Annotated in this window: 41 protein-coding genes and 1 pseudogene (1 of these 42 only partly in view); 15 read left to right on the forward strand and 27 right to left on the reverse strand. The window is 65.9% G+C overall.

Translation table 11 applies throughout. The annotated features are described in order from the left end of the window. On the forward strand, positions 1–762 hold the 3' portion of the coding sequence (locus AWB66_RS17395) for an isocitrate lyase/PEP mutase family protein (RefSeq protein WP_087631418.1). The gene continues 63 nt to the left of window position 1, outside the view; 762 of the gene's 825 nt are visible here — the last part of the coding sequence; its start codon lies beyond the left edge, outside the window; the stop codon is at positions 760–762. 20 nt (positions 763–782) lie between these two features. Here the strand turns inward: AWB66_RS17395 and AWB66_RS17400 are convergent, their stop codons facing one another. Continuing rightward, positions 783–1,451, reverse strand: a complete 669-nt coding sequence (locus AWB66_RS17400) for a DNA-3-methyladenine glycosylase I (protein ID WP_087631419.1) — start codon at positions 1,449–1,451, stop codon at positions 783–785. A gap of 136 nt (positions 1,452–1,587) precedes the next feature. Between AWB66_RS17400 and AWB66_RS17405 the strand changes: the two genes are divergently transcribed. Further along, a complete protein-coding gene (locus AWB66_RS17405; RefSeq protein ID WP_087631420.1) occupies positions 1,588–2,511 on the forward strand; it encodes a DNA-3-methyladenine glycosylase family protein in 924 nt (307 codons plus the stop codon). Between the two features lie 16 nt (positions 2,512–2,527). Here AWB66_RS17405 and AWB66_RS17410 read toward each other — a convergent pair whose 3' ends face one another. Then, the gene (locus AWB66_RS17410) at positions 2,528–3,421 is read right to left on the reverse strand and encodes a LysR family transcriptional regulator (protein WP_087631421.1); all 894 of its coding nucleotides are present in this window, start codon (positions 3,419–3,421) and stop codon (positions 2,528–2,530) included. An 84-nt stretch (positions 3,422–3,505) separates the two neighbouring features. Here AWB66_RS17410 and AWB66_RS17415 point away from each other — a divergent pair, with 84 nt between their 5' ends. From AWB66_RS17415 to AWB66_RS17435, 5 genes and pseudogenes are all read left to right on the forward strand, one after another. Beyond that, positions 3,506–4,282, forward strand: a complete 777-nt coding sequence (locus AWB66_RS17415; protein WP_087631422.1) for an NAD(P)H-dependent oxidoreductase — start codon at positions 3,506–3,508, stop codon at positions 4,280–4,282. 161 nt (positions 4,283–4,443) lie between these two features. Next, positions 4,444–4,881, forward strand: coding sequence for a carboxymuconolactone decarboxylase family protein (locus tag AWB66_RS17420; protein WP_087631423.1), 438 nt, complete (start codon positions 4,444–4,446; stop codon positions 4,879–4,881). A gap of 78 nt (positions 4,882–4,959) precedes the next feature. Continuing rightward, positions 4,960–5,617: pseudogene (locus AWB66_RS17425) on the forward strand (NAD(P)H-dependent oxidoreductase). A 29-nt stretch (positions 5,618–5,646) separates the two neighbouring features. After that, on the forward strand, positions 5,647–6,072 hold the full coding sequence (locus AWB66_RS17430; protein ID WP_087631424.1) for a cupin domain-containing protein: 426 nt from the start codon (positions 5,647–5,649) through the stop codon (positions 6,070–6,072). A gap of 375 nt (positions 6,073–6,447) precedes the next feature. Beyond that, positions 6,448–7,737 (forward strand): MFS transporter, encoded by a 1,290-nt coding sequence (locus AWB66_RS17435; protein ID WP_087631425.1) that lies wholly within the window; start codon positions 6,448–6,450, stop codon positions 7,735–7,737. A 43-nt stretch (positions 7,738–7,780) separates the two neighbouring features. On the opposite strand, the gene AWB66_RS17440 is transcribed toward AWB66_RS17435, so the two are convergent. Continuing rightward, positions 7,781–8,773 carry a LacI family DNA-binding transcriptional regulator gene (locus AWB66_RS17440; protein WP_087631426.1) on the reverse strand — a complete coding sequence of 331 codons (993 nt, stop codon included), beginning with the start codon at positions 8,771–8,773 and terminating at the stop codon, positions 7,781–7,783. Between the two features lie 193 nt (positions 8,774–8,966). Here AWB66_RS17440 and AWB66_RS17445 point away from each other — a divergent pair, with 193 nt between their 5' ends. Next, the gene (locus tag AWB66_RS17445) at positions 8,967–9,788 is read left to right on the forward strand and encodes an NAD-dependent epimerase/dehydratase family protein (RefSeq protein WP_087631427.1); all 822 of its coding nucleotides are present in this window, start codon (positions 8,967–8,969) and stop codon (positions 9,786–9,788) included. Next, positions 9,785–10,690, forward strand: a complete 906-nt coding sequence (locus tag AWB66_RS17450; protein WP_087631428.1) for an SMP-30/gluconolactonase/LRE family protein — start codon at positions 9,785–9,787, stop codon at positions 10,688–10,690. Before AWB66_RS17445 ends, AWB66_RS17450 begins: the two co-directional genes overlap by 4 nt. Before the next feature lie 39 nt (positions 10,691–10,729). Here the strand turns inward: AWB66_RS17450 and AWB66_RS17455 are convergent, their stop codons facing one another. After that, positions 10,730–11,977, reverse strand: coding sequence for a DUF1479 domain-containing protein (locus tag AWB66_RS17455; RefSeq protein ID WP_087631429.1), 1,248 nt, complete (start codon positions 11,975–11,977; stop codon positions 10,730–10,732). Positions 11,978–12,069: 92 nt separating this feature from the next. On the opposite strand from AWB66_RS17455, the gene AWB66_RS17460 reads away from it, so the two are divergent. Next, on the forward strand, positions 12,070–13,002 hold the full coding sequence (locus AWB66_RS17460; RefSeq protein WP_087631430.1) for a helix-turn-helix domain-containing protein: 933 nt from the start codon (positions 12,070–12,072) through the stop codon (positions 13,000–13,002). Between the two features lie 4 nt (positions 13,003–13,006). Here the strand turns inward: AWB66_RS17460 and AWB66_RS17465 are convergent, their stop codons facing one another. The 11 genes from AWB66_RS17465 to AWB66_RS17515 form a co-directional block, all read right to left on the reverse strand. Further along, positions 13,007–13,909: an SMP-30/gluconolactonase/LRE family protein gene (locus tag AWB66_RS17465; protein WP_087631431.1), complete on the reverse strand. Its 903-nt coding sequence runs from the start codon at positions 13,907–13,909 to the stop codon at positions 13,007–13,009. Between the two features lie 30 nt (positions 13,910–13,939). Then, positions 13,940–14,887: a 3-hydroxyacyl-CoA dehydrogenase gene (locus AWB66_RS17470; RefSeq protein ID WP_087631432.1), complete on the reverse strand. Its 948-nt coding sequence runs from the start codon at positions 14,885–14,887 to the stop codon at positions 13,940–13,942. A gap of 687 nt (positions 14,888–15,574) precedes the next feature. Beyond that, positions 15,575–17,674 carry an ABC transporter permease gene (locus AWB66_RS17475; RefSeq protein WP_087631433.1) on the reverse strand — a complete coding sequence of 700 codons (2,100 nt, stop codon included), beginning with the start codon at positions 17,672–17,674 and terminating at the stop codon, positions 15,575–15,577. Positions 17,675–17,702: 28 nt separating this feature from the next. Then, positions 17,703–19,211, reverse strand: coding sequence for a sugar ABC transporter ATP-binding protein (locus AWB66_RS17480; RefSeq protein WP_087631434.1), 1,509 nt, complete (start codon positions 19,209–19,211; stop codon positions 17,703–17,705). Positions 19,212–19,236: 25 nt separating this feature from the next. Further along, the gene (locus AWB66_RS17485; protein WP_087631465.1) at positions 19,237–20,364 is read right to left on the reverse strand and encodes a sugar ABC transporter substrate-binding protein; all 1,128 of its coding nucleotides are present in this window, start codon (positions 20,362–20,364) and stop codon (positions 19,237–19,239) included. Between the two features lie 30 nt (positions 20,365–20,394). Then, on the reverse strand, positions 20,395–21,141 hold the full coding sequence (locus AWB66_RS17490; protein WP_087631466.1) for an N-acyl homoserine lactonase family protein: 747 nt from the start codon (positions 21,139–21,141) through the stop codon (positions 20,395–20,397). A 37-nt stretch (positions 21,142–21,178) separates the two neighbouring features. Beyond that, a complete protein-coding gene (locus AWB66_RS17495; RefSeq protein ID WP_087631435.1) occupies positions 21,179–22,111 on the reverse strand; it encodes a 3,5-dioxohexanoate:acetyl-CoA acetone transferase in 933 nt (310 codons plus the stop codon). A gap of 31 nt (positions 22,112–22,142) precedes the next feature. After that, the gene (locus AWB66_RS17500) at positions 22,143–22,949 is read right to left on the reverse strand and encodes an SDR family oxidoreductase (RefSeq protein WP_087631436.1); all 807 of its coding nucleotides are present in this window, start codon (positions 22,947–22,949) and stop codon (positions 22,143–22,145) included. 25 nt (positions 22,950–22,974) lie between these two features. After that, a complete protein-coding gene (locus AWB66_RS17505) occupies positions 22,975–23,619 on the reverse strand; it encodes a GntR family transcriptional regulator (RefSeq protein ID WP_087631467.1) in 645 nt (214 codons plus the stop codon). A 194-nt stretch (positions 23,620–23,813) separates the two neighbouring features. Further along, positions 23,814–24,404 (reverse strand): TetR/AcrR family transcriptional regulator, encoded by a 591-nt coding sequence (locus AWB66_RS17510; RefSeq protein ID WP_087631437.1) that lies wholly within the window; start codon positions 24,402–24,404, stop codon positions 23,814–23,816. Between the two features lie 9 nt (positions 24,405–24,413). Continuing rightward, positions 24,414–24,797 carry a tautomerase family protein gene (locus AWB66_RS17515; protein WP_087631438.1) on the reverse strand — a complete coding sequence of 128 codons (384 nt, stop codon included), beginning with the start codon at positions 24,795–24,797 and terminating at the stop codon, positions 24,414–24,416. A gap of 334 nt (positions 24,798–25,131) precedes the next feature. On the opposite strand from AWB66_RS17515, the gene AWB66_RS17520 reads away from it, so the two are divergent. After that, on the forward strand, positions 25,132–26,586 hold the full coding sequence (locus AWB66_RS17520; protein ID WP_087631439.1) for an NAD-dependent succinate-semialdehyde dehydrogenase: 1,455 nt from the start codon (positions 25,132–25,134) through the stop codon (positions 26,584–26,586). A gap of 7 nt (positions 26,587–26,593) precedes the next feature. Here AWB66_RS17520 and AWB66_RS17525 read toward each other — a convergent pair whose 3' ends face one another. The 9 genes from AWB66_RS17525 to AWB66_RS17565 form a co-directional block, all read right to left on the reverse strand. Further along, positions 26,594–27,712: a 3-deoxy-7-phosphoheptulonate synthase gene (locus tag AWB66_RS17525; RefSeq protein WP_087631440.1), complete on the reverse strand. Its 1,119-nt coding sequence runs from the start codon at positions 27,710–27,712 to the stop codon at positions 26,594–26,596. Between the two features lie 117 nt (positions 27,713–27,829). Continuing rightward, on the reverse strand, positions 27,830–29,365 hold the full coding sequence (locus AWB66_RS17530; RefSeq protein WP_087631441.1) for an FGGY-family carbohydrate kinase: 1,536 nt from the start codon (positions 29,363–29,365) through the stop codon (positions 27,830–27,832). Between the two features lie 108 nt (positions 29,366–29,473). Further along, positions 29,474–30,526, reverse strand: a complete 1,053-nt coding sequence (locus tag AWB66_RS17535; protein ID WP_087631442.1) for a Gfo/Idh/MocA family protein — start codon at positions 30,524–30,526, stop codon at positions 29,474–29,476. A gap of 105 nt (positions 30,527–30,631) precedes the next feature. Further along, positions 30,632–30,904, reverse strand: a complete 273-nt coding sequence (locus AWB66_RS17540; protein ID WP_087631443.1) for a hypothetical protein — start codon at positions 30,902–30,904, stop codon at positions 30,632–30,634. Positions 30,905–31,139: 235 nt separating this feature from the next. Beyond that, positions 31,140–32,096 carry an ABC transporter permease gene (locus AWB66_RS17545; RefSeq protein WP_087631444.1) on the reverse strand — a complete coding sequence of 319 codons (957 nt, stop codon included), beginning with the start codon at positions 32,094–32,096 and terminating at the stop codon, positions 31,140–31,142. A 19-nt stretch (positions 32,097–32,115) separates the two neighbouring features. Beyond that, a complete protein-coding gene (locus AWB66_RS17550) occupies positions 32,116–33,099 on the reverse strand; it encodes an ABC transporter permease (RefSeq protein WP_087631445.1) in 984 nt (327 codons plus the stop codon). Continuing rightward, complete coding sequence (locus AWB66_RS17555; RefSeq protein ID WP_087631446.1) at positions 33,096–34,670, reverse strand: sugar ABC transporter ATP-binding protein; 1,575 nt, start codon at positions 34,668–34,670, stop codon at positions 33,096–33,098. The genes AWB66_RS17550 and AWB66_RS17555 overlap by 4 nt, the downstream gene beginning before the upstream one ends. A gap of 96 nt (positions 34,671–34,766) precedes the next feature. Further along, positions 34,767–35,792, reverse strand: coding sequence for an ABC transporter substrate-binding protein (locus AWB66_RS17560; RefSeq protein ID WP_087631468.1), 1,026 nt, complete (start codon positions 35,790–35,792; stop codon positions 34,767–34,769). A gap of 122 nt (positions 35,793–35,914) precedes the next feature. Then, a complete protein-coding gene (locus AWB66_RS17565; protein ID WP_087631469.1) occupies positions 35,915–36,970 on the reverse strand; it encodes a LacI family DNA-binding transcriptional regulator in 1,056 nt (351 codons plus the stop codon). A gap of 236 nt (positions 36,971–37,206) precedes the next feature. Here AWB66_RS17565 and AWB66_RS17570 point away from each other — a divergent pair, with 236 nt between their 5' ends. The 3 genes from AWB66_RS17570 (at position 37,207) to AWB66_RS17580 (ending at position 40,030) form a co-directional block, all read left to right on the forward strand. Further along, positions 37,207–37,992 (forward strand): phytanoyl-CoA dioxygenase family protein, encoded by a 786-nt coding sequence (locus tag AWB66_RS17570; RefSeq protein WP_087631447.1) that lies wholly within the window; start codon positions 37,207–37,209, stop codon positions 37,990–37,992. Next, positions 37,989–38,918 carry an aldose 1-epimerase gene (locus AWB66_RS17575; RefSeq protein ID WP_087631448.1) on the forward strand — a complete coding sequence of 310 codons (930 nt, stop codon included), beginning with the start codon at positions 37,989–37,991 and terminating at the stop codon, positions 38,916–38,918. Before AWB66_RS17570 ends, AWB66_RS17575 begins: the two co-directional genes overlap by 4 nt. A 122-nt stretch (positions 38,919–39,040) precedes the next feature. Then, complete coding sequence (locus AWB66_RS17580) at positions 39,041–40,030, forward strand: zinc-dependent alcohol dehydrogenase family protein (RefSeq protein WP_087631470.1); 990 nt, start codon at positions 39,041–39,043, stop codon at positions 40,028–40,030. Between the two features lie 15 nt (positions 40,031–40,045). Here AWB66_RS17580 and AWB66_RS17585 read toward each other — a convergent pair whose 3' ends face one another. Beyond that, entirely contained in the window at positions 40,046–41,899 is a 1,854-nt protein-coding gene (locus tag AWB66_RS17585; RefSeq protein ID WP_087631471.1) for a PQQ-binding-like beta-propeller repeat protein, read from the reverse strand. A 264-nt stretch (positions 41,900–42,163) separates the two neighbouring features. Here AWB66_RS17585 and AWB66_RS17590 point away from each other — a divergent pair, with 264 nt between their 5' ends. Then, entirely contained in the window at positions 42,164–42,775 is a 612-nt protein-coding gene (locus tag AWB66_RS17590; RefSeq protein ID WP_087631449.1) for a histidine phosphatase family protein, read from the forward strand. Between the two features lie 10 nt (positions 42,776–42,785). Here the strand turns inward: AWB66_RS17590 and AWB66_RS17595 are convergent, their stop codons facing one another. Both AWB66_RS17595 and AWB66_RS17600 read right to left on the reverse strand, forming a co-directional pair. Continuing rightward, on the reverse strand, positions 42,786–45,422 hold the full coding sequence (locus AWB66_RS17595; RefSeq protein ID WP_087631472.1) for a glucose/quinate/shikimate family membrane-bound PQQ-dependent dehydrogenase: 2,637 nt from the start codon (positions 45,420–45,422) through the stop codon (positions 42,786–42,788). A 118-nt stretch (positions 45,423–45,540) separates the two neighbouring features. After that, the gene (locus tag AWB66_RS17600) at positions 45,541–48,462 is read right to left on the reverse strand and encodes a PAS domain S-box protein (protein WP_087631450.1); all 2,922 of its coding nucleotides are present in this window, start codon (positions 48,460–48,462) and stop codon (positions 45,541–45,543) included. Positions 48,463–48,514 lie beyond the last annotated feature (52 nt).

The raw sequence follows: 48,514 nt of genomic DNA on the forward strand, positions 1-48,514 counted from the left end.
GTATTGCCGAATCCGTGGGACATCGGAAGCGCCCGCTATCTGGAGAGCCTGGGGTTCAAGGCGCTCGCCACGACGAGCGCCGGTTTCGCGTGGACGCTCGGCCAGCCCGACAACGGCGTCACGCTCGACCAGGTGCTCGCCCATCTTCGCGACATGGCGTCGGCAACCGACCTGCCGTTGAACGCGGACTTCGAGAACGGCTTCGCGCACGATCCGGCCGAGCTCGCCCATAACGTGCGGCTTGCGCTCGATACCGGCATCGCGGGCCTGTCGATCGAAGATGCCACCGGCGACGCCGCCAATCCGATCTATCCGCTCGACGTCGCGATCGCGCGCATCGAAGCGGCCCGACGCACGTTCGACGAAGCCGGCAACGACGCGCTCCTGATCGGCCGAGCGGAGAACTTCCTGCACGGGCGCAACGATTTGCGCGACACCATCGCCCGCCTGGTCGCCTATCGCGACGCGGGCGCGGACTGTCTGTACGCGCCGGGCCTGAAGACGCGCGAGCAGATTGCCGAAGCGGTCGCCGCCGTGGCACCGGCGCCGCTGAACCTGCTTGTCAGTTCCGCGACGGATCTCACCTTCGACGACATCGCCAGGCTCGGCGTGCGTCGCATCAGCGTCGGCAGCGCGCTCGCGCGCACCGTGTGGGGCGAGTTCATGCGCGTGGCGCAATTGCTGGCGGGCGGAAGCTTCGACGGGTTCGCCAAGGCCGCGTCGAATCCACAGCTCGACGCGTTTTTCTCGGGCAAGCGTTAGCGATCCGCGTTTTCGCCGTGCTACTCGCGCGGCCACACGCCCGACGACCCTCGGCGATGACTGTCGACGAGATGCGTATCGACAATGCCCGTCGCTTCCATGAGCGCGTGCATCGTCGTCGGGCCGACGAAAACGAAACCCTTCGCGCGCAGCGCCTTGCTCAATGCAACCGATTCGGCCGACGTGGTCGGGATGTCGGAAAGCAGCGTGGGCGCGGGCGTGACCTTCGGCTGGAACGACCAGATGAACGCGGCGAGCCCGCCTTCATCGCGCAGACGCACGGTCGCCCGTGCATTGCCGATGGTCGCGAGAATCTTGGCGCGGTTGCGAATGATGCGCTCGTCGGCCATCAGGCGCGCGACGTCCCCTTCCGAAAAAGCCGCGACGGCGTCCGGATTGAAATCGAGGAATACTTCGCGGAACGCGTCGCGCTTGCGCAGGATCGTCGCCCACGAGAGTCCCGACTGGAACGCTTCGAGGCTCAGGCGCTCGAACAGCCCGCGCTCGTCGCGCACGGGCATGCCCCATTCGGTGTCGTAATACGCCTGCAGCAACGCATCCGTCGCGGCCCACGGCGGACGCGCGAGACCATCCACGCCGACGATCACGTCGACCGGTTGCGTCCGCACGGGACGCGCCGCTTTTTTCGCCGCGCGCTTGGCGGGCTGACTGTTCTTCTTGGTGACCACGTGTCCTTTCTCTGTCGATGCGCATTGTCTGACCGTTCCATCTTATCGCCCGCGCGCGCCTCGCGCGGCAAAGCGCCTACACTGTGACCCTCACTGTCATTCACGCGGGCCGGGAAGCTCGCGTTCGCAAGGAATCATGGCGACTCCCATCCATCAGGCCAGGACCACGCTGGAACTCCCGTTCAAGACTCCGTTCGACTGGACGCATCTGCTCTCGTTCATCGCGGGGCGGGCGTCGGCAGGCGTCGAATCGGTCGAAGGGAGCACCTACCGCCGCGCGATCGAATGGAACGGTGACAGCGGAACGATCGAGGTCACGCGTCATCCGCGCAAGCATCGCCTCATCGTGACGATCGACGGCGACGTGCGGCGTCATCAAGACGATCTCGCCGCGCCCGTCGCGCGCATGTTCGACCTGCACGCCGATCCCAAAGCAATCGACCGCACGCTGTCAGCTGACCCCTGGCTCGCGCCGCTGGTCGAAGCCTCGCCGGGGCTGCGCGTGCCGGGCGCGTGGTCGGGCTTCGAACTCGTCGTCCGGACGATCGTCGGGCAACAGGTGAGCGTGAAGGGCGCGTCGACGATCATGAGCCGCATCGTGCAGCGCGCGGGCAAGCGCATCGACGGCCATCCGCACGAAGGCACCGCCTGGCGCTTCCCGACGCCCGCCGAACTGGCCGCAGCCAATCTCGACCTAATCGGCATGCCGACCAAGCGGATCGCCACCGTGCAGCGTTTCGCGCAGGCCGTCGCGAGCGACGCGCTGCCGCTCGACACGCCCGGCGCCGATCCGCTCGCGTTGCAGCGGGACATGCTCGCGATGCCCGGCATCGGGCCGTGGACCGTCGGCTATGTCGCGATGCGTGCATTGCGCGATCCCGACGCGTGGCCGGAAGCCGACCTCGTGCTGATGCAGGCCATCGCCCGGCGCGACCCGTCGCTCGTGAAGGCGGCGCAGCAGCGTGCAAGGACCGAGCGCTGGCGTCCGTGGCGCGCGTATGCCGCGATGCATCTGTGGAACGGCGTCGCCAGGGAAACGGGGCTTGCGCGAGGCGGTTAAGCGCCGCCGCATCGCTTCACACCGAAGCCGCGATGTGTTCCCGCAGCCATGAATGCGCGGGGTCGCGATGCGAGCGCTCATGCCAGAGCATCGCCATCTCGTAGCCCGGCACATCGACGGGCGGCTCGACGATCCTCAGCGCAGGCGAATCGCGAACGAGCCGCGCGGGCAGCATTGCGACGAGATCGGTGTTCGCCAGCACCGACATGACGAACAGGAAGTGCGGCACGGACAGCACGACGCGCCGCGTGAGACCCGCTTCCGACAACGCTTCATCCGTAACGCCGCGAAACCCGCCGCCATCCGGCGACACGATCACATGATCGAGTGCGCAGAATTGCGTTCGCGTGGGCTTTCTTTTCAGGCGCGGATGACCCGCGCGCCCGGCCAGCACATATCGCTCGGTAAAGAGCGGACGGCGACGCAAGCCCGCTGGCGCTTCGTCGCTCGTATGCAAGGCCAGATCGATCACGCCCTGCTCCGCTTGCCTCGCGATGTGCGGCGGAGCGAGTTCCAGAACCGCCAGCCGCGTGCGCGGTGCCGCCGTGCGCAATCCGCCGAGCGCCGGCAGCAGAACCGTCGATTCGCTGTAGTCGGTCGCGGCGACGCGCCACGTATGAGTCGCCGAAGCCGGGTCGAAAGGACTGGCGGGCGACACCGCGCGTCCGAGCGCTTCGAGCGCTTCCCTCAGTGGCGCGCGCAACGCGTCGGCTCGCGCGGTGGGCCGCATCCCGCGCGGCCCCGGCAACAGAAGCGGATCGCCGAAGATGTCCCGCAGCTTCGCGAGATGCACGCTCACCGATGGCTGCGAGAAGTTCAGGCGTTCCGCCGCACGCGTGACGTTGTGTTCGGAGAGCAGCGCATCGAGCGTGACGAGCAGATTGAGATCCAGCCGCCTGAGATTATTCATCGCAATACCTGCAATATTGGAAATTCATTTCCAATATACCGGACGCAAACCTATCCTGCCTGTTTCTGGCAATGGAGGTCATCCATGAATATTCTTGTGGTCTACGCGCATCCCGAACCGCGCTCGCTGAACGGCTCGCTCAGGAATTTCTCGGTCAAGCGACTCGAAGAGGCGGGACACGCCGTTCAGGTTTCGGACCTGTACGCAATGAACTGGAAGGCATCGCTCGATGCGAACGACAGCCGCGTCGCACCGCGCGATCTGCGCTTCGATCCATCGCTCGATTCGAAGCATGCGTTCGAGCATGGCCTGCAAAGCGAGGACATCGCGCGCGAGCAGGAGAAGCTGAGATGGGCGGACACGCTCATCCTTCAGTTCCCGCTATGGTGGTTCTCGATGCCGGCGATCCTGAAAGGCTGGGTCGAGCGCGTCTATGCCTACGGCTTCGCGTATGGCGTCGGCGAGCACTCCGACGCGCGCTGGGGCGACCGTTATGGAGAAGGCACGCTCGCGGGCAAGCGGGCGATGCTCGTCGTCACCGTGGGCGGCTGGGAGTCGCACTACAGTGCGCGCGGCATCAACGGACCGATCGACGACATCCTGTTCCCCATCCATCACGGGATTCTGTATTACCCGGGATTCGACGTCCTGCCGCCGTTCGTGGTCTACCGGACCGGCCGGACCGACGAAGCGCGATTCGCAACCCTGTGCGACGAACTCGGACGACGTCTCGACGACCTCGCGAATACGGCGCCTATCGCCTTTCGTCCACAGAACGCGGGCGCGTACGACATCCCCGCGCTGACGCTGCGCCCGGAGATTGCGCCTGAGATGAACGGCTTCGCCGCGCACATCGGCTAGGCGGTTCCCGCCACCGTCCGCGCCGCTCTCCTGAAACGGGTCCCGAAGACTGCGCACTGGCTACCTCGAATTCGCCAAAACTGGTCGTTTTCGAAGGCCAGTCGTGCGCGTAATCTGTCTTCATCGCATCGCTGCATGCGTTCAACCCTCAGGAGCCCATCATGGAACAACGTCTCGACTTCTACAAAGCCAACCCCGCCGCCATCGAAGCGCTGGTCGGTGTCGAAAAGCGTATCGGCAAGTCGGCGCTCGAAAAATCGCTGACAGAACTGGTTCGTCTGCGTGCGTCGCAGATCAACGGCTGCGCGTACTGCGTCGACATGCACACGACCGACGCACGCAAGGGCGGCGAAACGGAGCGCCGCCTGGCGACGGTCGTCGTATGGCGCGAAACGCCGTTCTTCACCGACCGCGAACGCGCCGCGCTCGAATGGACGGAAGCGCTGACGCTGGTGTCGCAGGAACACGTTCCCGACGCCGTGTGGAACGCCGTGCGCCCGCATTTCAGCGACGAAGAACTCGTCGACCTGACGCTGCTCATCACCGCCATCAATGCGTGGAACCGCTTTGCGATTGCGTTCCGCAAGCTGCCGGCCTGACGTCGCGCGCATCCGTCATTCGAACCGCCGCGGCACACGCGGCCACTTCAGTCAGTCATTGTTTCCAGGAGAAAAGTCGTGAAAGTCATGCATGTGGATGCGAGCGCGAAGCGCGAACGATCCAACTCGCGCGCGTTGAGCCGATTCTTCATTGAGCGTCTGCGCACCGAAGGGGTGGACGTCGAAATCGACTACCTCGACGTCACGGTCGATACCCCGCCGCACGTCACCGAAGCGTACGCCATCGCCATCTATACGCCGGAGAAAGACCGCACGCCCGCGATGAAAGCGACGCTCGCCGCCTCCGACGCCTTGTGCCGGCGCGTGCTCGAAGCCGACGCGCTCGATGTACAACTGGTCGATGCCCTCCGCCTTCAAAGCTTTCGTCGACAGCATCACGCGCACCGGCATCACGTACCTGCATACGGAAGACGGCCGCATCGAGGGGCAGCTCGGACGCCAGAAGGTGATCTTCATCACGAGCCGCGGCGCCGATCTGCGCCCGGGCACGCCGTTCTCGTCGATGGACGCGCTCACGCCGTCGCTCAGAGCCGCGTTCGGGTTCCTCGGTGTCGCGGAGCCGGCCTTCGTCGATGCGCAGCCGCTCCAGTTCTCGGATCAGGAAGCGCGCACCCAGGCGCTCGAACGCGCACGCGACGAGTTGTCCGCGATCGCGGCGCGCTGGGCGCAAGTGGAAACGTCATCGAACGTGCAAGAAGAAGCCGGCGCGCTCTGACCGAAACGCACATTCTCAGGAGAATCATCATGAATATCCGCTCGATGGCGGCCGCCGCGCTTGCCGTGCTGTCGCTCGCGACGGCTTCGCAAACCGCCTTCGCCGCCGAAACCGCCGCGCACGAAACGATCACGCCGGCACTCGCCGAAGCAATTCCGAACGTTCCCGGCAAAACGATGACCGCGCTCGTCGTCGAGTACGCGCCCGGCGCCAAGTCGCCGTCGCATCGGCACGGACAGGCGTTCGTCGTCGGCTATGTGCTCTCGGGCGCGATCCGCAGCCAGGTCGATGGCGGCGAGACACGCGTCTTCCACGCGGGCGAGCACTGGACCGAAAAGCCCGGCGCGCATCACACGGTGAGCGAAAACGCGAGCGATACCGAACCGGCGAAACTGCTCGCGATCTTCATCGCGGACACGAAAGACAAGAATCTCGTCACGTTCGACAAGAAATAGCCCCCGACGCCGCGCAACGCGGCGGATTCAGCACCCACGCCGCCCTCACGACTGGAAACGCGAATCGCGTTTCCGGTCGTTTCAATTTCCCCGGCGCTCGATTGCTCTCGTCAGACGAATCTGCATCATCGTGCGCATTTTAGAAAACGATTAACTTAAACGAAGCGTGGCACGACGGCCTGACGCGCCGGACCCCGGGAAACCGAGCACTAGGCAACCTCAGGCAAAGCCACTATTCTAAAAAAACGTTTTCCAAACATGGCAGACGCAGCGCACGGCAAGCCTCGCCGCGCGACGCTAAAGGCCCCGGCGCTCGTCGCCATTACCGATCAGAGAGCGCGGCGCGACGAGCGATGCCGCGTAACGGAGACACTCATGAACACTGCCGTCGCCGGCGTCGTGCGCGCCGCCAGCCGCTACCGCTGGACCGTGTGCGCGCTGCTATTCTTCGCGACCGTCATCAACTACATGGACCGGCAGATTCTCGGCCTGCTCGCGCCGCTCCTGCAGCACGACATCGGCTGGACGCAGATTCAGTATGGACGGATCGTGATCGCGTTCTCGGCGTTCTACGCGGTCGGTCTCCTGTGTTTCGGCCGGATCGTCGACTGGCTCGGCACGCGCGTTTCCTATGCGCTCGCCATGCTGGTCTGGAGCATCGCGGCGATGCTGCACGCGGCGGTGGGGTCGGTGACCGGTTTCGCGATGGTGCGGGCGCTGCTCGGCATCGGCGAAGGCGGCAATTTCCCGGCCGCGATCAAGACCACGGCGGAATGGTTTCCGCGCCGTGAACGCGCGCTCGCCACCGGCATCTTCAACTCGGGCGCGAACATCGGCGCCGTGTTTGCTCCCGCGATCATTCCGCCGCTCGCGCTCGCCTTCGGCTGGCGCGCGGCATTCGTGATGATCGGGGCAATCGGCATCGTCTGGCTGGGCTTCTGGTTCGCGTTCTACCGCTCGGCCGATCCGGCTTCCCGCGACGAGGAAATGGCCGAAGCGCAGGACGAAGTCGAAGCGCTCGACGCCGCCAACGTCAACGCCCGCGCGCCGGGCTGGGGCGTGCTGATCAAGAAGCGCCAGACGTGGGCGTTCATCATCGGCAAGTTCCTGACCGATCCGGTGTGGTGGTTCTACCTGTTCTGGCTGCCGAAGTGGCTCAACGAATCGCGCGGCATGGACATGCAGCACATCGGCCTGCCGCTCGTCGTGATCTACGCGATGACGACCATCGGCAGTATCGGAGGCGGATGGATTTCGTCGGCGCTGTTGCGTGCCGGCTGGAGCGTGAACGGCGCGCGCAAGACCGCGATGTTCATCTGCGCCTGCTGCGTGCTGCCGATCGCGTTCGTCTCGCAAGTCGACAATCTGTGGGGCGCGGTGGCGATCGTCGGTCTCGCGGCGGCGGCGCACCAGGGCTGGTCGGCGAATCTGTTCACGACCGCATCGGACCTGTTCCCGAAGCGCGCGCTCGGCGCCGTGGTCGGCATCGGCGGCATGGCCGGTTCGATCGGCGGTGTGCTGTTCTCGGAAGTGATCGGCCAGGTGCTGCAACGCACGGGCCACTACTGGGTGCTGTTCGCGATCGGCGCCTCGGCGTATCTCATCGCCTTCGCGATCATGCACTTCCTCACGCCGCGCATGCAGCCGGCGAAACTCGAGGTCTGAAGCAATGCGGCGCCCGCCCGGTTCGATGCGCGGGCGCCGCGTTTCAACGGCAGGGCGCCGTCGAGTCCCGCACGATCAGCCGCGGTTCGAACATCGAATGCCCGGTATCCGGATGACCCGCGAGCGCGTCGATGAGCTTTTGCATCGCGAGCTCGCCCATCTTCTCGCTTTGCACGTCGACGGTGGTCAGCGCGGGCGACGCGTACTCGCTGTAGGGCACGTTGTCGACGCCCGTCACCGAGACGTCCTCAGGCACGCGAATCCCGAGCGAAGCCGCTTCCTTCATGAAACCGAGCGCGATCAGGTCGTTGTAGCAGATCACCGCCTGCGGCCGGTGCGGCCCGAGCATCACGCGCGAGCAGGCATGTTCGCCCGCGCGGGCGGTCGGCGCGTGGGCGTCGTGAACATCGAGCGTGAGCCCCACTTCGTCGAGACACTCGCGCACGCCGCGAATCCGCTCGTCGTTGATGCGCGCGTGTCCGAAGCCGAGATACGCGATCTGGCGATGCCCGAGATTCACCAGATGCCGCGCGAGCATGTAGGCGGCCAGCCGGTTGTCGATGCCGACGCTCGGAATCGGCAATTCGTCGCTGCGGCGCAAGAGCACGAGCGGCTTGCCGAGATCGAGCATCCACCGCGCTTCCTCGTCGGAGAGACGCGAGCTCACGATCAGGCCGTCGACGCGCTGCGCGAGCGCTTCGATCAGCGGGCGTTCGAGCGCCTGCGTTTCGTCGATGTCGACGAGCAGCAGCGTGTAGTCGTGCCGCAGCGCGATGCGGTTCGCGCCTTTCACGACGTTCGTGAAGTGCGGATTGGCGATGTCGAGAATCGTGAGGCCGATGGTGCGCGTGCGTCCGGTGATCATCGAGCGCGCGAGCGGGTTCGAACGGTAGCCGAGGTCCTCGATGGCGGCCTTGAGCTTCGCCTCGACGGGCGCCGAGAAGCGCTGCGCGCCGTTCATGTACTTGGAGACCGTCGCCACCGATACGCCGGCGGCGGCAGCGACGTCGCGAATCGTCGGGGAAAGTTTTTTCATACGGAGGGTAACGTTTTCTCTGTTTGTTAACGGATTGTCGCAGAAAACGCGATTCGCGGGCATGCGCCGGGCAGGCGATCCATTCGGGAAACCGCCACCGGCAGGCGCCAATTGACGTCGAACGACAGCCGCCGTTATAGTCTGGAAAACGTTTTCCTTAATCAAATTTTCGAAGCACCTGGAGGAATTTCCCATGAACCCGACACGAAAACCCTTCCACCGCCTGCTCCTGACGGGCGCGGCCGGCAATCTGGGCTGTCAGCTTCGCGGCGCGCTCGCGAACTGGGCCGACATCGTGCGCGTGAGTGACATCGCCGCGCTCGGCGAACCCGCGCCGCACGAAGAAACGAACGTCGTCGATCTGTCCGACCGCGAAGCGGTCATGCATCTCGTCGAAGGCGTCGATGCGATCGTGCATCTCGGCGGCATTTCGATCGACGCGCCGTTCGACGACCTGATCGAAGCCAACATCCGCGGCACCTACAACCTCTACGAAGCGGCCCGCCGGCACGGCGTTAAGCGCGTCGTGTTCGCGAGCTCGAATCACACGATCGGTTTTCATCCCGTGACCGAAGTGCTCGACGCCGACTCGCCGCAGCGCCCGGACAGCCTCTACGGCGTGACGAAATGCTTCGGCGAATCGCTGTCGCGCTATTACTACGACCGCTTCGGCATCGAGACGGTGTGCCTGCGCATCGGTTCGTCGTTCGAGGAGCCGAAAAATGCGCGCATGCTCGTCACGTTCCTGAGCTATCGCGATTTGATCGAACTCGTGCGCTGCTCGCTCTTCACGAACCGCGTCGGACACGTCGTCGCATACGGTGCGTCGAACAATCCGGTTAAGTGGTGGGACAACACGAAGGCGGGTTTCCTCGGCTTCAACCCGCGCGACAGCTCCATGCCGTTCGCCGAGCGCTTCCCGGCCTCGGCCCCGACCGACGACCACGACGATCCCGCCCAGCGCTTCCAGGGCGGCCCGTTCGTGCTCGGCGAACCGATGGAGCGCAGCCGATGAGCGCCGCGCCGCGCGTGGAGCGGCTCGACGCGGCCGGGCGCGCGACGGTCGGCGAGTGTCCCGTGTGGCACGCGGGCGAAGCGTCGCTGTATTGGGTCGACATTCCGGCGCGGCGCATCGTGCGGCTGGAGGTCGCGAGCGGGCGTCGCAGCGAATGGGCGATGCCGGAACAGGTCGCGTGCTTTGCGTTCGATCGCGACGGCACGGTGCTCGCCGGGCTCGAAAGCGGCCTCTTCGCGGTGACGCTGGAAGGCGCCGACGCCACGACGCGCCCCCTCGCCGCGCCCGATTTCGCGGCGGACGGCATGCGCTTCAACGACGGCCGCTGCGACCGCCAGGGACGCTTCTGGGCCGGCACGATGTTGCAGGACATGTCGCTTGCCAGCACGGCCGGCGCGCTCTATCGCTTCGACGCGAATGGCACGCTCTCTTCACCCATCGTGGACGGGCTGGTCACGCAGAACGGCCTCGCGTGGTCGCCGGACGGCACGACGCTGTATCTGTCGGATTCGCATCCGACGCGGCGTCTCATCTGGGCCTTCGACTTCGACATCGAAACCGGCACGCCGCACAATCGACGCGTCTTCGCGGACCTGCATCACTATTCTGGCCGCCCGGACGGCGCCGCCGTCGACGCCGACGGCTGCTACTGGACCTGCGCGAACGATGCGGGGAAGCTACTGCGCTTCACCCCGCAAGGCCGGCTCGACCGCGAGATCGCGGTGCCGGCCAGCAAGCCGTCGATGTGTGCTTTCGGCGGCAGCGATTTCGACACGCTGTTCGTCACCTCGATCCGCCCGGGCGCGAACGCGAACGACGACGACGGCCACGTGTTCGCGCTCCGCCCGGGCGTGAAAGGATTGCCCGAGCCGCTCTACGCCGGTCGCTTGTCGGTCGCGTGACGGCGGCGTTTTCGCCGCGCGCGCACGAGTGAGCGCCATTCAGAGACCGAAGCCCAGTTGCGCCTTGCCGAGAGGCGTCAGGCTGGCTTCGGTCGCTCTGCCGGCGAAATCGGTTTCGAAATGGTCGGCCGGGAAATCCGGCGGACTCTCTCCCTTCAGGAACGCCGGCAACTGGCGCCGCAGATAGGCATCGTTCTTCGCGCAGGCCGGCGCCGCCGAGATGTACATCACGTTGCTGTACCCCCTTCCGCGATGCGCATCCTCCACCGCGTGGATCACGTCGCTGTGCCAGAACACGGTGTCGCCCGCCTGCATCTGCGGAATCGATGAGAGCGCCTCTTGCAGCGGACCGTGCCACTGCGGCTTGATGGACAGCGCACGGCCGGGCTGGGCGCCGCACAGATCATCGTCAGCGACGTCGTCTTGCAGCGCGCGCAAGAGCACATAGACCATCGCATTCGCGATCGGCACGAGTTGCAGCGTGCCGTCGCCGGGGCCTTGCGGCGTCAGCGCCGTCCAGCCCTGAAACGTGCGGAACATCGAGCAGACGGCCGGCGACGGCAGCTCCCGCACCTCGGGCCGGTAAGCGGCATCGAAGGCGTCGTAGCGACGCCAGTCGCCGCTGAACACATGCCGGTAGACGCGCCTGAAGTTGTCGTCGAGCCATCGTTCGACCGAGCCGCCGTCGCAATGCGCCGACAACCCCAGCGACTCCGACCCGGGCGGGCGGCGTCGCAGGCGGTCCGCGTAGACGGGAACCCGCTCGGGATCGAAATGGACGCGGCCCTCGCTCTCCCATTTCCACAGCCGGTTGAGGAACACGCGCGTTTGCGTGAGTTCGGGCGATTGCCGGGCCTCGACCTGCGGCGCGGACCAGTAGATGCCGTAGATCTGCGGCTTGCTCGACGTCAGATTGCCGAAATACTTGTCTTCAGCCCGATGCGCGAGTTTGTCGTCGAGCCGGTTTTCCTCGACATACGCGGCGATGCGTGCGTCCCATTCGCCCGCGCGTTCGAGACTGAAAACGCCGCGCACGACGCACGCGCCGCGTTCCTTGACGCGCGCGATCTGTTCGTCGCTGACCCGTCCGTCCGCGATGTCCGGGAAGCGGATTTCGGGGATCACCGATTCGCCGCGCCCGCGCTCTTTCACGATGAGGGCGACCTTGCGCTCGATCTCCGCCTCGACCTGCCCGAACACCTCCCTGTAGTTGGGCAGCGCCGCCCGGAGTTGTCGTTTCACTGCGCGGATCGCGGACGGCAAGTCGTCGATTTGAAGGGCACTCATGGCGTCTCCTGATGTTGTCGAATGCCCTGAGCTTAGTCCGATGCGCCCGCTCCGAGTGATACCATCCGGTCAACTTCTTTGCGTTTCCGGACATGAAACCTTCCTACGAACATGTCGCGATGGGCGCGGGCTGCTCCGTGCGCGTCTTTCATCGAAAGCTGCCGCGCATTCCTTTCGAATGGCATCACCATCCCGAGTACGAACTCACGCTGACGATGAACAGCCGCGGCAAGCGCTACATCGGCGATTCGATCGCGACCTATGAAGGCGACGACCTCGTGCTGGTGCCGCCGGATCTGCCGCACACGTGGTCGTCGAACCGTTCGATCGACGGCAGCGCGCCGCAGGTCGCTATCGTCGTGTGGTTCAGCGGCGACTGGGCGCGGCGGGTGGCCGACTGCTGTCCGGAGTTCGAGGCGCTGCATCGGCTGCTGAGACGCGCCGCGTGCGGGCTGGCGTTCGGTCCCGAAGCGGGCGCCGCGCTGCGCGCGCGTGCCGCGGGACTGCTGTCCGACTCGCCGCGCGAGCGGCTCGGCGTCGTGCTCGATGCGCTATGCGCGCTCGCCGATGAAGACGCGACGCCGCTCGCGTCGCCGAGCGCATTCGACGTCGACAGCGCCGGACGCCCGTCGGGCCACGAGCCGGAGCGGCTCAACCGCGCGCTGGCGGTGATCGAGGCGCGCTTTGCCGAGCGGCTGACGGTCGGCGAACTGGCGGCGGCCGCGAGGCTTTCCGAACGCACGCTCAATCGCTATTTCATGCAGCATCTCGGCGAGAGCGCGGTGCGTTATGTGAACCGCGTGCGCGTCGGTCACGCCTGCCGGATGCTCGCCGATACGTCGTGGCCGGTCTCGGTGATCGCGGCACGCTCCGGCTTTCCGAACGTCGCCCATTTCAACCGGCAGTTCCGCGCGCTCAAGGAGACGACGCCGGCCGCCTATCGGAAGGAGTTTGCCGGCGCGGCGCACAGCGCGGCCGATGACGAACCGCTCGACTCGCGCTCGCCCTCGCTGGAACGGCGCTGATTCGCTAACCGCCGAAGCGCGGCTCCGGCAATCCCTTGACGCCGAGTCCCGTCACCGCGAACAGTCCGCCCTTGTCGCGCTCTTTCTGCGGAATGCCCCACATCGGGCGCCCCATCGTCGTGACGTACAGAGTGTCCAGATTCGGGCCGCCGAACATCACGCTCGTCAGGTTGCGCACCGGGAACGGCACGACGCGATCGAGCGTGCCATCGGGCGCGTAGCGCAAGATGCGTCCGCCGAACACGAGCGCCGACCAGACGTAGCCTTCCGCATCGACGGTCGCGCCGTCGAAGGTGCCGGCCATGTCGCGCGCCGAGGCGAACACGCGCCGGTTCGATGCAGCGCCCGTCTCGATGTCGTAATCGTAGGCGTACATCTGCTTGTCGTAGGTGTCCGTGAAATAGAGCGTGCGATTGTCGGGGCTCCAGCACGGACCGTTCGAGCAACTGATCCCGCCGTCGAGCCGCGTCACCTTGCCGTCCGTATCCAGCCGGTACAGGCCGCCGCTTCGCGTCGAACGTTGCCCGCGATCCGCGTCGTAGCGATCGAAATCGTAGGCCATCGTGCCCGCGATGAACCGGCCCTTGCGATCCACCTTGCCGTCGTTGAAGCGCGTCTCGGGATCGTCGCTCTCCGGGTCCGCGATCAGCTGGACCGTCTGCTTGTCGAAGTCGTAGAAATGCAGGCCGTTCGCGAGCGCGACCACCGCGCCGCCCTTCTCCCTGAGCGCCATCGAGCCGATATGGCGCGGCACGAAAAAGCGCTCGACTTCGCTGCCGTCCGCGCGGCAACGGTAGATCTCGGCGGCGGTACTGTCGATCCAGTAGAGCCGTTCCTCCTTCACATCCCAGAGCGGCCCTTCGCCGAGGTGATTGTTCGCATCGACCAGCAATCGCGTTTCGATCATCGTCGTCTCCGTGTTGGGTTCAGCGGCGCTTCAGTCCTGTTCCTTCTTTGCGATCGCGCGGCGATGGGCGAGCAGCGCCATCAGCCTGCGATCGCGCCAGCGGCTGCGCGTTTCGATGTCGCCGCGATCGAGCACCGCACGGCGCTCGGCATCGAGTTTTGCGATCGTATCGGCGGACCAGCCGAACGGCACGCGCTCCGCCGCAATCGAGCGATAGGTGCCGCCATAGCGATCCGCGTAGTCCTGCACGCCGCCCGGCGCGTTCAGGTCGATGGTCTCGAACGGGCCCATGAAGGACCAGCGCATGGCGAGGCCGTCGCGCATGACGGTGTCGAGATCGGCGGCGCTTGCGTAGCCTTGCTCGTAGAGGCTCATCGCTTCGTCGAGCACCGCGCCTTGCAGGCGGTTGAGCAGGAAGCCCGCGATCTCGCGATTGACCGTCACCGGCTTCTGCCCTGCTTCCTCATACAGCGTGCGAGCGCGCTCTAGCGTCTCGCGCGCGGTCCAGGGCGCGCCGCACAGTTCGACGAGCGGCACGAGCGAGGGCGGATTCACCGGATGTCCGACGAGACAGCGCGCGCGGCCGTGCAAGCCTTCGGTGAACGTCGACGCGGGCAGGCCGGAAGTGGAACTGGACAGCAGGGTGTCGGGTTGGGTCAAGCGGTCGAGTTCGGTGAAGAGTGCGCGCTTTGCCTCGACGATCTCCGCGATGTTCTCCTGCACGAGTTCGACGTCGCGCACGGCGTCCGCGAGGCTCGCGCATGGCGTGATGCGCGCGACGATCGCGGCGACATCTTCTTCGATCAGGCCGAACTCGGCCAGGTCGCGGACGCTTTCACTGATCGCCGGCAGCGCGCCGTCGAGCATCGCGAGGTCCGCGTCGTGAAGGTGCACGTCGAAACCCGCGCGCGCGAATACTATCGACCATGCCCGGCCGATCCGGCCCGATCCGATTACCGCTATTCGTCGATTTGCCATCGATGTCTCCTGGTTTTGTGCTTGCGTGGAACTTGTTTTCGCGTCGGTCTATTGGCTCTGCCCCTGTCCGGGGCGGGACTTACTTTCTTTGCTGCTGCAAAGAAAGTAAGCAAAGAAAGCAGCTTTTCTGGCAGCAGTCACAACACGGCAACGCTCTAGAGTTACCGAGTGGACATACCGCCTAAGTGTCGCCCTCAAACATCCACCCGGCTTGGCGCGCAGTACGGCTGACACCTCTCGAACTTCAACAAAGTGGTATGCGCTCCGTTCAGCTCCGTCCGCGCTTCGCTCGGACGATGGGCACAACAAGAACCAGTGGTTTGTAACGACCGCGAAGCTCAACCGCGCGACTGATGTACCTCTCGTTAGCGAAGCGAAAACGGATGAATGACTGCTGTGCCAATCTTTTCACTGTGCGATGACACAGTGGTTAATCGCACCAAGCCCGGTTAGTCCTTTGAGGGCGACCCTTAGGCGGTATGTCCACTCTGTTCTTCAAGTGCGTTGCCGCCTTAAGACTGCTGCCTAAAAAAGCTGCTTTCTTTGCTTACTTTCTTTGCAGCAGCAAAGAAAGTAAGTCCCGCCCCGGACAGGGGCAGAGCTAATAGACCGACGCGAAAACAAGTTCCACGCAAGAGAAGAGCAAGAGCAAGAGCAAGCGCAGCGAAAAGAACCCCGACCAATCCCTCAAGCCTTCTTATCTCGCAGAGTAATCACGGCCGCAAGCACGACGAGCCCATTGACGATGTCCCGCACGGCCGGCGGCACGGTCGTCCCTGCGAGCAGCGTCCCGAGCGCGGTGAGCAAGAGCGCGCCACCGAACACCCCGATATAGTGCCCGCGCCCGCCCGTAATCAGGGCGCCCCCCACGACGACGACAGCAATCGACGGCAGCAAGTACGGATCGCCCATGCCGAGAAACGCCTGGCTGCTAAAGCCTGCAAGCAGCAACCCGACGATGGCGGAGCAAAGCCCCGAAAGACAGTACACGGCGATCAGCGTCGCGCCGACCCGCACGCCCGAAAGCTTCGCGGCGATGGGCGAATTGCCGACCGCATAGACGCGCCGCCCGAACGCCGTGCGATGCAGCAGCAACAACGCCACCGCGAGAAAGACCGGCACGCTCCACGCCGCGAGCGAGAGCGGCCCGAAGCGGCCGTTCGTGAACTCGCTGATCGAAGACGGCGCCCAGCCTTGCGGTGAGCCGTTGCAATAGATCAGCGTGAGACCTTGAAGCAGCCCGTTCGCGGCAAGCGTGACGACGATGGGCGGCAGTCCCAGCACCACGACTCCGACGCCATTGAACACACCGACGAGCAGCCCGACGCCCAGCACGAGCGGCACCGCCCACACCGCCGCGCCGTTGATGCCGTGCGTGAGACCGGTAAGCAGCACGCCCGACAGCGTGATGAGCCACGGCATCGACAAGTCGAGGCCGCCCGTCAGGATCACCGCGCCCTGGCCGAGCCCGAGGATCGCGAGAAACAGCGTGAGCGTGAGCAGGCTGCTATAGAAGTTCGCGCTCGCGAGCACGCCCGGCCCGTAGACGAATCCGGTGATCGCCACCACCGCGACGAACAGCAGATACGCGGGCATCACATACTTGACCCATTCGCGATTGCGCTCGATCCAGTCGCCGATCGCACGGCCTTTCAGCTCCGTGTTGTCGATCGGACGAAAGTTCTCTACTTCGAAGCTGACGCGACGCGCATCGCCGCCGTCCTTCGCGCGCGTGCCGGTTCGCAGCGCCTTGAGCCATTTCGACGCATAGCGCGCGCAGTGATGCGCGGCGGACTGCTTGCCGATCGACGAACCCAGCACGGCGAGAATCAGGATCACTGCCTCGGCGATCGTCGTGAAGAACGCCGACACGTTCAAGACGAGCAGGATGTTCACGGTGATCATGAGCGTCATCGCGGCGAAGACGGTGCCGACGCATCCGCCTCGTCCGCCGCCGAGCCACGTCCCGCCGAGCACGACGGCCGTGAACATCGAGAGCAGCAGCGGCCGGCCGACGAGCGGATCGGCGGAACCGGTCTGCGCGGATACGTATAAACCCGCCGCCGCGTAGAACATGCCGGCGAGCGCGTAGGTCGCGATGCGGTAGCGCGTCACCGGCATGCCGTTGGCGTACGCGCCGTCTGGATCGCTGCCGAGCGCATAGAGGCCCACGCCGAAGCGCGTGCGCTTCACGAACGACCAGACGACGAGCGCGAGCACGAGCACCGCGGCCGACATCGGTACCTTGTCGGCAATCAGGTCCGATGTGACGAGCGCGCCGAACTGTTCGCCGATGCTGCCGCCCGGCTTGTTCTGGATCAGGAGCGTGAGGCCTTGCACCATGAACATCGTCGCGAGCGTGACGACGATGGATTGCAGGCGGAACCACGCGATCACCGCGCCGTTGACGAGCCCGATGCCGCCGCCTATCGCGATGATGAGCGCGACGCCGCCCCACTGTTCGAGCGGCGTGCCCTGCACGAAGCGCACCGCGAGCACGTTGGAAAGCGAGACGACCGCCGACGCCGACAGATCGAAGCCGCCCGCGAGCACGACGATGGTCTGTCCGATCGCCGCGAGCGCGAGCGTCGTGCTGCTCGATATGACCGAGCCGATGTCGTACATACCGACGGGCGTCGCGGAAAGCGACACCCACGCGATCAGCATCGCGAGCAAGGCGCCGATGGCGATGATCAAACCGCGGTAATGATCGATGCGCGCGCCCAGCCCGACGCGCGCGCCGGGCCGCACAATCTCGCTATCGGGCGACGCAATGGCGTTGTTCATGAAGCACCTCTGTTTGCTTGAATCGGACTTAGCTCGCCAGCATCTTGCGCATCACGTTTTCTTCGGTAAGCGCATCGCCTTCGAGCTCGGCGACATTGCGACCGCGATACACGACCGACACGCGGTCGCAGACATTGACGAGCTCGGGCACGTCGGTCGAATAGAACAGCACCGAGCCGCCCGCGGCGGCGAACGCGCGCATCAGCACGAAAATCTGGTGCTTGGTGCCGACGTCGATGCCGCGCGTCGGATCGAACATCAGCCACACGCGGCTTTGGGTGAGGAGCCACTTCGCCATCGCGATCTTCTGCTGATTGCCGCCCGAGAACGACAAGCACGGCTTGTAGACCGCGCGCGGGTTGACTTCCATCTGCGCGAGCGCCCGCTTGATCGCGGCCTGCTCGCGCTTGCGGTCGATCAGTCCAAAGCGCGTGAACCGCTCGATGACCGGCAGCGACACGTTCTCACCGCCCGGCAAGCGCAGGAGGAGTCCTTCGGTCTTGCGGTCCTCGGGAAGAAAGCTCGTCGATACGCCCGCCTTCAGCGAATCGGCCGTGGACGTGAGCGTGACCGGATTGCCGTCGATCAGGATCTCGCCGTCGTCGATGAACTCGGCGCCGAAGAGCGCTTCGAACAGTTCGCGCTGGCCCATGCCCTGCAACGCCGCGATGCCGTGCACTTCGCCCGCCTTGAGCGTGAGGTTGAAGTCGCTCACGACGCCGTCGACCTTGATGCCGCGCGCTTCCATTGCAGGCACGTCGCTCTTGATGTGCGCGGGCACCTTCGGCGGATACTTCGCCTCCATCGAGCGGCCGATGACGAGGCGGATCACCTGGTCGTCGGAAATGGACGCGGTATCGAACGCACCGACGTCCTTGCCATTGCGATACACCGTGAGGCTGTCGCAGAACTCGCGCACCTCCTGCATGCGATGCGAGATGAAGACGAACGTGACGCCGCGCGACTTCATCTCGTCGATACGCCGTGCAAGCCACGCGACGTCGCGTCCCGAGAGCGCGGACGTCGGCTCGTCGAGCAAAAGCACCTGCGGGCCGCGCACGATGGCCTTCGCGATCTCGATCTTCTGCCGCACGGGAAGCGCGAGATCGCGGATGTAGGCGCCGGGCCGCACGTCGTCGAGTTCGAGCCGTTCGAGCCATTCGGCCGCCATGCGCTGCGACTCGCGCTTCTTGATGCGGCCGAACCAGCCCGTCGGCTCATACGACATCATGAGGTTTTGCGCGACGGTCAGGTCGCGCACGAGCGTCATCTCCTGGAACGCGGTCTGCACGCCGGCGCGATGCGCGTCCATCGGGTTCTTCATCGACACGTCGCGCCCCATCACGGCGATGCTGCCCGAGTCCGGCTGCATGAGTCCCGAGAGCAGCTTGACCGTGGTCGATTTGCCCGCGCCGTTCTCGCCGAGCAGCGCGTGAACGGCGCCGCGCTTCACGCGAAACGACGCGCCGTCGAGCGCGACGGTCGCGCCGAAGCGCTTCGTGACTTTCGACAGATCGATAGCCAGGTCGGTCGTCATCTCGTGTCTCTCCTTCGTGATGAACTCAATCCTGCTTGCCGGTCAACGCCGCGTTGAAGCCGACCTCACGTGTGTCGTCCGAGTAGATGTCCGCGAACCAGCCCGGCGGCACCTTGTCCGGCATGAACGCCGTGCAACCCGCCTTGAGTTCGTCGATCGAACCGGTCTTGCAAAGCTTCGACTGCGGCGTCTCGACGAGCGGCAGCTTGAGCGTCACACGTTGCGGAAATTCCTTGCCATCGAGCTTCTGCACGGCCATCTTGAGCGCCATCGCACCCGAGTACGGCGGCGCGCCATACGAGATCGACCGATAGCCGATCGAGCGGTATGCGCCTTCGCCCTTCACGGTGCCCGGCGGCAACATCTGCACGCGATGCCCGTTCGACGATTCGCCCGCGCACGGCTTGACCTTGTCGTCGGCGACGCCCGCTTCAAGCTGCATCGACGCCGCCGTGAAGCAGCCGACCTGCATCCACAAGCCGTCGATCTTGTCCCAGCTATTCGTCGCCAGGATCTTCGAGAGCTCGGTCTTCGCCGTCGCCTGGCTCCACATGCCGGTGCCTTCGGCCACGACCTTGATGCCCGGAAACTTCGCGAACACGGCCTTTGCGGCCTCGGTGCGCGCGCGGTCCACGGAGGTTCCGGGCACGCCGTTGATCATCACGATGTTGCCCTTTCCGTTGATGGTCTTCGCAAGCCACTCCGCTGTCACCGTTCCCGCCTGGTGCTGGTCGATCGTCACGTTGTGCGCGCACGGCTCGGTCACTTCGCCGTCGTAGGCGGCCACCACGACGCCCTTCGAGCACGCGTTCTTGATCGCGCGATTGAGCGCGGTCGGCGAGATCGGGTAGATGACGATCGCCTTCGCGCCCGCCTGCACCATCGAGTTGATCTGCTGGATCTGCTTTTGCGCATCGGTGCCCGCGACCTGCACTTCGAGATCGACCTTGTCCTTAAGCGCAGGCGTGCCCGCCATCGCCTTGACCATGTTCGCGGCTTCGGTCTGCCAGTCGTTGCCGACGTAGCTCATCGACAGGAAAATCTTGTACTTGTCCGCGGCCGAAGCCGGTCCCGACAGCGCGAGCGCGCCCAAGAACGCGGCGCCGAGCGCGAGTCGGCCCGCATGACGAATCGGTTGCGTCAGTGCTTTCATGTCTTCCTCCATCCAACGTATGGTTGTGTTCTAGCTTTCGATGTGTTGCAGACGTGCACTTGCGGGCAGTTCGATGCCCGACGATCCGGGCACGACATTCGGGTCGTGTCCGGGAATCACGAAATCGGCGATCTGCCGGATGCGCTTGAGCGAGGCCAGTTCGGCGAAGGTCTCGTGGACGATCCCCACCGGCACGAGGTCGACGATGTTCTCCATGCAGTTCGCGCAGTCGCCCGCGATCATCACGACGCCATCGTCCGTATCGACGGCGACGGACTGATGGCCCGGTGTGTGGCCCGGTGTCGGCACGACGCGCACGCCGGGCACGATGTCCGCGACTCCGTTGACGAACTGCCAGCGAAAGTACGCAAGCGGTTCGCGGCCGATCAGGAACTCCTGGTAATACGTGGCCTGCGTCGGCAGCGGCCGGCCCGCGTATTCCCACTCGGCGGCCTGAATGACGAAGCGCGCATTGCGAAAGAGCGTGTTGCCGCCCGAGTGGTCGTAATGCAGGTGCGTGTTGATGACGATATCGACCTCGTCCGCGCTCCAGCCGACATACTCCTTCAGCGCGCGTTCGAGCTTCTCCTCGGGCGCCTGCTCGCACGGACACACGAAGTTCGATACCCACGCGGGATCGTGAATGCCGGTATCGACGACGATCTTCTTCTGCGCGCCAACGATCGCCGTCGACCAGACCGGCACTTTCATCTGCTGGCCGAAGTAGCGGCCATACACTTGCGACGAGCGGTCGACGGTGAGCCAGCCCGTCGGCATCGCGACAACCTTCAGCTTGTTCAAGGCGGCCTCCGGGTCAGAAGTTCGTTTCGCTCGCGCCCTTCAGGCCGAGCATCGCGCGCGCTTCGGCGGGCGTCGCGATGTCGAGCGAGAGTCCTTCGATCACTTGTCGGATCTTCACGACCTGCGCGGCACTCGATTCCGCGAGCTTGCCCGGCTCGATCCACAGCGAATCTTCCAGCCCGACGCGCACGTTCGAACCCTGCGCGAGACCGATTGACCCGAGCGGAATCTGGTTGCGTCCGGCGCCGAGGATCGACCACACGTAGTCGTGGCCGAAGAGACGATCGGCGGTGCGCTTCATATGCGCGAGGTCTTCCGGATGCGCGCCGATGCCGCCGAGCAAACCGAACACGCTCTGCACGAAGAACGGCGGCTTCGCGAGCCCGCGATCGACGAAATGCGCGAGGTTGTAGAGATGCGAGATGTCGTAGCACTCGTATTCGAAGCGCGTGCCGTTCGCGCCGCATGACGTGAGAATGTATTCGATGTCCGCGAACGTGTTCTTGAAGACCAGATCGCGGCTGTTTTCCAGATGCTTGCGTTCCCAGTCGTACTTCAGTTCCTTGAAGCGATCGAGCATCGGATACAGCCCGAAATTCATCGACCCCATGTTGAGCGACGCCACTTCCGGCCTGAAGTGATGCGCGGGCTTCAATCGCTCCGCGACGGTCATGTGCGGACTGCCACCGCTCGTCAGGTTGATGACCGCGTCGGTCTCGGACTTGATGCGCGGCAGGAACTGCTGGAAGACCGCGGGGTCCTGCGTCGGATGGCCGTCCTCGGGATCGCGCGCATGCAGGTGCAGGATCGCCGCGCCCGCTTTCGCGGCGGCGAGCGCCGCGTCGCCGATTTCCTGCGGCGTCACCGGCAGATACGGCGACATCGATGGCGTATGAATCGCGCCCGTGGGCGCGCAGGTGATGATGACCTTGCGTTTCGTTGCCATGTGATCCTCTCGACTGGAAACTCGAATTCGTTCAAAGCACTTCGACGTTGCCGCACACGGAGATCGCCTGCCCCGAGATGCCGCTGCCGCCCGGCGAGCACAGAAAGAGCGCGGTGGCCGCGACTTCGTCGGGTGTCGTCATCCGGCGCAGCGAAATCTTCGCGAGATATTCCTTCTCCATGTCTTCGTAGGAGAGGCCGAGCTGCTTCGCGCGCGCCTCGATCACGCGCTGGATGCGCGGTCCCTTCACGATGCCCGGCTGGATCGCGTTCACGCGGATACCCGCCGGTCCCAGTTCGATCGCGAGACTCTTGGTGAGACCGACGACCGCCCACTTCGTCGCGGCATACGGCGTGCGGTACGCGTAGCCGAGACGCCCCGCCACGGAAGACAGCGCGATGATCGCGCCGCCGTCGCGCGCGCCGCGCAGGAGCGGCACCGCACGGCGCGCGAAATAGAACTGCGCGTTCAGATTGACGTCGATGGTCTGTTCCCACTCGCTCACGTCGATCTCGTCGATGCCGCCCGTCGGACCCGCAATGCCCGCGTTGTTGATCAGCACGTCCAGGCCGCCGAGTTGCGCATCGGCATCGGCGAAGACGCGCTCGACCGCGTCCTTGTCTGCCACGTCGGCGAGCGTCGCGGTGATCGCGTTGCACTCGGACTGGCTTTCGACTTCGAGCAGCGCGTCGATGGCCGCCTGGCTCGCGTCGCAGACATGCACGCGCGACCCGGCATCGACGAACGCGCGCGCGATCACGAGCCCGATGCCCGATGCGCCGCCCGTGACGAGCACGCGCAAGCCGGCGTGCGGTTTCAACATCTGTAGAACCGTCATGCTGCCTCCGTTGTTTTTAAAAGCCTCAGGCGCTCGCGGCTTCCCTGCCCTGCAGGCGCTCCTGCAAATCGGCGGCTGCGTCGCCGATGTCTTGCTCGATCCCCGCGCGCGCGCCTTCGCCATCGCCGCGCCAGAGCGCATCGACGATCTTGCGGTGCGCCGCCATCGAGCGCCGCATATGCGGAATGTCCGGCGCGACAAGGTTGAGAAACGGACCGATGCGCATCCAGAGGTTCTGGATCGTCGCGAGCGTGAGGTCGCTTGCGCCGTGCGTGTAGATGGCGATGTGGAACTCGAAGTTGCTGCGCAGATAGGCCGCGACATGGCCCGCTTCGACGTGCGCGTCCATCGTGTCGAAGACGGCTTGCAGCGCGGCCAGATGCTCCTGTGTCATGCGTGAGGCGGCGCGCTTCGCCACGCAGCCTTCGAGCGCGATGCGCACGTCGCGCAGTTCGTCGAGCAGATCGAGCGTCATCGGCGGGACCATCAGTGCGCGGCCGGGACCGTCGATCAACGCACCTTCCGCCTGCAGCCGCGTGAGCGCGGCGCGCACGGGCATCGTCGACGAACCGACCGCTTCCGCGACACCGCGCAGCGAAAGCAACTGCCCCGGCGCAAAGCGGCCGGTCATGATCGCCTCGCGCAACTGGGCGTAGACGCGGCCGGCCATCGTTTCGCGCGCCACGAGTTCGAGCGCGGGCAGGTCGCTGCCAGCAGAACGTGTTGCCACTTCGTGCCTCCCTGCGAATTGTGTGACCTGTGATCACAGATGATGTGTCGCAGTTTCGGCCTTGAGTGCGCGGGAGTCAACCCGTGAGGGATAGGGATAAACGCGGAGGCGGGACGGTACGTCGATTGCCGGGGCTACTGTGCGTCGAGCGCGAGATGCGCGCGTGCGGCTTCGAGGATTTCGTCGGAAAGCGGGTCGCCGCGCACCGCCCGGGCGAGCGTCACGGCGCCTACCAGCATCGACATGCGCGCGAGCGCGCGGCGTCGCTCGCGCCGGGTCCGGCGCGCTTTCGAATACGACATCAGCACGCCCACGAGCGTCTTCAGACCGCGTGCGTAGGCGCTGCGAACCGGCTTAGACGCGTCTTCGCGCCCCACGTCGGCAGCGAGCGAATGTGCGGGACAGCCAAAGCCGGGATCGTCGCGCTGCTTTGCGCTCAGATAATGCTTCGCCAACGACGCGAGCGCGGCCCGTTCGGTGGCGCCCGGCTTGCCGAACGCCTCCCAGCGCGCGACAGATTCCTCGAAGGCGCGCGCGCAGGCAACCGACGCGAGTTCGTCCTTCGATTCGAAATGCCCGTAGAAGCCGCCATGCGTGAGGCCCGCGCTCGCCATGATGTCGGCGACCGACACGCCGTTGAGCCCGTGCTCCTTGAAGAGGCGCGCGGAAGCCGCCTCGATCAGCAGGCGGTTGCGCTCGGTCTGTTCGCGGGAAGCGCGTGGCATGGTCGTCGTTCAGGTGGCGTACTGCGCCTCGCCGTTGCCGAACGACCAGTTCTCCTTCGCCACCTCGACGAGACTGATGAACAGGTCCTCCCGTCTCAGCCCGACGCGTTCATGCAGGCCGTCCGCGAGCGCCTTGTAGAACGCGCGCTTCATGTTCAGGTCGCGCCCCGCATTCAGCGTGATCTGCACGATCACGCATTTCGGCGTTCGCTCGATGCCAAGGTAGCTCGGGTCCGCGATGAAGTCGCCGGCTTCGTGCTCGGTAACGACCATGAAGCGGTCGTTGGCCGGGACGTTCAGCGTTTTGGTCATCGCGTTATAGACCTCGTCGGTGAGCGCGGCGCGGTATTCGGCCGATTGGCCTTGTGCGAGATCGATGCGTACGAGCGGCATGTCCAGCTCCTTTCGATGTGGGTCGGGTGGCTTTCCACAATAGATGATGGCCGTACTTTATTCAATAGATGATGACCGTCATTTTTAAAATCGCGACGGACCGCTGCCCGTCTGTCGCCGAAATGCAGATGCACGGCCGATCTCGCCATGACGCCGTCCGCCAGGCATGAGAGTCTCAACGGACGCTTACATGCGCGTGAGCCGCCTCATACCGCGATCCGAATATCGCGGCTCACGCGACACGTTCCCTTTGTCACCGGGCGGCGAACTCCGCTAAAGTGAATCCCGCGCGGGACACGCGACGTCGCGCAACCATCCGATCGGAGCAACACTCATGCAACTCAAGTGCGCCAACCTGTTCGAGCAATCCGCCTATGTCGGCGGAACGTGGATCGAAGCGGCCTCACAGCCGCATGAGACCGTCGTCAATCCGGCCACCGGCGAGCCGATCGGCCACGTGCCGCGGCTGACCGCCGCGCAGGCGAAGGAGGCCATCGCGCACGCAGCGACGGCCTTCGAAGAATGGCGCGAATGGAGCGGCCGGGAGCGCGCGTGCGTGCTGCGCGAATGGGCGCAGTTATTGAAGACGCATCGCGACGACCTCGCGATCATCCTCAGTTCCGAACAAGGCAAGCCGATTCACGAGGCACGCGCCGAAGTCGCGCAGGCGGCGAATTACATCGAGTGGTTCTCGGAAGAGGCGCGGCGCATTCACGGCGACACCCTGCCGGCCGCGCGCCGCAGCCAGCGCATACGCGTGATCCGGGAGCCGCTCGGCGTGTGCGCGGCGATCACGTCGTGGACATTTCCATCGTCGATGGTCGCGCGCAAGATCGGCGCCGCGCTCGCCGCCGGCTGCACGGTCGTGCTCAAGCCGGCTTCGCAGGCGCCGTTCTCCGCGCTCGCGCTCTGCGTGCTGGCCGAGAACGCAGGCTTGCCGCGCGGCGTGCTCTCCGTGCTCACGGGCGACGACGAGACGCTCGTCGGCGCACTGATCGACAGCCCGCAGGTCAGGAAAGTGTCGTTCACCGGCAGCATCGAAGCGGGTAAGAAGCTGATGGCCCGTTGCGCCGAGACGGTAAAGAGGGTTTCGCTCGAACTCGGCGCGAGTTCGCCGTTCATCGTTTTCGACGACGCCAATCTCGACCTCGCCGTGAGCGGCGCAATCGCGGCGCGCTTTCGTCATACGGGCCAGGCGGCGATGTGCGCGAACCGCTTTCTGATCCAGGACGGCGTGCACGACGAATTCGTGCGGCGACTGGTCGACAAGGTGAAGACGCTGAAGACGGGCGACGGCATGCGCGACGAGACGCAGGTCGGCCCGTTGATCGACCGCGCGTCGGTCGAGCGGATCGACGCGCTGGTGAGAGACGCCATCGAATCAGGCGCGAAGGTGATGGCGGGCGGCCAGCGTCACGCGGCCGGCCCGAACTTCTATCAGCCGACGGTCCTCACGAACGTCAGCCCCGAGATGGCGATTTGCGGCGACGAAGTTCTCGGTCCGGTGGCGAACGTGACCCGTTTTCACGACGAAGCCGAAGCACTGCGTCTCGCGAACCGGCCGCGCACCGGACTCGCCGCGTACTTCTATACCGCCGACCTGAACCGCTCGTTTCGCATGATGGAAGCGCTGGAATGCGGCGTGGTCGGCGTGAACGAAAGCCTCGTGTTCAGCGAAATGGGTCCGTTCGGCGGCGTGAAGGAATCGGGCATCGGCCGGGAAGGCTCGCACTATGGCGTCGAGGAATATCTCGACACCAAGTACGTCTGCTACGGCAACGTGAGCTGAACCCGGTTCAGCGCGCGCGCCGCTCGCGTACCGCGCTCGCGAGCGCTTCGAGCGCCGGTTCCGTCTGCGCCCAGCCGAGGCACGCATCGGTGATCGACACGCCGGGGGCGAGCGGCACGCCCGGCTTGAGATCCTGCCTGCCTTCCTCGAGATTGCTTTCGATCATCACGCCGATGATGCGCGTGTCGCCGTGCGCGAGCTGTCCCGCGACGTCCGCGGCCACGTCGAGCTGCTTCAGGTGCGACTTGCCCGAGTTCGCGTGCGAGCAATCGACCATCACCTGCTCGCGCAAGCCGACCGTCTTCAGCGCGGCGCAGCATGCCTCGATCGACGCGCGGTCGTAGTTCGGCCCTTTCTTGCCGCCGCGCAGGATCACGTGCGCATCGTCGTTGCCGCGCGTCTCGAAGATCGCGGCCATGCCCATCTTCGTCATGCCCATGAACGCGTGGCTCGCCCCCGCCGCGACGATGGCGTCCGCGGCGATCTGCACGCCGCCGTCGGTGCCGTTCTTGAAGCCGATCGGGCAACTGAGGCCGGAAGCCAACTGCCGATGGCTCTGGCTTTCGGTCGTGCGCGCGCCGATCGCGCCCCACGCGATCAGATCCGCGATGTATTGCGGGCTCAGCAGATCGAGGAATTCGGTCGCGGTCGGCAGGCCGATGCTGCTCACGTCGAGCAGCAACTGACGCGCGCGCCGCAGGCCTTCGTTGATGCGATAGCTGCCGTCGAGGCGCGGGTCGTTGATGTAGCCTTTCCAGCCCACCGTCGTGCGCGGCTTCTCGAAGTACACGCGCATCACGACCAGCAGGTCGTCGGACAGGGCGTCGGCGGTGGCCTTCAGGCGATGCGCGTAGTCGAGCGCCTGATCGTGATCGTGGATCGAGCACGGGCCGACCACCGCCACGAGGCGGTCGTCGCGGCCGTGCAAAATATCGGCGATCTCGACGCGGCTCTTTTCGACGAGCGCCTGCACGGCGGTCGGCACCGGCAGTTCGTCCTGAAGGAGCGCCGGGGAGATCAGCGGGCGCACGGCGCCGATCCGCACGTCGTCGATGCGGGTCGTGTCCTGCGTGGAATCGGCGAGGCCGACTTCCTGATCGAGTTGCGGATTGTCGATGCGGCTCAAGGTCGTTCTCCCGGGCTGGCGGTAAGCAAACGGCGATTATCGCATTCGCACCCGCCGAGGCATGTCATTTTGCACGACGGAAATCGAACGACCGGCCGGCTTCACACGGCGATCCGCTCAATTCGACTGCAGCCGGTGCATCAGCGGCTTGAGCGCGGGATACAGATCGACATAGACGCCGAAGCGCTCGTCATACATTTTTTTGCGCGCGGCGTCCGGCTGCGCGCGCTCGACGAGCGTCACCCAGCCCGCCTCGGCCGTCTCGCGCGAGACGAGCCCGACGCCGAGCGCCGCCAGCATCGCGGCGCCCATCGCGGCCTCCACGTCCTCCTCGATCGACAGCACCGGAAAGCCCGTCACGTCCGCGATGATCTGCATCCACAGGTCGGAATGCGCCGCGCCGCCGACCACGATCAGCCGCTCGTCGAGCGAGCGCGCGCCGCGCCGCCCCGCTTCGATGTTGTGTCGCAGCGCGTACGCGACGCCTTCCAGCACCGCGCGGTAGAGCGTCGCGCGCGTGTGAAAGAGGCTCAGGCCGACGAACGTGCCGCTCGCCTTCGGGTCCCACACCGGGCTGCGTTCGCCCATCAGATAAGGCAGGAACACGACGCCGTCCGAGCCCGCCACGACCTTCGACGCCTCTTCTTCCAGAATGCGGTGCGGATCGCCGTGCGGCAGCGCCTTCGCGGCTTCGGTTTCGCCGTGGCAGAACTGCTCGCGAAACCACGTCACCGATGCGCCCGCCGTGATCGCGCCGCCGAACACGTACAGGTCCTTCAGGCCGTTGAAGACGTGCGGAAAGCTGACGAGACCGTGCCCGGCATCGACGCTCTGGTTGATGTAGCCCCAGCACATGCTGGTGCCGATCATCGCGACATGTTCGCCGGACTTCGTGACGCCGGCGGCGAAGGTCGCGACGGCCGCGTCGATGCCGCCCGCGACGACCGGCGTTCCCGCCGCGAGGCCGAGCCGCTCCGCCCAGTCCGGCAACAATCCGCCGACGACCTCCGTCGATTCGACGAGCCGCGGCGGCATCAGCGTGGCGGGAATGCCGAGCATGTCGAGCGCTTCCGGCGACCACGCGCGCTTCGCGATGTCGTACACGCCGCCGATGTTGCCCGCCGAGCTGTGATCGACCGCGAGTTCGCCGGTCAGCCGCTGGATCACGTAGGCGTTCGGCGGCACGAAATAGCGTGTCTTCGCCCAGACGTCGGGCTCGTTGTTGCGCAGCCAGAGCATCTTCGTATAGCCGTAGTAGCTGTCGACGCCGTTGCCCGTGATCGCGCCGAGCCGCGCCAGATCGACCTGCGCCTTCACCCACTCGACTTCCTTCGTCGCCCGGCGATCCATCCAGATGAGGCACGGATAGAGCGGCTCCATGTTCTCGCCGACCGGAATGCCCGAGCCGCCGTAGAGGCTGCTCACACAAAGGCTCTTGATCGAGCCGGGCTCCACGTTCGCCATCTTCACGCATTCGGCGATGCATTCGGCCACCGCGTCGAACCAGACATCCGGCCATTGCTGCGCCCACAGCGGCCGTGGCGTGTCCGGGTGATACGCCCGCGTGCTCTGCGCGACGATGTCGCCGTTCGCATTCACGACGAGCGCCTTCGTGCTCTGCGTGCCGATGTCGATGCCGATCACATGATCCATTTCGTCTCGCTCCGGGTCTCTTGTATTTGGCTTATCGTCCGGACGCGCGCGGTCCGGCGTGATTTGCCATCTTATATCGACGGGAGCGGAGCGGCAGGGTCGGAAGGATCAGGCGGGCGTCGTGTGGACGATTGCGCCGGTCTGCGCGGCCTTCGCGATCGCCTCGGTGATGCGCAGGTTCTGCAAGCCGTCGCGCGCGCTGACGACCGGCTCGGCCTCGCCGCGCACGACCCGCACGAAATGCGCGATCTGGTTGGCGAGCGGATCATCGCGCGTGATCGCCACGACGCGCTCGTCGAACGGCTTCCACCACGAGCGGTCTTCGGCGCGGCCGTAGGTTTTCAGGCGCATCGTCGGCACCGACAGCGATCCCGACGTGCCCGCGATCACGTAGCAGTCTTCGTCGGGATAGGTCGTGTAGGCCTTGTTCTCCTGCGAGGTCTGTTCCCAGCTGCGCGCGCTCGCCGCCGTATCGGAAAGCATGAACGTGCCGAGCGCGCCGTTCGCGAAGCGCAGGTTGATCGCGACCGTGTCCTCGACCGCGAAGCCGCGCGTCGCGTTCGACGCGAACGCCTGCACCGCGACGATGTCGCCGCATAGCATGCGCAGGTTGTGCACCTCGTGGATCAGGTTGAGCAGGATCGGGCCGCCGCCCGGCTGGCTGCGCCACGGCGCGTCGGCGAAATACGAGTCGGGCTTGAAGAAGACCGCGCTGCCCATCACCGCGACGAGCCGGCCGAGCCGACCCTCGTCGATCAGTTGTTTCGCGCGCGCCATGATCGGGCTGTGCGCGCGGTGATGGCCGATCAGGATTTTCGCTCCCGCGCGCTCCGCCTCGGCCACGAGCGTCTCGGCTTCCGCGACGCTCGGCGCGACCGGCTTTTCGAGCAGCATCGGCACGCCGGCCGCGATGCACGTCAGCGCGTGCTCGACGTGAAGCGGGTTCGGCGTCGCGAGCACGACGCCGTCGGGACGGTCCCTCTCGAAGAGTTCGTCGAGCGAGCGATACAGCGGCACGCCCGCCTTCTGCGCGACGCTTGCCGCGCCCGGTGAAGGATCGACGATCGCCGAGAGCGTGCACGCCGGGCTCGCCTGAATCACGCCGATATGCGCGAGTCCGATATAACCGGCGCCTGCCACGGCGATGCGGGTCGTTTCCATGCTTATCCTGTCGACCAGAGGCGACGATTCGAGTGTGTATCGACTTTCTGACGGATCAGCTAACGAGCAGGCCGCATGCGCTGGTCACGCGGGGCAAGACGCGCGTCATGCCGCGCGCCTCAGCATGGAGCCTTCGGGTCCGGGCGGCTGCCGCAGCGCGGCGTGCGCGCCCGGTGGGCGGTCGTCGATTTCGGCCATACCATAGGTAAGCGCGAATTGGCGGGCCTCGAGCGGCCCCGAAAAATGACCCAGCACGCCGCTCGCGCGCTGCAATCCGTTCACTTCCCTGACGATCAGCATGGCGGCGTATAAACCTTCGTCGTAAGCAGCGAGCGGAATCAGGACAACGTTCTTATATGCGACCTCGGTATCTCGCATTGTCGATTCTCTCCAGGTTCTGGCCGTTTTTCACTCCGGTAATGTGTTCCTCGGAGCGTCGGTTATGTTTACCTATTGTCGATAAACATAAACATCGAATCATTCGGGGTTTTCCCTTGTTTCGGTAAATATTTTCCGAACGATCGGTCATCGGTGCCTGGAGAGGCCGACTACATGCGAAACCACAATCCTGTTTCCTTAACGATTTGACCAGGACAAAATCGACGAGCTTTTCTCAGTGCGCCACTTTTGCCGGCGCCGTTCGACGCCGGAGCACACGCGCCTGCAACACGATGACGAGCAGCAAAAACAACCCGCGAATCACCGACTGCCAATACGCCGACAAGCTGATGTACCCCAGCCCATTCTCGAAGTTGAGCAAATTGAACACGAGTCCGAGCAACGCGACGCCGGCGATCGTCATCGCGATGGAGCCCTCGCCGCCCGTCAGGCGCGTGCCGCCGAGCACCACCGCCGAGATCGCGAACAACTCCCAGCCGACGCCTTCGTTTGGCTGCCCCGCGCCGAACTGCGCGGCGAGGATCGCGCCCGCGATGCCCGCGAGCAGTCCGCTCACGGCGTAGACCGAGACCAGCGTGCGGTCGACGTTGAGTCCCATCAGCCGCGACGCCTCCTCGCTGCCGCCGATCGCGAGCGCGTGCCGGCCGAAACGCGTGCTGCGCAACGCGATCCAGCCGAGCACGGCGGCCGCCGCCGCGACGAGACCCGGGATCGGCAGGCCGAACAGGTCGCCCTGGCCGAAGTCGGCGAAGTTCGATTGGGCGGAGATCGCAACCGCGTCGTTGTGTCCGAGCAGCAGCGCGAGGCCGTGCGCGCCGAGACTCGTCGCGAGCGTGACGATGAACGGCAGGATCCGCATGTGCGTGATGACAAGGCCGTTCAGCACGCCGACCGCGAGCCCCGCGCACGATCCCGCGAGCACGGCCGCCACGCCGCCGTGCGAACTCGCGAGCGCCGCGACCACGCTGCCGAGCGCGGCAACCGCGCCCACGGACAGGTCGATGCCGCCCGTCATGATGACGAACGCCATGCCGATCGAAATCAGCGCGAACATCGCGTTGTAGCGCCAGAACGACGTGATGTTGTACGCGGAGGCGAAATGCTCGTAGCGCGTCACGCCGAGCACGAGGAGCGCCACGAGCGCGATGAGAATCGGGAGGTTCTTTTTCATGTCATCGTTCCCTTGCCGCTCACGCGCGGCGCCGCTGCACGTACACCGCCGCGATGATGATGCCCGCCTTCATGACGAGCGCGGCCGCGTCCGGAATGCCGTGCGCGAGCAGCGTGTAGCGCAGCAACTGGATGATGAGCGCGCCGATCAGCGTGCCCGCGATATACGCCTTGCCGCCCGTCAACGCCGTGCCGCCGACGGCGACGGCCGCGATCGCATCGAGTTCGGAGCCGAGGCCGATCACGTTCGCATCCGACGACGAATTCACCGAAATCGAAATCAGCCCGGCGAGTCCCGCGAGCGCGGCGCACACGGTGTACGCGATCATCTTCACGCGCGCGGTCGGGATGCCGGAGAGATACGCCGCCTGTTCGTTGCCGCCCGTGACGAGCAGATACTTGCCGAAGAGCGTCTTCCTCACGATCCACGCGAACAGCGCGACGAGCGCGAACATCAGCAGGATCTGGAACGGCACGCCCGCGACCTTGCCGAGCGCGATCCACTGGAAGGCGGGCGTGTTGAACGCTTGCAGGCTGCCGTCGGTGACGACCTGCGCGATGCCGCGTCCGGCGATGAACAGCACGAGCGTCGCGACGATCGGCTGCACTTCCAGCCGCGTCACGAGAAAGCCGTTGAAGACGCCGCACGCGGCGGCGGCGAGAATCGGCAGCGTGAAGGCGAGCACGATGCCGAGCGGCCCGTCGATGTTCATGAAGAGCATCGGCGCGAGCGCACCGGAAATCGCCATCGAAGCGCCCACCGACAAGTCGATCCCGCCCGTCGCGACGACGAGCGTCATCCCGATCCCGACGATCACGATCGTCACGACCTGCGTCAGGTTGACGTTGAAGGTTTGCAGCGACCAGAAGTGGTCGGTGAACAGCAGGTTGAACACGATCATCGCGAGCAGTACGGCAATCTCGCGCTGGATCGTCAGGCGATACCGCTTCTTCGTTGCGGTTTGCGAAAGCGCCACGGTGGGTTGCGTCTTCTGCTGCGTCATGGCCTCGCTCCTTCGCTTGTCGTGACGGCCTGCGCGAGCGTCGATTGTTCGCCCGAGCCGTAGGCGATCGCATCCATGATCGACGCCTCGTTCATGCGCGCGCCGTCGAGTTCGGCGACGGTCTCGCCGTCGCGGATCACGACCGCGCGGTCCGCCACCGCCGTCAGTTCTTCCAGTTCCGACGCCGACAGCAGCACCGCGAGCCCCGAGTCGCGCAATTCGCGCACGATCTTCGCGACATCGGCTTTCGCGCCGACGTCGATGCCGCGCGTGGGTTCGTCGAGCAGGAGCAGTTTCGGATCGGTGGCGAGCCAGCGCGCGAGCAGCACCTTTTGCTGGTTGCCGCCGGACAGTTCGCGGATCGGCTGGTCGGGCGAGCGCAGCTTGATGCCGAGCGATTCGATGAAATGATCGACGATCTCGCGCTGCTTCGCCACGTCCACCACGCCGTTCTTCGTCAGCGTGCGCAGGCAGACGAGCGTGAGGTTGTCGCGCACGGAAAGCTCCGGCACGATGCCTTCGGCCTTGCGGTCCTCGGTGAGATACGCGATGCCGCGCGCGATCGCGTCCCGCGGCGACTTCAGCGTCACGTTCTCGCCGCCGATCGAGAGCGACCCGCGCTCCGGACGGTCCGCGCCGAACAACAGCCGCATCGTCTCCGTGCGGCCCGAGCCGAGCAGGCCCGCGAGCCCGACCGCTTCGCCCGCGTGGACGTCGAGCGTGACGTCGGTCACTTTCGCGCCGCTCGCGAGCGCCCGCGCGGCAAGCGCAACGCCGCCGCGCTTCGCGAGATTCGCTTCCTTCACGGCGCTGTCTTCCTGCACGACGGCGGCGAGCGAGCGCCCGAGCATCGTCGTGACGAGTTGCAGTTTGTCCATGCCGGCCATCGTGCTTTCGGCGACGGTCTGGCCGTCGCGCATCACGGTGACGCGGTCGCACAGCGCGTACAGTTCGTCGAGCCGATGCGACACGAAGATGACCGCGCGGCCGTCGTCACGCAGACGCCGCACGACATTGAACAGCAGTTCGACTTCGCGTTCGTCGAGCGAGGAGGTCGATTCGTCCATGATGACCATCTTCGCATCCGACGACACCGCGCGCGCGAGTGCCACCATCTGCTGGATCGCGGTGGAATAGTCGCGCACCGGTTTCTCGACGTCGATCTGCAAGCCGAACGAATCGAGCAGCGCGCGCGCATCGGCGCGCACGCGTTTCCAGTCGATCAGGCCGAAGCGGCGCGGCTCGCGGCCGAGAAAGATGTTCTCGGCCACCGAGCGAAACGGCACGAGGTTGATCTCCTGATAGATCGTGCTGATGCCCGCTTCGCGCGCTTCCTTCGGCGAGCGGAAATCGACCTCGCGGCCGTCGAAGCGGATCGTGCCGCCCGTGCGCCGGTAGGCGCCGGTGAGAATCTTGATGAGCGTCGACTTGCCCGCGCCGTTCTGGCCGATGAGCGCGTGCACTTCGCCCGGAACCACCGAGAGCCGCGCGTGACGCAGCGCCGCGACGCCGCCGAAGCTGATGTCGATGTCCTGCATGTCGAGCAATGCGCCTGTGGTCGGCGTTCCCATTCGCTGCCTCCGATGTACAAAAGAAGCGGCCGTCCGGAGGACGCGCCGCTCCAAACACCTTCGCTGTTGCTCATGCGGGCTCGCCGGCCCGTCGGATCAGTACCCGTACTGCATGCTTTCCTTGACGTTGCTCTTGTCATAGAAGCGGTCGGAGACCTTGACCCACGGTGGCACCGTTTCGCCCTTCGCAAACTTCTGCGCGACGTCGCAGGCGAGCGGCCCGAAGAACGGACTCGACTGCACGCTCGCGCCCAGTTCGCCCGCCGCGATGGCATCCAGCCCGCCCTTGGTGCCGTCGATCGTCACGAGCACGATGTCCTTGCCCGGCTGCTTGCCCGCGGCCTTGATCGCGGCGATCGCGCCAAGCGCCATCTCGTCGTTGTGCGCGTAGACGGCGGTCACGTCGGGATGCGCCTGGAGCAGTGTCTCCATGACCTGGCGGCCCTTGTCGCGCGCGAAGTCGCCGCTTTGCGACGCGACGATCTTCATGCCCGGATTCTTCGCGATCACTTCGTCGAAGCCCTTCTTGCGATCGTTCGCGGCGGACGCGCCCGTCGAGCCTTCCAGTTCGATGATCGTCGCCTTGGCCGCCGTCGCCTTGACGAGCCAGTCGGCGGCGCGGTGTCCCTGATCGATGAAGTCCGAGCCGATGAACGTGATGTAGTCACGACCCGCCTTCGCCATCGACTGATCGACGTTGCGGTCGACGAGAATCACCGGGATGCCTGCCTTCTTCGCCTGCAACACGACCGGCGCGAGCGGCTTTTCCTCGCGCGGCGGGAACACGAGCAGATCGACGTGCTGCGCGATCATGCTTTGAATATCCGCGACCTGCTTGGCGGGCGAACTGTTCGCGTCGGTCATGACCATCTGCCAGCCGCACTTGGCCGCGACGTCCTTGAAGCTCTTGGTCTCCGCGAGCCGCCACGGGTTGTTGCTCTCGGTCTGCGCGAAGCCGACGCGCAGCGGCTTCTTGTTCGGGATCTTGGGCAGCGCGTCGTCGGCGGCGCTGGCGACGCCCGCGACACTCAGGCCCGCCACGAGCGACAACGCAGCAAGCGACGCTACGAGCGGACGAATGCCGGTGTTGCACCGGCGTGAGGTTTTTCCAAGCGACAGCATGTCTTCCTCCGATAGGATGGTTTGCATTGTTCTGTACTGCTGATGCCTTGGTACGGCGAACTGCGGTGATATTCCTTGCGTCGATGAAGTCCGTCGATTATTCCACCGAGATTTATTAACGGTCAATCACTAATATTATTAATCGCGAGCTGTTTTGCTTCAGCGAGCCCAGCCACCGACCCGCGTTCGACGAGCGGCCCGTCGAGCTTGACGGTCCGGTGCCGGACCGGCGCGCCTGCCGCGCGGTTGTGCTCCTCCTGAAGCAGCGTTTCGACCGCCCAGCGACCCAGTTCGTAGTTCGGCAAGACGACCGTCGAAAGCGGCGGATGCGTGTGGCGCGCGATTTCCTGGTCGTCGTAGCCGAGCACCGAGACGTCTTCCGGCACGCGCAGCCCGAGTTGCTTCAGCGCCTCGATCGCGCCGAGCGCCATCAGGTCGTTCGCGCAGAAGATCGCGGTTGGCGGGTTCGGCTCGCGCATCAGCGACAGTGTCTGCTCGAAGCCGGTGCCCGAACTCCAGGCGCCGTCGCGCACGAGTTCCGGCGCGAATGGCAGGTCGGCGGTCGCTAGCGCGGTGCGATATCCCTTCAGGCGGTCGCGCGAGGCGTCCTGCCACGGTTCGCCATTGATATAACCGATGCGCCGGTGCCCGGCTTTCAACAGGTGATCCGTGGCGGTGTGGCCGCCCGCGACCTCCGCCGGCACCACGGACGAGAGATTCAGCTCGCTCGCGTAGCAGTTGAGCAGCACGGTCGGCACCTTCGAGAGCGCCGCGGGAAGGGTCACGCGGCGCGTGTACACGGTCGCGTAGATCACGCCGAGCACGCTCGGGTTGCCGAGGGTCGCGTCCAGCACCTGCTGCTCGATCTCCGCGTTGCCATGTGTCGAATACACGGCCAGCATGCGGCCGTGCGCGAATGCGGCGTCGCGCGCGCCGTCGATGTTCACGACTGGATGCGGGCTCGTCGAGATTTCGTCGGCGAGATAGACGATCAGGTTGCGCTCGCCCGCCGCGTCGAGCGCGAGCGGCTCGCGCGGCGTCATCCGGTAGCCGAGTTCCTGCGCCGCCTTCAGCACCTTCTCGCGCGTGGCGTCGGAAAATTTCGCTCCGCTCGCGTTGTTCAGCACGAGCGAAACGCTAGATTGTGAGACGCCGGTGAGCTTCGCGATGTCGGTCATCGTCGGGCGGCGCTGCGTGGATTTTTTCATTGTGCTGGGCCGCCCTTGGGCGGCGTGGTCGATGCCGATGGCGCGTTCATGCGGTCACGACCTTAACACTAATATTATGCGCAAACAACGCTCGGAAACGCGGTGACGTGAACATCCGGCATCGGGACAATTACTAATAATATTGACGACGCAGCGCGGCGCGTGCGATTCTGACCTGAAAGCGCAATGTCACCTGGAGGAGACCCATGTCCCGATACGACGAGAGCGCCCGCGACGCGCTCGCTGCCGCGTTCGAGCGCGATGGCTTTGTCATGTTGCCCGAACACTTTCCGCGCGCCGCGATGGAGACGTGGCGCGCGGCCTTCGCACCGCTTCTGGCGCCGCACATGAGCGCGGCGACAGGAAACCGCGGCCCGGGACGCTACTACGTGACCCTGCCGTTTGAAGGCGTTTTCGCCGACCCGTCGATCTTCTGCGACGAGGACCTTATCGGCATCGTCGAGCGGCTGGCGGGTCCGGACCCGGTCATGTGCCAGCTCGCCACCGACACGCCCGTGCGCGGCTCCGAATTCCAGGACTGGCATCGCGATACGCCGCCGCTCTTCGACCACTTCGCGGAAACGCCTTCGTTCCAGCTCGCGGTGAATTTTCCGCTCGTCGATGTGGACGAGGAGAACGGCTCGCTGGAAACCACCCGGCGCACGCATCGCATGTCGCGCGACGAGGCGCTCGCCGGTCTCGAAGACGGGCGATTCCCGCCCGAACGCGTGCCGATGCGCCTCGGCGACGTGATGATCCGCGACGTGCGCGGCCTGCATCGCGGGACGCCGAATTTCACCGACACGCCGCGTCCGATGGTCGTGATCGGCTACAGCCGCGCGTGGTATTTCCGGCCGGAAGTGCGCATCGAGGTGCCGCGCCGCGTGTTCGACGCGCTTCCGGCGCGCGCGAAACGACTTCTGCGCTACAACCCGCAGGTCGACGAGACGCCGCGCATCTTCGACGAAAACTACCGGCAGTTCGCATATTGAGCGCCGCTGCTTGCCCGCCGTTGCTGGCGCTCGGCTGCGGCGCGCGCCGCGCGCTGATCGCGCCGCATATCGGCGGCGCGATCGCGGCGTTCTTCGATGCAAGCGACGACGGCGATATCCACTGGCTGCGTCCGGCCACCGACGCCGCGCTGGCCGCGCGCAATCCGCTCGGCATGGCGAGCTTTCCGCTGCTGCCGTACTGCAACCGTATCCGCGATGCGCGGTTCACGTTCGACGGCCGCGCGATCGACTTGTCCGGCGACGGCAACGCCTTCGATCACGCGCTGCACGGCCACGCGTGGCGCCGGCCGTGGCGCGTCGGCGAATCGACGGAATCGAGCGTCGAACTGCATTTCAGCCACGAGCCGTCCGACGCGCCCGCGCATCACTGGCCGTTTCGCTATGAGGCGACGCAGCGCATCGTCCTGTCCGGCGACGCGCTCACCGTCACGATGTCGGCGCGCAATTTGTCGGACCGTCCGATGCCCTTCGGCATGGGCCATCATCCGTATTACCCGCGCACGCCGTCGACGCGCATTTACACGCGTGTCGAAGCGATGTGGCACGCCACGCCCGATCTCCTGCCGACCCATCTCGGGCCGCACGCGTGCATCGGCGAACTGGACTCGCCGCAAGGCATGTCCGCGGACGAGTTCGACCTCGACAACAACTTCGCGGGATGGTCGCGCCGCGCGACCATCGCGTGGCCCGACGAGGCGCGCGCCGTGACGCTCGAGGCCGACGCGCCGTTCGATCACATGGTGCTCTATGCACCGGCCGGCGAGCCGTCGCTTTTGTGCGTCGAACCGGTGACGAACACCGTGGACTGGATCAATCTCGACGCGCCGCGCGAGCAGAAAGGCGGTTGCGTGCTGGCGCCCGGCGAATCGGTGAGCGCGTCGTTCGCTTGGTTGCCGTCACGCTGAGGCCAGCGCTTCCACGACGGCGTCGACGCGCTTGCACGGATGTCGTGCAGTAACGTCGATTTACAGGCCATTTCGCATGGACGATGATGAACGCATCGAATCCACTGCAAAAGGACGCTGTCATGACGACGATGCAAGCGCTCGTGCTCAATCGCTACAACGGCCCGCTCGAACTCACCGAACTGCCCAGGCCCACGCCGGCGGCAGGACAGGTGCTGGTCCGCATCGCGGCGAGCGGCCTCAATCCGCTCGATACCAAGATCCGCGCCGGCGGCGCCGCGCACGCGCGGCATCCGCTGCCGCTCGTGCTCGGCATCGACATGGCGGGGGTGGTCGAGGAAGTCGGCGCGGGCGTCACCGCGTTCGAGACCGGCGACGAGGTCTACGGAATGACGGGCGGCGTCGGCGGCATTCAGGGGTCGCTCGCGCACTACGCCGCCGTCGATGCCGCACTGCTCGCGAAGAAACCCGCGAATCTCTCGATGCGCGAGGCAGCCGCGCTGCCGCTCGCGTTCGTCACGGCTTACGCGGGCATCGTCGACCGGGCGCGCCTGCAAGCGGGGCAGACCGTGCTCGTGCAAGGCGGCGCGGGCGGCGTCGGCTTCGTCGCCGTGCAACTGGCGCGCGCGCTCGGCGCGACGGTCGCGGCCACTGCCAGCGCGCGCGATCTCGATATCGTGGCGCAAGCGGGCGCCACGCCGGTCGATTACCGTGCGCGGACGGTCGAACAATACGTACAGTCGCTGACCGATGGCGCCGGATTCGATGTCGTCGTCGACACGGTTGGCGGCGCGACGCTCGATGCCTCGTTCGCGGCGGTGAAGCATTTCGGCCACGTCGTGAGCGCGCTCGGCTGGGGCACGCACGCGCTTGCACCGCTATCGTTTCGCGAAGCGACGTATTCGGGCGTGTTCACGTTGTATCCGCTTCTAAGCGGACAGCATCGCGCGCATCACGGCGACATGCTGCGCGAAGCGACGCGTCTCGCGGAAGCCGGTCAGTTGGCGCCGCGCGTCGATGCACGCCGCTTCGACCTGCGCTCGGCGGAACTCGCTTACGAAGCCATCGCGAGCGGCTCGGCGCGCGGCAAGATCGTCGTCGATATCGCTTGAGTCGGCTTGAAGCAGCTACCTCAGCAATCCGAACACCGCCACGCTCGCCGATGTGCCCACGTAGACCTTGCCGTTCGCGATCATCGGCGTGATGAACTTGTTGCCGGGGCCGAACTGGTCGCGCGAACCGGACTGGTTGCTGTTGTACAGCTCCGTCGCGAGATTGGTGGCGTCGTAGGCGTGCAGCACGGCGATCACGCCGTTTTCCGCCGCCCACACGATGCCGTTCGTGTTGCCGTTCGCCGAAATGCTCGGCGTCGTGCCCGGCGAGCCGAAGCTGTTCGGCGACTGGCTCGCGGGCGCGGTCCCAAGACGCGCGTTGCTGATCCTGAACGCCTTGATGTGGTCGCCGATCGAGCCGAAATACACGGTGTTGTTCCAGTACGCGGGCATGCCGAATTCCGGCCCGGTGATCTGGCCGCTGATCTCCTGGTAGATGTGGTCCGCGTTCGAATCGAACTTGCCCATCGAGTCGCGGTTCACGACGTAGATGATCGAATCCTTGCCCGCGCCGAGCGCGAGGTGGTGGATCGTGCCGCTTGCGTCCGCGAGATCGGGCAGCACCAGCGCGCCGCCCGAACCGAGATCCTCGTCGGCGTTCGATTGCTGCACCGTATTCGACGCCTGGAAATAATCCGCCACCGAGAGCGCCGGCGACGGGCTCAGCTTCAGGAACCCATTGCCGTAGTCGCCGTGCAACGGATGTTCGGCCGCGTTGAGCGTCGAATCGAAGGTGCCGTTGGCATCGAGGAAATAGATCGAGGCGCTGTCCGACGCCATCCCCGCGCCGCTCATCCAGATCGCGCCGCCGGAACCGTTCGGCGTCAGGTTCAACACGCCGGCCTGCTTGAGCGTATCGGCGCTGTAGGAGATCACCCAGCCCGTGTACGGCTGGATGTCGCAATGCGACGTCCAGCCGGTGTAGATCACGCCGTTCAGAAGCAGCAGCGACTGGCGCTCGGCATATTGCCCCGGATCGAAGACGACGCGTCCGTTCAAACTGCCCGCGCCGTTGCCCGGATAGGACGCGGCGATCTCGGTCGGTCCGCCGAAGAGTTCGGCGCCGGTCGTCACGTCGAGCGCGTGGATGCGCTGGTGGTAATTGCCCGAGCCGTCCTTCGACATCGCGACGACATAGATCGCGCCGTTAGGTCCGCGCGAACGGTCGATGACCGGCGTCGCCGTGATGCCGATTGTCGGCGTGATCTGCAGGCAGCCGTGGTTATCGCTCGGCGTTTCTCCCTGGCCCAGCGCCGAGACTTGCCAGAGTTTCGCGCCGGTGTCGGCGTCGAGCGCATAGACGCTCGCGTTCTCCGTCGCGATGTAGAGCACGTTGTGCGTGCCGCCCGCGATGGTCATCGACGCGAGATAGAGCGGCTCGGCATCGACGGCGCCATCGACGGCGTACACGCCGAGCTTGCCGAAGGTCGCCGCCTTGACCGTCGACGGGGTGAGCGCGGTTTCGTTCAGGCGCTGACCGGTGCGGGCGATGTCGTTGTGATACGTGGTGACGTCGGCGGGGTTGGCGGTCGCGGTGCTGCCGGTCGGCGGCGGGTTTGTCGTGCCGTTGCCTGCGCCGCTTCCGCCCGTGTTCGAGCCAGTGCCTGTGCCTGTGCCTGTGCCTGTGCCTGTGCCTGTGCCTGTGCCTGTGCTGGTGCCCGTGCCGCCGCCCGACGCCGGACTCGCGCCCGACGCTGCGCCCGAGCCGCCCGCCGGCGCGCTTGCCGGCGAACTGCCGCCCGTGGTCGTCGTGGCTGGCTGGCTCGAACTGCCGCCGCTGCATCCCGCGAGCGCGGCGACGAAGAGCAGCCCGCACAAACCGCCACGAAACGTCGCCCCAAAAGGATCCCGCCGATGCAAGCAGTCCATGAGACTCCCCTTCTGGATGAGGTCGCGCGGGCGATTTGACGCGCTCTTCAATTATCGTTCTTGAACAATACGAATACCTGCATGCGGTCCGTTTCGTACGCGTCTTTGGCGGATAAACCGGGCCGCGTGGCGAATCAGGACGAACGCAGGACGGCTCGCGAACGATCCGCCGCATCCGGCACCACTGGACGCCGGCAGCGCTTTCGTTGTCGCCGTAGAATCGGTTGCCCGTCACCGCCTTCGAGACCTTCAAGAGACCCGACGATGAACGCTCCCGCCTCCGAAGAAAATGCCGGCCAAACCGAACTCTGGCTGATCCGTCACGGTGAAACGCAATGGAGCCTGTCGCGCCAGCACACCGGCCGCACCGACATTCCGCTCACCGAACGCGGCCGCGAGCAGGCGCGCCTGCTCGCGCCGATCCTCGCGCAAGCACGCTTCGACCGCGCGCTGACGAGCCCGATGGCGCGCGCGATCGAAACCTGCCACCTAGCCGGTCTGGGCGAACACGCCGAAGTGGAACCCGAACTGCGCGAATGGGACTACGGCATCTACGAGGGCCGCACGACCGCCGAGATCCGCGAAAAGGAGCCCGGCTGGTCGATATGGGATTCGCCGATACCCGAAGGCGAGAGCATCGGCGAAATCGAGGCCCGCGCGCGGAAGCTCGTCGAGCGGCTTGCGGCGACGCGCGGGCGCATCGCGCTCTTTTCGCACGCGCACTTCCTGCGCATCCTGGCCGGCTGCTGGATCGGCGATTCGGCCGCGCTCGGCGCGCATCTGCTGCTCGACACCGCAACCATCAGCATCCTCGGCTTCGAGCGCGAGACCCGCGCGATCCGGCAATGGAACGTGCGGCATCCCGACATCGGCTAAACCGCCGCGTTCACGGCAACGCGTACGCGATCACGTAATCGCCCGCCTTCGTCCCGAGCGATCCGTGTCCGCCCGCGACGACGAGCAGATACTGCTTGCCGTTCGCGTCGGCGTAGCTCATCGGCGTGGCCTGGCCGCCTGCCGGCAGGCGCGCTTCCCACAGCTTGCGGCCGTCGCGCACGTCGTAGCCGCGCACGTAGTAGTCGAGCGTGCCCGACAGGAACGCGACGCCGCCCGCCGTCACCATCGTCCCACCGAGGCTCGGAACGCCGAGCGGCATCGGAATCGGCAGCGGCGCGCTGTCGCGAATCGTCCCGTTCTTGTGCATCCACGCGACCTTGCTCGTCTTCAGATCGACGCCCGCGACATAACCCCACGGCGGCGCCTGGCACGGAATGCCGAGCGGCGAGAGAAACGGACTCAGCTCGAAGCCGAATGGCGCGCCGCGCGCCATCTTGATGCCGCTCGTCTCGCTGCCCTTCTTTTCGCCGGTGTCGGCGGGAATCTGGTCGCGGGGCACGAGCTTCGACACGAACGCCATGTAGTCGGGATTGGCGATCAGCACCTGCCGCACCGGATCGACGGAGATGCCGCCCCAGTCGAACACGCCGAAGTTACCCGGATACACGAGCGTCCCCTGCTGCGACGGCGGCGTGAACGCGCCGTCGTAGCGCAGCTTCTTGAACGCGATGCGGCACCAGAGCATGTCGAAGGGATTCGTGCCCCACATGTCGCGCTCGGTCAGGCGCGGCGGGTTGAAATTGAGCGCGGAGACGGGCTGGGTCGGCGCGCTGTGGTCGCCGGACGCGGCGCCTTGAGGCACGGGCGTTTCGGCAATCGGCACGATCGGCTGGCCGGTTGCGCGGTTGAGCACGTAGAGGCTGCCTTGTTTGGTCGACGCGATCAGCGCCGGCTGCACGCCCTGCGCGGTCTGGAGATCGACGAGACTCGGCTGGCCGCCGACATCCATGTCCCACAGGTCGTGATGCGTGAACTGATAGTTCCAGCGCAGCTTGCCGGTCGCGAGATCGAGCGCGACGACGCCCGCCGCGAAACGCTCCGCCTCCTTCGTGCGCAGGCCGCCCCATTGGTCGGGCGTCTGGTTGCCCATCGGCAGGTACAGCATGCCGAGCTTTTCGTCGACGCTGAACACCGACCACATGTTCGGCGAGTTGCGCACGTAGGTCTTGTCGGCGGCGATCGACTGCGTTTCGTCGGGGTTGCCCGAGTCCCAGTTCCAGACCAGATGGCCGTCGTGGACGTCGAATGCGCGCACGACGCCCGAAGGCTCGTTCGTCGATTCGTTGTCGGTGACGTGGCCGCTCAGGATCACGAGGTCGCGCGTGACGGCGGGCGGCGAGGTCGAGTAATAGCCGCCGGGCGTGAATGGGCCGATGTTCGCGCGCAAGTCGATTTCGCCGTTCTTGCCGAAGCTCGTGCAGGGCTTGCCGGTGTCGGCGTCGAGCGCGATCAGACGGGCGTCGGCGGTCGGCAGGAAGATGCGCTTCGGGCATTCGGCCGAAGCCGTGGCCGTGGCCGGAGGCGCCGACGCAGCTTCAGGCGCGCTCGCGGCGGCCGTGGCGTCCGACGCGCCGCCGGGCGAAGTCGCCAGCGCCGCAGCCGCGCCCGCGCCGGGAGCGCTCGCGGCATCGGACGCGCTGGCGGCGGCGTTCATCGCGGCCGTCGCGCTGGCGGGAGCCGCGCTTTCAGTCGCCGGGCTGGCGGCTGCGTCGCTGGCTGCGGCGGCCGGCGCGCTCGCCGCCGCCGACGCCGGATGCAGCGACGCATCCCAGTACGACACGCCGCGGCACGTCATGTGTTCCCAGTGCTTGAACCCGACCGCGCTCTTGAGCTGCGGATCGAAGCGCCAGCGCTCCTTGCCGCTCGCGGCATCGAGCGCGATCACGCGGCTGTGCGGCGTGCAGACGAAAATCGTGTCGCCGACCTTGATCGGCGTGTTCTCGTCGGTGGTTTCGGTCGGATCGTCGGGGCCGGGCATGTCGCCGGTGCGAAACTGCCACGCCATCTTCAACTGGCCGACGTTCTCCGGCGTGATCTGCGTGAGCGGCGAATAGCGCTGCCCGAGCGGCGAGCCGCCGTAGTCGATCCAGTCGCCGGGCGCGCGCGGCGCGTCGGGGCTCGTGGCGCTCGTGGCGCTCGTGGCGGACCCGGCCGGCGCGGCGGCTAGATCGAGCCGGCCGGGGCGGTCGTGCGGATCGACAAGGCTCGTGCCGATGCCGAGCAGCACCGCCAGCACGGTCGCGGCGGCAAGCGGCGTGCGGCCAGCGCGCGGTGTTGTCGGCGGGCCGAACAGCGCGCCCCGGTGCACCGCGGGAATCAGCAGCCACAGCGCGAGCACGACCCACAGCCCGAGACGCGGCAGCAGTTGCCAGAAGTCGAAGCGCGCTTCGGCGACGGCCCAGATCGTCGAGCCGAACAGGACGAGCGCGTAGAGCAGGAGCGCGGAGCGTCGCCGTATCAGGAGGAGCAGGCCGGTCACGAGCACGCCGATCCCGGCGATGAGGTAATACCACGATCCGCCGAGCATCCCCAGCCGGACGCCGCCGACCGCCAGCAGCGCGCCGATGACGATGAAGACGACGGCCGTGAAGGTCGTGAGCGGATGAAGACGTGCGTTACCGGCCATGGTGCTACCCCCCGGGACGATGGATGACGGAACACGGCCGGCCATGGCCGAGGTTCGGATGCTTTCGCGCAGCAGCATCCAGCAATCCACATACCAAAGGACAACAGGGAAAATGTAATCAGGCGAGCACGCGCTGCACGGCCGCGATCAGCGAATCGAGCGAGACCGGCTTGCCGAGATGGGCGTTGAAGCCGGCCTGAAGCGCTTGCGCCTCATCCTGGGGGCGGCCGAATCCGGTGAGCGCGATGGCGGCGATCTTCGCGGTACGCGGCGCCTTGCGCAGTTCCGCGATGAGTTCGTAGCCGCTCATCTCGGGCATGCCGATGTCGGAGAGCACGAGATCGAACTCGTTGGCCGCGATCTCGTTGAGCGCCGCGCGCGCCCGCGACACCGCGCTAACCTTCGCGCCTTCCAGTTCGAGGAGCGTGCGAAAGGCGTCGAGCGCGTCGAGCGAATCGTCGACGAGCAGCACGCGCAGATCCTTCAAAATCGCCGGATCGCTGGCGCCGGCGTTCACCGGCGTGAACGTCGAAGACGGACGCTCCGGCAGGCACAGGCGGAAATGCGCGCCATGCCCGACGCCTTCCGAGCGCGCTTCAATACGACCGCCGTGCATCTCGGTCAGTTGCTTGACGAGCGACAGCCCGATGCCGAGGCCGCCCTGATCGCGCCTTCCCGCGCCTTCGGCCTGGCTGAACATGTCGAAGATCTTCGGCAGGAAGTCGGGCGCGATGCCCTGTCCCCGGTCGATCACGTCGACGCACGCGAAGTTGCCGTCGCACGCGAGCGCGAGGCTCACCTCGCCGCCGGGGAAGCTGAACTTGATCGCGTTGCGCACGAGATTCCAGAGAATCTGCTCGACGCGAACCGGATCGGCTTCGATCATGGCGGGCTTGTCCGCGCCCGTCACCGTGAGCGTGATGTCGTTCGCGCGGGCGTCGATGGCGCTCGCCTCCACGACGGTATGCAGCACGGCGGCGATGTCGACCGGCGCGACTTGCAGCGCGAGCTTGCCGGTGCGCACGCGCGACAGATCGAGCAGGTCGTCGATGATCTTCGACTGGCCGATCACCGAGCGGCGGATCGCATCGGCGGCGCTCTGCACGAGCGGAATGTCGCGGCATTCGTAGGCGCGCGTGAGCAGTTCCGCCTTGACGTGGATCAGGTTCAGCGGATTCTTCAGTTCGTGTGACAGCACCGCGAAGAATTCGTCCTTGAGCCGGTTCGCCGCTTCCGCCTGCGCGCGCACCGTGCGCTCGAAATTCAGCTGCGCGCGCGCCATGCCCTCGGCGCTGCGCTTTTCGGTCACGTCGCGCGCAATCTTGGCGAAGCCCCGAAAATCGTCCGTGCGAATCAGCGTCGTGACGCCGCTGCAATACACTCGGCGGCCGTCACGGCGCGTATGCCAGCGCTCGTCCTCCGCGCGGCCTTCGTCGCCCGCGCGCCGCCGCTCCGCTGCCGGCACGCCTTCGGAGCGGTCGGCGGCGGTGTAGATGAGGTCCGCGGATTTGCCGATCATCTCGTCCTCGCGAAAGCCGAACACGCGCTCCGCGCCCTTGTTCCAGCTGACGACGACACCTTCGAGGTCCTGCACGACGATCGCGTAGTCGTCCGTGCTCTGCGCCGCGAGCTTGAGCCGTTCCTCGCTCGCGTGCGCCGCCTGTTCCGCGCTGCGCCGCGCGCTGACGTCGACGAGCGTCAGCACGGCGCCGTCGATGCGGTCGTCGCCGGTGCGGTATGGCATCACGCGTGCGACATACCAGGCGCCGTCGCGCGCGCTCACCTCGCGTTGGGTCGGCTTGAGGTCGTCGAATGCGGCGGAGACGTCGTCGGCGAGTTCGGGATAGTCCAGGCGATGCGTCAGGTCGAGCAGCGGCCGGCCGATGTCCGAAGCGATGATGTTGAAAAGGCCCACGGCCGCGCTCGTATAGCGCTTGATGCGCATCCCCCGGTCGACGAACACCGTCGCGATGCCGGTCGAGGCGATCAGGTTGCGCAGGTCGTCGTTCGCCTTGTCGGTTTCCTCGACTTTGTCCTGCAGTTCGCTATTCACCGCGATCAGTTCCTCGTTCACCGACTGCAACTCTTCCTTGCCCGTTCCGAGTTCCTCGGTCGCGGAGCGCAGCTCCTCGTTGATCGACTGCAATTCCTCGTTCGATGCCTTCAACTCTTCCGTCGACACGTTCGACTGCTCGATCGTCGTCTGCAACTGTTCCTTCGTGCGGTGCAACTCTTCCTCGATCTGCACGAGCGTCGGATCGCGCGGATCGCCGGATTCGTCCGCGCCAGGACGCGTGTCGCCGGGCGTTTCGTCGAAGAGCACGAGCACGACGTCGGTGCCCGAGGTGTCGTCGCGATACGGGCGCACGGAAATATCGACGAGATACGCCGTCTCGCCGCGCATGAAGCGCACGCGATCCACGTCGGCGTTGCCGCCCGACATCGCTGCCTTCGACAGTGCGGCGCGCAGTTCCAGCCGCAGGTCGGGATGCACGAGCTTGAGCAGGTTGTGCGACGGCTCGCCGCCGACGTAGCGCAGGAAGCGGCCGGCTTCGTCGGTCATGTGCAGGATTTCGCCGTCGCGGTCGATGATGACGCTCGGCGGCGCGTGATGCTCGACCGCGCGCTGGTGCAGCACCGCGAGCGAGAGGCTGCCGGGACGGCGCGGACTCTCGGCCTCGGCGGGCGGCCCCGCGCTCGCCGTGCGCGGCATGCTCGCGATCGGTTGCGGGACGGAGCGCGCGAGCGCGGTCGAACTTCTCACGCGATAGAGGCGGTGCTTCTTGTCGACGGCGACGAACAGTTCATCGGCGACTTCCGCCGATTCGGAACTGCCGAGAAAGAGATAGCCGGCCGGTTGCAGCGCGAAGTGAAACGTTTGCAGCACCTGGCGCTGGATCGAGCGGTCCATGTAGATGAGCAGATTGCGGCACGACACCATGTCGAGCCGCGAAAACGGCGGATCGCGCAGGATATTGTGGGTCGCGAACAGCACTTTCTCGCGCAACTGCTTGTCTAGCAGGCCGTTGAAATAGCTCATGTAGCGGTCATCCGTAACGAAGGCGTAAACGTTGAACTTATGTCATCAATGA

The sequence above is a fragment of the Caballeronia telluris genome, assembly GCF_001544495.1.
GTDB classification, from domain to species: Bacteria; Pseudomonadota; Gammaproteobacteria; order Burkholderiales; family Burkholderiaceae; genus Caballeronia; species Caballeronia telluris.

What these genes read in the sequence shown, in the direction of transcription:
- AWB66_RS17580 (WP_087631470.1), top strand. Translation starts at nt 39,041, where the DNA reads ATGACGACGATGCAAGCGCTCGTGCTCAATCGCTACAACGGCCCGCTC.
- AWB66_RS17590 (WP_087631449.1), top strand. Translation starts at nt 42,164, where the DNA reads ATGAACGCTCCCGCCTCCGAAGAAAATGCCGGCCAAACCGAACTCTGG.
- AWB66_RS17440 (WP_087631426.1), bottom strand. Translation starts at nt 8,773, where the DNA reads ATGAAAAAACTTTCCCCGACGATTCGCGACGTCGCTGCCGCCGCCGGC.
- AWB66_RS17585 (WP_087631471.1), bottom strand. Translation starts at nt 41,899, where the DNA reads ATGGACTGCTTGCATCGGCGGGATCCTTTTGGGGCGACGTTTCGTGGC.
- AWB66_RS17510 (WP_087631437.1), bottom strand. Translation starts at nt 24,404, where the DNA reads ATGCCACGCGCTTCCCGCGAACAGACCGAGCGCAACCGCCTGCTGATC.
- AWB66_RS17555 (WP_087631446.1), bottom strand. Translation starts at nt 34,670, where the DNA reads ATGGGAACGCCGACCACAGGCGCATTGCTCGACATGCAGGACATCGAC.
- AWB66_RS17485 (WP_087631465.1), bottom strand. Translation starts at nt 20,364, where the DNA reads ATGAAAGCACTGACGCAACCGATTCGTCATGCGGGCCGACTCGCGCTC.
- AWB66_RS17570 (WP_087631447.1), top strand. Translation starts at nt 37,207, where the DNA reads ATGTCCCGATACGACGAGAGCGCCCGCGACGCGCTCGCTGCCGCGTTC.
- AWB66_RS17565 (WP_087631469.1), bottom strand. Translation starts at nt 36,970, where the DNA reads ATGACCGACATCGCGAAGCTCACCGGCGTCTCACAATCTAGCGTTTCG.
- AWB66_RS17435 (WP_087631425.1), top strand. Translation starts at nt 6,448, where the DNA reads ATGAACACTGCCGTCGCCGGCGTCGTGCGCGCCGCCAGCCGCTACCGC.
- AWB66_RS17495 (WP_087631435.1), bottom strand. Translation starts at nt 22,111, where the DNA reads ATGGCAACGAAACGCAAGGTCATCATCACCTGCGCGCCCACGGGCGCG.
- AWB66_RS17480 (WP_087631434.1), bottom strand. Translation starts at nt 19,211, where the DNA reads ATGACGACCGACCTGGCTATCGATCTGTCGAAAGTCACGAAGCGCTTC.
- AWB66_RS17405 (WP_087631420.1), top strand. Translation starts at nt 1,588, where the DNA reads ATGGCGACTCCCATCCATCAGGCCAGGACCACGCTGGAACTCCCGTTC.
- AWB66_RS17595 (WP_087631472.1), bottom strand. Translation starts at nt 45,422, where the DNA reads ATGGCCGGTAACGCACGTCTTCATCCGCTCACGACCTTCACGGCCGTC.
- AWB66_RS17475 (WP_087631433.1), bottom strand. Translation starts at nt 17,674, where the DNA reads ATGAACAACGCCATTGCGTCGCCCGATAGCGAGATTGTGCGGCCCGGC.
- AWB66_RS17415 (WP_087631422.1), top strand. Translation starts at nt 3,506, where the DNA reads ATGAATATTCTTGTGGTCTACGCGCATCCCGAACCGCGCTCGCTGAAC.
- AWB66_RS17460 (WP_087631430.1), top strand. Translation starts at nt 12,070, where the DNA reads ATGAAACCTTCCTACGAACATGTCGCGATGGGCGCGGGCTGCTCCGTG.
- AWB66_RS17540 (WP_087631443.1), bottom strand. Translation starts at nt 30,904, where the DNA reads ATGCGAGATACCGAGGTCGCATATAAGAACGTTGTCCTGATTCCGCTC.
- AWB66_RS17500 (WP_087631436.1), bottom strand. Translation starts at nt 22,949, where the DNA reads ATGACGGTTCTACAGATGTTGAAACCGCACGCCGGCTTGCGCGTGCTC.
- AWB66_RS17520 (WP_087631439.1), top strand. Translation starts at nt 25,132, where the DNA reads ATGCAACTCAAGTGCGCCAACCTGTTCGAGCAATCCGCCTATGTCGGC.
- AWB66_RS17545 (WP_087631444.1), bottom strand. Translation starts at nt 32,096, where the DNA reads ATGAAAAAGAACCTCCCGATTCTCATCGCGCTCGTGGCGCTCCTCGTG.
- AWB66_RS17450 (WP_087631428.1), top strand. Translation starts at nt 9,785, where the DNA reads ATGAGCGCCGCGCCGCGCGTGGAGCGGCTCGACGCGGCCGGGCGCGCG.
- AWB66_RS17490 (WP_087631466.1), bottom strand. Translation starts at nt 21,141, where the DNA reads ATGCCGACGGGCTGGCTCACCGTCGACCGCTCGTCGCAAGTGTATGGC.
- AWB66_RS17515 (WP_087631438.1), bottom strand. Translation starts at nt 24,797, where the DNA reads ATGCCGCTCGTACGCATCGATCTCGCACAAGGCCAATCGGCCGAATAC.
- AWB66_RS17410 (WP_087631421.1), bottom strand. Translation starts at nt 3,421, where the DNA reads ATGAATAATCTCAGGCGGCTGGATCTCAATCTGCTCGTCACGCTCGAT.
- AWB66_RS17455 (WP_087631429.1), bottom strand. Translation starts at nt 11,977, where the DNA reads ATGAGTGCCCTTCAAATCGACGACTTGCCGTCCGCGATCCGCGCAGTG.
- AWB66_RS17470 (WP_087631432.1), bottom strand. Translation starts at nt 14,887, where the DNA reads ATGGCAAATCGACGAATAGCGGTAATCGGATCGGGCCGGATCGGCCGG.
- AWB66_RS17420 (WP_087631423.1), top strand. Translation starts at nt 4,444, where the DNA reads ATGGAACAACGTCTCGACTTCTACAAAGCCAACCCCGCCGCCATCGAA.
- AWB66_RS17430 (WP_087631424.1), top strand. Translation starts at nt 5,647, where the DNA reads ATGAATATCCGCTCGATGGCGGCCGCCGCGCTTGCCGTGCTGTCGCTC.
- AWB66_RS17465 (WP_087631431.1), bottom strand. Translation starts at nt 13,909, where the DNA reads ATGATCGAAACGCGATTGCTGGTCGATGCGAACAATCACCTCGGCGAA.
- AWB66_RS17505 (WP_087631467.1), bottom strand. Translation starts at nt 23,619, where the DNA reads ATGGCCGGCCGCGTCTACGCCCAGTTGCGCGAGGCGATCATGACCGGC.
- AWB66_RS17600 (WP_087631450.1), bottom strand. Translation starts at nt 48,462, where the DNA reads ATGAGCTATTTCAACGGCCTGCTAGACAAGCAGTTGCGCGAGAAAGTG.
- AWB66_RS17445 (WP_087631427.1), top strand. Translation starts at nt 8,967, where the DNA reads ATGAACCCGACACGAAAACCCTTCCACCGCCTGCTCCTGACGGGCGCG.
- AWB66_RS17550 (WP_087631445.1), bottom strand. Translation starts at nt 33,099, where the DNA reads ATGACGCAGCAGAAGACGCAACCCACCGTGGCGCTTTCGCAAACCGCA.
- AWB66_RS17560 (WP_087631468.1), bottom strand. Translation starts at nt 35,792, where the DNA reads ATGCTGTCGCTTGGAAAAACCTCACGCCGGTGCAACACCGGCATTCGT.
- AWB66_RS17530 (WP_087631441.1), bottom strand. Translation starts at nt 29,365, where the DNA reads ATGGATCATGTGATCGGCATCGACATCGGCACGCAGAGCACGAAGGCG.
- AWB66_RS17535 (WP_087631442.1), bottom strand. Translation starts at nt 30,526, where the DNA reads ATGGAAACGACCCGCATCGCCGTGGCAGGCGCCGGTTATATCGGACTC.